63 protein-coding genes (2 of these 63 cut by a window edge) are annotated in these 54615 nt (G+C 62.0%); 51 read left to right on the forward strand and 12 right to left on the reverse strand.

From position 1 onward, the window contains the following. Positions 1 to 378, forward strand: partial view of an RNA polymerase sigma factor RpoS gene (gene rpoS, locus AC07PQ_RS10825; protein ID WP_007924026.1) — the 3' portion only. Its footprint begins 627 nt before the window's first position; the window shows 378 of its 1005 coding nt (coding positions 628-1005); its start codon lies off the left edge, out of view; its stop codon occupies positions 376 to 378. Positions 379 to 878: 500 nt separating this feature from the next. On the opposite strand, the gene fdxA is transcribed toward rpoS, so the two are convergent. Further along, positions 879 to 1202 carry a ferredoxin FdxA gene (fdxA, locus tag AC07PQ_RS10830; RefSeq protein WP_007924025.1) on the reverse strand — a complete coding sequence of 108 codons (324 nt, stop codon included), beginning with the start codon at positions 1200 to 1202 and terminating at the stop codon, positions 879 to 881. A gap of 142 nt (positions 1203 to 1344) precedes the next feature. Further along, complete coding sequence (gene mutS / locus AC07PQ_RS10835; protein ID WP_493185480.1) at positions 1345 to 3924, reverse strand: DNA mismatch repair protein MutS; 2580 nt, start codon at positions 3922 to 3924, stop codon at positions 1345 to 1347. A 187-nt stretch (positions 3925 to 4111) separates the two neighbouring features. Here mutS and AC07PQ_RS10840 point away from each other — a divergent pair, with 187 nt between their 5' ends. The 44 genes from AC07PQ_RS10840 to recX all read left to right on the forward strand — a co-directional run bounded on the left by AC07PQ_RS10840 (position 4112) and on the right by recX (position 38429). Then, positions 4112 to 4846 carry a LexA family transcriptional regulator gene (locus AC07PQ_RS10840; protein ID WP_493185481.1) on the forward strand — a complete coding sequence of 245 codons (735 nt, stop codon included), beginning with the start codon at positions 4112 to 4114 and terminating at the stop codon, positions 4844 to 4846. 551 nt (positions 4847 to 5397) lie between these two features. Next, a complete protein-coding gene (locus AC07PQ_RS10845) occupies positions 5398 to 5745 on the forward strand; it encodes a phage holin family protein (protein ID WP_009047293.1) in 348 nt (115 codons plus the stop codon). 167 nt (positions 5746 to 5912) lie between these two features. Next, on the forward strand, positions 5913 to 6677 hold the full coding sequence (locus AC07PQ_RS10850) for an N-acetylmuramoyl-L-alanine amidase (RefSeq protein WP_101336971.1): 765 nt from the start codon (positions 5913 to 5915) through the stop codon (positions 6675 to 6677). A 234-nt stretch (positions 6678 to 6911) separates the two neighbouring features. Then, the gene (locus AC07PQ_RS10855; protein WP_007924014.1) at positions 6912 to 7436 is read left to right on the forward strand and encodes a hypothetical protein; all 525 of its coding nucleotides are present in this window, start codon (positions 6912 to 6914) and stop codon (positions 7434 to 7436) included. 3 nt (positions 7437 to 7439) lie between these two features. Then, a complete protein-coding gene (locus AC07PQ_RS10860) occupies positions 7440 to 8048 on the forward strand; it encodes a phage baseplate assembly protein V (RefSeq protein ID WP_493185482.1) in 609 nt (202 codons plus the stop codon). 14 nt (positions 8049 to 8062) lie between these two features. Continuing rightward, the gene (locus AC07PQ_RS10865; protein WP_007924012.1) at positions 8063 to 8395 is read left to right on the forward strand and encodes a phage baseplate protein; all 333 of its coding nucleotides are present in this window, start codon (positions 8063 to 8065) and stop codon (positions 8393 to 8395) included. After that, positions 8392 to 9387 (forward strand): baseplate J/gp47 family protein, encoded by a 996-nt coding sequence (locus AC07PQ_RS10870; RefSeq protein WP_101336974.1) that lies wholly within the window; start codon positions 8392 to 8394, stop codon positions 9385 to 9387. The genes AC07PQ_RS10865 and AC07PQ_RS10870 overlap by 4 nt, the downstream gene beginning before the upstream one ends. Continuing rightward, a complete protein-coding gene (locus tag AC07PQ_RS10875; protein WP_101336975.1) occupies positions 9384 to 10118 on the forward strand; it encodes a phage tail protein I in 735 nt (244 codons plus the stop codon). The genes AC07PQ_RS10870 and AC07PQ_RS10875 overlap by 4 nt, the downstream gene beginning before the upstream one ends. Beyond that, positions 10115 to 10651: a hypothetical protein gene (locus AC07PQ_RS10880; protein WP_101336976.1), complete on the forward strand. Its 537-nt coding sequence runs from the start codon at positions 10115 to 10117 to the stop codon at positions 10649 to 10651. The genes AC07PQ_RS10875 and AC07PQ_RS10880 overlap by 4 nt, the downstream gene beginning before the upstream one ends. 103 nt (positions 10652 to 10754) lie before the next feature. Next, entirely contained in the window at positions 10755 to 11507 is a 753-nt protein-coding gene (locus AC07PQ_RS10885; protein WP_101336977.1) for a hypothetical protein, read from the forward strand. 11 nt (positions 11508 to 11518) lie between these two features. Beyond that, positions 11519 to 11755, forward strand: coding sequence for a tail fiber assembly protein (locus AC07PQ_RS10890; protein ID WP_101336978.1), 237 nt, complete (start codon positions 11519 to 11521; stop codon positions 11753 to 11755). 87 nt (positions 11756 to 11842) lie between these two features. Next, a complete protein-coding gene (locus AC07PQ_RS10895; protein ID WP_101336979.1) occupies positions 11843 to 12064 on the forward strand; it encodes a hypothetical protein in 222 nt (73 codons plus the stop codon). Between the two features lie 2 nt (positions 12065 to 12066). Continuing rightward, a complete protein-coding gene (locus tag AC07PQ_RS10900) occupies positions 12067 to 13233 on the forward strand; it encodes a phage tail sheath protein (RefSeq protein WP_053259818.1) in 1167 nt (388 codons plus the stop codon). Next, on the forward strand, positions 13233 to 13739 hold the full coding sequence (locus AC07PQ_RS10905; RefSeq protein WP_493185483.1) for a phage major tail tube protein: 507 nt from the start codon (positions 13233 to 13235) through the stop codon (positions 13737 to 13739). Before AC07PQ_RS10900 ends, AC07PQ_RS10905 begins: the two co-directional genes overlap by 1 nt. A 149-nt stretch (positions 13740 to 13888) precedes the next feature. Continuing rightward, positions 13889 to 14500: a phage tail assembly protein gene (locus AC07PQ_RS10910; RefSeq protein ID WP_493185484.1), complete on the forward strand. Its 612-nt coding sequence runs from the start codon at positions 13889 to 13891 to the stop codon at positions 14498 to 14500. A gap of 128 nt (positions 14501 to 14628) precedes the next feature. Continuing rightward, the gene (locus tag AC07PQ_RS10915) at positions 14629 to 16842 is read left to right on the forward strand and encodes a phage tail tape measure protein (protein ID WP_493185485.1); all 2214 of its coding nucleotides are present in this window, start codon (positions 14629 to 14631) and stop codon (positions 16840 to 16842) included. Continuing rightward, positions 16842 to 17225, forward strand: a complete 384-nt coding sequence (locus tag AC07PQ_RS10920) for a phage tail protein (protein WP_016702001.1) — start codon at positions 16842 to 16844, stop codon at positions 17223 to 17225. The genes AC07PQ_RS10915 and AC07PQ_RS10920 overlap by 1 nt, the downstream gene beginning before the upstream one ends. Next, positions 17218 to 17430, forward strand: a complete 213-nt coding sequence (locus AC07PQ_RS10925) for a tail protein X (protein ID WP_493185486.1) — start codon at positions 17218 to 17220, stop codon at positions 17428 to 17430. The genes AC07PQ_RS10920 and AC07PQ_RS10925 overlap by 8 nt, the downstream gene beginning before the upstream one ends. Positions 17431 to 17439: 9 nt before the next feature. After that, positions 17440 to 18456, forward strand: coding sequence for a hypothetical protein (locus AC07PQ_RS10930; RefSeq protein ID WP_009042421.1), 1017 nt, complete (start codon positions 17440 to 17442; stop codon positions 18454 to 18456). 141 nt (positions 18457 to 18597) lie between these two features. Beyond that, positions 18598 to 19182 (forward strand): phage tail terminator protein, encoded by a 585-nt coding sequence (locus AC07PQ_RS10935; RefSeq protein WP_493185487.1) that lies wholly within the window; start codon positions 18598 to 18600, stop codon positions 19180 to 19182. Further along, entirely contained in the window at positions 19179 to 19361 is a 183-nt protein-coding gene (locus tag AC07PQ_RS10940) for a DUF2635 domain-containing protein (protein WP_087091402.1), read from the forward strand. Before AC07PQ_RS10935 ends, AC07PQ_RS10940 begins: the two co-directional genes overlap by 4 nt. Next, positions 19361 to 20857 carry a phage tail sheath subtilisin-like domain-containing protein gene (locus AC07PQ_RS10945; protein ID WP_053259823.1) on the forward strand — a complete coding sequence of 499 codons (1497 nt, stop codon included), beginning with the start codon at positions 19361 to 19363 and terminating at the stop codon, positions 20855 to 20857. Before AC07PQ_RS10940 ends, AC07PQ_RS10945 begins: the two co-directional genes overlap by 1 nt. Positions 20858 to 20923: 66 nt before the next feature. Then, on the forward strand, positions 20924 to 21271 hold the full coding sequence (locus AC07PQ_RS10950; RefSeq protein ID WP_007923973.1) for a phage tail tube protein: 348 nt from the start codon (positions 20924 to 20926) through the stop codon (positions 21269 to 21271). Next, positions 21268 to 21564 carry a phage tail assembly protein gene (locus tag AC07PQ_RS10955; protein ID WP_007923972.1) on the forward strand — a complete coding sequence of 99 codons (297 nt, stop codon included), beginning with the start codon at positions 21268 to 21270 and terminating at the stop codon, positions 21562 to 21564. Before AC07PQ_RS10950 ends, AC07PQ_RS10955 begins: the two co-directional genes overlap by 4 nt. A 130-nt stretch (positions 21565 to 21694) precedes the next feature. Next, positions 21695 to 23647 carry a phage tail tape measure protein gene (locus tag AC07PQ_RS10960; RefSeq protein WP_493185488.1) on the forward strand — a complete coding sequence of 651 codons (1953 nt, stop codon included), beginning with the start codon at positions 21695 to 21697 and terminating at the stop codon, positions 23645 to 23647. Further along, positions 23634 to 24872: a DNA circularization protein gene (locus AC07PQ_RS10965; RefSeq protein WP_493185489.1), complete on the forward strand. Its 1239-nt coding sequence runs from the start codon at positions 23634 to 23636 to the stop codon at positions 24870 to 24872. The genes AC07PQ_RS10960 and AC07PQ_RS10965 overlap by 14 nt, the downstream gene beginning before the upstream one ends. 3 nt (positions 24873 to 24875) lie before the next feature. Continuing rightward, positions 24876 to 25916, forward strand: a complete 1041-nt coding sequence (locus AC07PQ_RS10970; protein ID WP_493185490.1) for a phage baseplate assembly protein — start codon at positions 24876 to 24878, stop codon at positions 25914 to 25916. Positions 25917 to 26028: 112 nt separating this feature from the next. Next, positions 26029 to 26538 carry a phage baseplate assembly protein V gene (locus AC07PQ_RS10975; protein ID WP_007923965.1) on the forward strand — a complete coding sequence of 170 codons (510 nt, stop codon included), beginning with the start codon at positions 26029 to 26031 and terminating at the stop codon, positions 26536 to 26538. Then, on the forward strand, positions 26538 to 26936 hold the full coding sequence (locus AC07PQ_RS10980) for a phage GP46 family protein (RefSeq protein ID WP_007923962.1): 399 nt from the start codon (positions 26538 to 26540) through the stop codon (positions 26934 to 26936). The genes AC07PQ_RS10975 and AC07PQ_RS10980 overlap by 1 nt, the downstream gene beginning before the upstream one ends. After that, positions 26926 to 27966, forward strand: a complete 1041-nt coding sequence (locus AC07PQ_RS10985; RefSeq protein ID WP_493185491.1) for a baseplate J/gp47 family protein — start codon at positions 26926 to 26928, stop codon at positions 27964 to 27966. The genes AC07PQ_RS10980 and AC07PQ_RS10985 overlap by 11 nt, the downstream gene beginning before the upstream one ends. Next, positions 27954 to 28553, forward strand: coding sequence for a YmfQ family protein (locus tag AC07PQ_RS10990; RefSeq protein ID WP_007923959.1), 600 nt, complete (start codon positions 27954 to 27956; stop codon positions 28551 to 28553). The genes AC07PQ_RS10985 and AC07PQ_RS10990 overlap by 13 nt, the downstream gene beginning before the upstream one ends. 11 nt (positions 28554 to 28564) lie before the next feature. Continuing rightward, a complete protein-coding gene (locus tag AC07PQ_RS10995) occupies positions 28565 to 29419 on the forward strand; it encodes a glycine-rich domain-containing protein (protein ID WP_493185492.1) in 855 nt (284 codons plus the stop codon). A gap of 4 nt (positions 29420 to 29423) precedes the next feature. After that, entirely contained in the window at positions 29424 to 30065 is a 642-nt protein-coding gene (locus AC07PQ_RS11000; RefSeq protein ID WP_493185493.1) for a hypothetical protein, read from the forward strand. 109 nt (positions 30066 to 30174) lie between these two features. After that, positions 30175 to 31095 carry a glycine-rich domain-containing protein gene (locus tag AC07PQ_RS11005; RefSeq protein WP_007923956.1) on the forward strand — a complete coding sequence of 307 codons (921 nt, stop codon included), beginning with the start codon at positions 30175 to 30177 and terminating at the stop codon, positions 31093 to 31095. Continuing rightward, on the forward strand, positions 31095 to 31586 hold the full coding sequence (locus AC07PQ_RS11010; protein ID WP_493185494.1) for a phage tail assembly chaperone: 492 nt from the start codon (positions 31095 to 31097) through the stop codon (positions 31584 to 31586). The genes AC07PQ_RS11005 and AC07PQ_RS11010 overlap by 1 nt, the downstream gene beginning before the upstream one ends. A gap of 167 nt (positions 31587 to 31753) precedes the next feature. Continuing rightward, the gene (locus AC07PQ_RS11015; RefSeq protein WP_493185495.1) at positions 31754 to 32674 is read left to right on the forward strand and encodes a gp53-like domain-containing protein; all 921 of its coding nucleotides are present in this window, start codon (positions 31754 to 31756) and stop codon (positions 32672 to 32674) included. A 2-nt stretch (positions 32675 to 32676) separates the two neighbouring features. Then, on the forward strand, positions 32677 to 33162 hold the full coding sequence (locus tag AC07PQ_RS11020; RefSeq protein WP_157173144.1) for a tail fiber assembly protein: 486 nt from the start codon (positions 32677 to 32679) through the stop codon (positions 33160 to 33162). A gap of 70 nt (positions 33163 to 33232) precedes the next feature. Then, entirely contained in the window at positions 33233 to 34444 is a 1212-nt protein-coding gene (locus AC07PQ_RS11025; protein WP_493185496.1) for a carbohydrate-binding protein CenC, read from the forward strand. A 12-nt stretch (positions 34445 to 34456) separates the two neighbouring features. Next, positions 34457 to 35107 carry a phage tail assembly chaperone gene (locus AC07PQ_RS11030; protein ID WP_493185497.1) on the forward strand — a complete coding sequence of 217 codons (651 nt, stop codon included), beginning with the start codon at positions 34457 to 34459 and terminating at the stop codon, positions 35105 to 35107. Positions 35108 to 35152: 45 nt separating this feature from the next. Beyond that, complete coding sequence (locus AC07PQ_RS11035; RefSeq protein WP_493185498.1) at positions 35153 to 35716, forward strand: glycoside hydrolase family 19 protein; 564 nt, start codon at positions 35153 to 35155, stop codon at positions 35714 to 35716. Then, on the forward strand, positions 35698 to 36234 hold the full coding sequence (locus AC07PQ_RS11040; RefSeq protein WP_493185499.1) for a lysis system spanin subunit: 537 nt from the start codon (positions 35698 to 35700) through the stop codon (positions 36232 to 36234). Before AC07PQ_RS11035 ends, AC07PQ_RS11040 begins: the two co-directional genes overlap by 19 nt. Positions 36235 to 36316: 82 nt before the next feature. Next, positions 36317 to 36817: a CinA family protein gene (locus AC07PQ_RS11045; protein ID WP_007923943.1), complete on the forward strand. Its 501-nt coding sequence runs from the start codon at positions 36317 to 36319 to the stop codon at positions 36815 to 36817. An 83-nt stretch (positions 36818 to 36900) separates the two neighbouring features. Next, positions 36901 to 37953 carry a recombinase RecA gene (recA, locus tag AC07PQ_RS11050; protein ID WP_007923942.1) on the forward strand — a complete coding sequence of 351 codons (1053 nt, stop codon included), beginning with the start codon at positions 36901 to 36903 and terminating at the stop codon, positions 37951 to 37953. Between the two features lie 8 nt (positions 37954 to 37961). Continuing rightward, complete coding sequence (gene recX / locus AC07PQ_RS11055) at positions 37962 to 38429, forward strand: recombination regulator RecX (protein ID WP_007923941.1); 468 nt, start codon at positions 37962 to 37964, stop codon at positions 38427 to 38429. Between the two features lie 45 nt (positions 38430 to 38474). Here the strand turns inward: recX and AC07PQ_RS11060 are convergent, their stop codons facing one another. Further along, positions 38475 to 39590, reverse strand: coding sequence for an LOG family protein (locus AC07PQ_RS11060; protein WP_007923940.1), 1116 nt, complete (start codon positions 39588 to 39590; stop codon positions 38475 to 38477). A gap of 482 nt (positions 39591 to 40072) precedes the next feature. On the opposite strand from AC07PQ_RS11060, the gene AC07PQ_RS11065 reads away from it, so the two are divergent. After that, entirely contained in the window at positions 40073 to 40267 is a 195-nt protein-coding gene (locus AC07PQ_RS11065; RefSeq protein WP_007923939.1) for a hypothetical protein, read from the forward strand. A gap of 1 nt (position 40268) precedes the next feature. Here the strand turns inward: AC07PQ_RS11065 and AC07PQ_RS11070 are convergent, their stop codons facing one another. Then, a complete protein-coding gene (locus tag AC07PQ_RS11070; protein ID WP_009042441.1) occupies positions 40269 to 40691 on the reverse strand; it encodes a PA3611 family quorum-sensing-regulated virulence factor in 423 nt (140 codons plus the stop codon). A 189-nt stretch (positions 40692 to 40880) separates the two neighbouring features. Here AC07PQ_RS11070 and AC07PQ_RS11075 point away from each other — a divergent pair, with 189 nt between their 5' ends. From AC07PQ_RS11075 to AC07PQ_RS11085, 3 genes are all read left to right on the forward strand, one after another. Beyond that, positions 40881 to 41591 carry a tRNA-uridine aminocarboxypropyltransferase gene (locus AC07PQ_RS11075; RefSeq protein WP_493185500.1) on the forward strand — a complete coding sequence of 237 codons (711 nt, stop codon included), beginning with the start codon at positions 40881 to 40883 and terminating at the stop codon, positions 41589 to 41591. Positions 41592 to 41924: 333 nt separating this feature from the next. After that, the gene (gene erdR / locus AC07PQ_RS11080) at positions 41925 to 42575 is read left to right on the forward strand and encodes a response regulator transcription factor ErdR (protein ID WP_007923933.1); all 651 of its coding nucleotides are present in this window, start codon (positions 41925 to 41927) and stop codon (positions 42573 to 42575) included. Positions 42576 to 42650: 75 nt separating this feature from the next. Beyond that, complete coding sequence (locus AC07PQ_RS11085; protein ID WP_007923932.1) at positions 42651 to 43013, forward strand: diacylglycerol kinase; 363 nt, start codon at positions 42651 to 42653, stop codon at positions 43011 to 43013. A gap of 151 nt (positions 43014 to 43164) precedes the next feature. Here the strand turns inward: AC07PQ_RS11085 and AC07PQ_RS11090 are convergent, their stop codons facing one another. After that, positions 43165 to 44091: a LysR family transcriptional regulator gene (locus AC07PQ_RS11090; protein WP_007923931.1), complete on the reverse strand. Its 927-nt coding sequence runs from the start codon at positions 44089 to 44091 to the stop codon at positions 43165 to 43167. A gap of 135 nt (positions 44092 to 44226) precedes the next feature. Here AC07PQ_RS11090 and fpr point away from each other — a divergent pair, with 135 nt between their 5' ends. Further along, positions 44227 to 45006: a ferredoxin-NADP reductase gene (fpr, locus tag AC07PQ_RS11095; RefSeq protein WP_007923929.1), complete on the forward strand. Its 780-nt coding sequence runs from the start codon at positions 44227 to 44229 to the stop codon at positions 45004 to 45006. 72 nt (positions 45007 to 45078) lie between these two features. Here fpr and tsaA read toward each other — a convergent pair whose 3' ends face one another. The 5 genes from tsaA to rimO all read right to left on the reverse strand — a co-directional run bounded on the left by tsaA (position 45079) and on the right by rimO (position 49075). Beyond that, complete coding sequence (gene tsaA, locus AC07PQ_RS11100; RefSeq protein WP_053259836.1) at positions 45079 to 45774, reverse strand: tRNA (N6-threonylcarbamoyladenosine(37)-N6)-methyltransferase TrmO; 696 nt, start codon at positions 45772 to 45774, stop codon at positions 45079 to 45081. Between the two features lie 62 nt (positions 45775 to 45836). Next, positions 45837 to 46298, reverse strand: coding sequence for a YehS family protein (locus AC07PQ_RS11105; RefSeq protein ID WP_007923927.1), 462 nt, complete (start codon positions 46296 to 46298; stop codon positions 45837 to 45839). Between the two features lie 66 nt (positions 46299 to 46364). Then, positions 46365 to 47075 carry an rRNA pseudouridine synthase gene (locus AC07PQ_RS11110; RefSeq protein ID WP_025806691.1) on the reverse strand — a complete coding sequence of 237 codons (711 nt, stop codon included), beginning with the start codon at positions 47073 to 47075 and terminating at the stop codon, positions 46365 to 46367. 82 nt (positions 47076 to 47157) lie between these two features. Beyond that, entirely contained in the window at positions 47158 to 47631 is a 474-nt protein-coding gene (locus AC07PQ_RS11115) for a GNAT family N-acetyltransferase (protein WP_007923925.1), read from the reverse strand. Positions 47632 to 47737: 106 nt separating this feature from the next. After that, positions 47738 to 49075 (reverse strand): 30S ribosomal protein S12 methylthiotransferase RimO, encoded by a 1338-nt coding sequence (rimO, locus tag AC07PQ_RS11120; protein WP_007923924.1) that lies wholly within the window; start codon positions 49073 to 49075, stop codon positions 47738 to 47740. Between the two features lie 391 nt (positions 49076 to 49466). On the opposite strand from rimO, the gene AC07PQ_RS11125 reads away from it, so the two are divergent. Continuing rightward, positions 49467 to 51308, forward strand: coding sequence for a potassium transporter Kup (locus AC07PQ_RS11125; protein WP_493185560.1), 1842 nt, complete (start codon positions 49467 to 49469; stop codon positions 51306 to 51308). A 219-nt stretch (positions 51309 to 51527) separates the two neighbouring features. On the opposite strand, the gene AC07PQ_RS11130 is transcribed toward AC07PQ_RS11125, so the two are convergent. Then, complete coding sequence (locus tag AC07PQ_RS11130) at positions 51528 to 52823, reverse strand: virulence factor family protein (protein WP_007923922.1); 1296 nt, start codon at positions 52821 to 52823, stop codon at positions 51528 to 51530. Then, on the reverse strand, positions 52823 to 54615 hold the 3' portion of the coding sequence (gene mprF / locus AC07PQ_RS11135) for a bifunctional lysylphosphatidylglycerol flippase/synthetase MprF (protein WP_493185501.1). 856 nt of this gene lie beyond the right edge of the window; 1793 of the gene's 2649 nt are visible here — the last part of the coding sequence; its start codon lies beyond the right edge, outside the window; the stop codon is at positions 52823 to 52825. Before mprF ends, AC07PQ_RS11130 begins: the two co-directional genes overlap by 1 nt.

Consider the following 54615-nt stretch of genomic DNA (forward strand, 5'->3'; position numbering starts at 1 on the left):
CCGGTAGGTGAGGTCAAGCGCATGCTGGGCTTGAACGAGCGGGTTTCTTCAGTCGACGTCTCGCTGGGTCCGGATTCGGATAAAACCCTGCTGGACACCCTCACCGACGATCGTCCTACCGATCCGTGCGAGCTGCTGCAGGATGACGACCTGTCGCAAAGCATCGATCAGTGGCTTTCCGAATTGACCGACAAGCAGCGTGAAGTGGTGGTTCGCCGCTTCGGCTTGCGCGGCCACGAGAGCAGCACCCTGGAAGATGTGGGCCTGGAGATCGGGCTTACCCGAGAGCGGGTACGCCAGATCCAGGTCGAAGGTCTCAAGCGTCTGCGTGAGATCCTCGAGAAGAACGGCCTCTCCAGCGAGTCGCTGTTCCAGTAACGGCACGAGCGATCCTGCCGTGAAAAGCCCCGACACGTTCGGGGCTTTTTATTGGGTAATCGATAGGAGTCAGATGAAATACGCAGGCGCATGTTCAATAGCTGAACGGGCATGTAAGTAAAGGCTGACTCTTTCGTAAGTGTTCGGTTTTTATGCGGTATGAAAGTTGTCTGTTTGATCTGAGGCTTTTAGTTATCTTGTTGATTTATAACAAATTATTTTAATGCTTAGAACAGTGTTTGACACGTTTTCTACCTGTCAGTGCCATTGCTCTGTCATGGAAACTCTCTAATATCAGCCCTGTGTCGACGGATAGACACAGCCATCAAGGATGATGGTCAGGACATCGCAGGACGCGATTCATCAGGACGATGAAAAGGAACACAGGGACTAGGGAAAAAAGGTGGGCGGGTCATACCGCCCCTTTTTTTGCCTGTGCAAAAGTGAATCCGGAACAGCAAAAAGGCCCGCAACGGGCCTTTTTGGGGAACGCGAGGTAATCAGCGTTCGAGATCTTTGATCTTGCCTTTGACGCCATCCCACTCTTCGGCATCGGGCAGGGAATCTTTCTTTTCAGTGATGTTGGGCCAGATCTCGGCCAGCTCAACGTTCAACTGAATGAATTCCTGCATCTCTTCTGGAACTTCGTCCTCGGAGAAGATCGCTACAGCGGGGCATTCAGGCTCGCACAGCGCGCAATCAATGCACTCATCCGGGTGAATCACCAGGAAGTTCGGGCCTTCGTAAAAGCAGTCCACCGGACAGACTTCTACGCAGTCGGTGTACTTGCACTTGATGCAGTTGTCGGTGACGACGAAGGTCATTTCTAATTCTCTCCTCAGGCGGCGGCAGCGGAGCCCCTTCAGGACGGGGTCGCCAGGTTCGGGAGCGATAGTCTGCGGACCAGGCTAATAGTCCGCAGCATCCCAAACCGCGCGAGATTCTAACAGCTTGAAAGCATCAGCGTTAGATGCGTGTCTTCAATGTATAGAGCATTTCCAGTGCCTTGCGCGGGGTCATGTCGTCCAGATCGAGCTTGGCCAAGTCATCGAGTACCGGGTGCGGCAGGCTGGCGAACATGTCGCTTTGCTGCGGGACCGAAGGCTTGCCCGCTACCGGAGACGGCGCTTCATGGGGCAGGCTGGTGGTCTCCAGGCGACTCAGGTGCTCGCGGGCACGGACGATGACATCGCTCGGAACCCCCGCCAGCTGGGCCACGGCTAGGCCATAGCTCTGGCTGGCAGGACCTGGCAGCACGTGGTGCAGGAACACGATGCGTTCGTTGTGCTCGGTGGCATTGAGGTGCACGTTGGCCACCAGCGGTTCATTTTCCGGCAGGACGGTGAGCTCGAAGTAGTGGGTGGCGAACAGGGTGTACGCCCGCAGCTGGGCGAGACGTTCTGCCGCAGCCCAGGCCAGGGACAGACCATCGAAGGTACTGGTGCCGCGACCCACTTCGTCCATCAGCACCAGGCTGCGCTCGGTAGCGTTATGCAGGATGTTGGCGGTTTCGCTCATTTCCACCATGAAGGTGGAACGGCCGCCGGCCAGGTCATCGCTGGAGCCGATCCGGGTAAAGATCCGGTCCACCAGGGACAGCTCGCAGCTCGCTGCCGGCACGAAGCTGCCGATATGGGCCAGCAGAACGATCAGCGCGGTTTGCCGCATATAAGTGGACTTACCACCCATGTTCGGGCCGGTGATCACCAACATCCGGGTCTGATCGTCGAGGCTCAGGTCGTTGGCCACGAACGGCGTGGTCAGGACCTGCTCGACCACCGGGTGGCGACCCTGGGTGATGCGCATGCACGGCTCGCTGACGAAGCGCGGGCAATTGAGGTCGAGATTCAGCGCTCGTTCGGCCAGGTTGCTCAGCACGTCCAGCTCAGCCAGCGCCCCCGCGGTGTCCTGCAACGGCGGCAGGTGACCGATCAGGGTCTCCAGCAAGGCTTCGTAGAGCATCTTCTCGCGGGCCAGGGCGCGGCTCTTGGCGGATAGCGCCTTATCCTCGAAGGCCTTGAGCTCCGGAGTGATGAAGCGTTCGGCGCCCTTGAGGGTCTGGCGCCGGATGTAGTCCGCCGGGGCCTGTTCCGCCTGTTTGCTTGGCAATTCGATGAAATAGCCGTGAATCCGGTTGTAGCCGACTTTCAGGTTGGCCAGGCCGGTACGGGCCTTTTCCCGGGCTTCCAGGTCGATAAGGAACTGGCCGGCGTTTTCGCTCAGCGATTGCAGTTCGTCCAGCTCGGCGTCGTAACCGGTCTTCAGCACGCCGCCATCGCGGATCACCGCCGGCGGGTTGTCGATGATGGCTTTCTCCAGCAGCGCGGCCAGTTCCGGGTAAGTGCTGGTGGTCACAGCCAGTTGGCTCAGGTGCTCGGCCTCGAGTTCGGTCATCGCCACTTGCAGTTCCGGCAGCGCCGCCAGGGCATCGCGCAGGCGCGCCAGGTCGCGGGGGCGGGCGTTGCGCAGGCCGATACGGGCGAGGATCCGCTCGATGTCGCCGATCTCCTTGAGCTGCGGTTGCAGCCTTTCGAAACGGTAACCGTCCAGCAGGCAGCCAATCGAAGTCTGTCGCGCCTGCAAGACTTTCAAGTCGCGCAGCGGGCGGTTCAGCCAGCGGGTCAGCAGGCGGCTGCCCATGGCGGTCTGGCAACGGTCGACCACCGACTGCAGGGTATTGTCGCGGCCGCCGGCGAGGTTGGTGTCCAGCTCCAGGTTGCGCCGGCTGGCGCCGTCGAGCACCACAGTGTCGTCCAGGCGCTCGTGACGCAGGCTGCGCAGGTGGGGCAGGGCGGTGCGCTGGGTTTCCTTGGCATAGCTCAGCAGGCAGCCGGCGGCGCCGATGGCCAGGGTCAGGTTCTCGCAGCCGAAACCCTTGAGGTCCTGGGTGGAGAGCTGCTGGCACAGGCTCTTGTGGGCCGAGTCGCGTTCGAAGTCCCAAGGCGCGCGACGGCGCACGCCACGGCGTTTTTCCGCCGGCAGGCCTTGTGGCCAGTCGTCCGGGATCAGCAGTTCCACCGGGTTGGTGCGTTCCAGCTCGGCCAGCAGGTTTTCCCAGCCCTTGATTTCCAGGACCGTGAAATTGCCGCTGGTGATGTCCAGCACCGCAAGGCCGAACAGGCGCTCGTCGCCCAGCACCGCCGCGATCAGGTTATCCCGGCGTTCGTCGAGCAGGGCCTCGTCGCTGACGGTCCCCGGGGTGATGATCCGCACCACCTGGCGCTCCACCGGGCCCTTGCTGGTGGCCGGGTCGCCGACCTGTTCGCAGATCACCACCGACTCGCCGAGCTTCACCAGCTTGGCCAGGTAACCTTCGGCGGCGTGATAAGGAATCCCGCACATCGGAATCGCCTGGCCAGCCGACTGCCCGCGCGCGGTCAGGGTAATGTCCAGCAACTTGGCAGCCTTCTTCGCGTCTTCATAGAAGATTTCGTAGAAGTCGCCCATGCGATAGAACATCAGCTGATCGGGGTGCTGGTTCTTGAGGCGCCAGTACTGCTGCATCATCGGCGTGTGGGAGGACAGATCGGTGAGCGCTTTATTCATCGGGTCGTCAGGTTGATTCGTTGAAAGGGTGGGCAAAAGCAGAGGGCATGGGCCCGGCTTTTTCGCGATGGGCGCAAGGTTACCATGGGCGGTCCGACCTTCGCAGGGATGAACCCAGCAGGATTTCGGGTGTTTTATGCATAAATATGCATTTTAGCATTTGCCGTCGGCGAAAATAACCCGCAATATGCGCGTTATGCAAAAGCGCAACGTTTCTACCGTCTTAAGAGAGCTGCTCGATCGCGATGGCATTTCCCCCACGGAACTCCATCGGCGTACCGGTGTGCCTCAATCCACCCTTTCGCGGATCCTCAGCGGCAAGATTGTCGATCCTTCGGACAAACACATCTCGCGGATCGCCGAGTACTTCCTGGTGAGCACCGATCAACTGCGCGGACGCGCGGCTGTCGCTCCTGCCCTGTCGGCCGATCCGCATTCGGAACTCAAGGACATAAGTCTGTGGGACGACGATACCCCCGTCGATGACGACGAGGTGTCGGTCCCCTTTCTTCGCGAGGTTGAATTGGCTGCGGGATCAGGAAGATTCGTCATCGAGGAAAGCGAGCGCTCCAGCCTGCGCTTCGGCAAGCGCAGCCTGCGGCACAATGGCGTGCAGTTCGACCAGGCCAAATGCGTGACGGTCCGCGGCAACAGCATGCTGCCGGTGCTGCGCGACGGCGCCACGGTGGGGGTCAATGCCGGCAAGTGCGGTATCGGCGACATCATCGACGGCGACCTGTATGCCATCAACCACAACGGCCAACTGCGGGTGAAGCAGCTCTATCGCCTGCCTTCCGGCATTCGCCTGCGTAGCTTCAACCGCGACGAACACCCGGATGAGGACTACAGCTTCCAGGAAATGCAGGAAGAGCAGATCGTCATCCTCGGTCACGTTTTCTGGTGGGGCATGTACGCCCGTTAACCGCAGCCCATAACGCCAAAGCCCGCCATCGAGCGGGCTTTTTTGTGCCCGCGGAAAACCCTCCACGCCTTTATTTATGCGGTGCTCATGCGCAGATGCATTTGTCGCGCATAAATAAATGCATTTGTGCATTGACTGTATATGCATACATGCATATTATTCGTTCCAAGCCGCCCGACAGCGGTGAGCAACACCGCTCTTTAGTGGCAAAAGCAAAGGCAGCGATGAACCGGCCTCGACGGTTCAGAGGGTTGGCAACTGACCCGGGTGTGCAGCGTAAAGCACCGTGAACAGTTATCCGGCGGGCAGGGACCGCGGTCGGAGGAACAATTTGAATGGACTCGTACCGCGCCAGTAGCGCCGAAAAGTCAGTTTCCTTTTCGTTTAGCCACTTAAAGGAAAGCGAAGGACCGCATTACTGAAAAGCCCGGGCGACCGGGCTTTTTGGAATGCCTACCTACCGTGGGCCATGCCGGGATATGCACCGTTGATACACAAGCCAATTGATTACCGGGCCAGCGCATTGGCCTATTCCACTCAGGAGGAGTGACATGACAAACGAGCAACAAGCGTTGCTGGACATGCCCATCTGGCTTGTCATCGTCCTTGCCCTGGTGGGTGGGGTGTCCGGCGAAATGTGGCGCGCCGACAAGGAGGGCGCCCGCGGCTGGTTGCTGCTGCGGCGCCTGGCCCTGCGCTCCGGGGCCTGCGTGATCTGCGGGGTCTCGACCATCATGCTGCTGTACGCCGCCGGCGTATCGATCTGGACCGCCGGCGCCTTCGGTTGCCTGACCGCCATGGCGGGCGCCGATGTGGCCATCGGGCTCTACGAGCGCTGGGCGGCCAAGCGGCTCGGTGTGTGTGAGGTGCCGCCCAAGGATCCCCGCTCGGACTCCTGAATAACGACCAAAACAGATCGTCGATTCATTGAGTCGACGCTGCCGTGATACCCGCCTGACGCAGGACGCGTACTCGTATTGAACGAGCTCAATCGGTCCTCCCGGCAGGGAGGCGCCAGATACGGCCCAGCGCCTTACACCCATCCGTTTCAAAGAGAGGCAAAACCATGATCCCAATCGACTACAACAGCTACCGCACCCTCGCGCCCTACAACAAGCGGGTGCGTTTCCTGGTGCTGCATTACACGGCCCTGAATTTCGAGGCGTCGGTCAAGGCGTTGACCACCGGTGCGGCGAGTGCCCATTACCTGATCCCGGCGCTGCAGGATCCGACGTATCAGGCCGCGGGTTTCCAGGAGCAACGAATTTTCAACCTGGTGGCCGAAGAAGACCGCGCCTGGCATGCCGGTGTCAGTGACTGGGCCGGTCGCAGCGGCTTGAACGACACTTCCATCGGCATCGAGATCGTCAACGAAGCCACCGACGTCAACGGCGTCTTCACCTTCCCGGATTACGAACGCTCCCAGGTCGAGGCGCTCAAGCAACTGGCCCTGAATATTCTCCAGCGTTATCCGGACCTGTCGCCGAAAAACGTGGTGGGCCACTCCGATATCGCGGTGGGCCGCAAATCCGATCCGGGCCCCAAGCTGCCCTGGAAAGAGCTCTACAAAGCCGGCATTGGCGCCTGGTACGACGAGCCGACCAAGAAGAAATACGTCCAGCAATTCCGCGCCGCGGGACTGCCCGAGCGTGCCGAAGTGCTCAAGACCTTCGCCACCTATGGCTATGGCGTGCCGGCCCAGGCAACGGATGACTTCTTCCAGTCGCTGGTGCGGGCGTTCCAGATGCACTTCAGGCCGAAGAACTACACCGGGAAACTGGACGTGGAAACCTGCGCGATCCTGTATGCGCTGAACGAGAAGTACGCCTGATTCGATCAGGGTGAACCGCTCGCAGGGCAGGGGGCTCCATCGAAGGTGATGCCGGACCTCAGCGAAGTCTCGTGAGCCATCCGTTGCATCACCCATTCCGTTCCTGACGTCGCTCGCCGACCTGGCGATCAAGAATCCTGCCCAAACCGGCATTCGCTGTTCCTCTATCTCGCGCGACATCCGCAGCGCTCCTGCGCAACTTCAACCCCTGATATCTGAACAGGAGGCCTCTCTATGCCTGTAGTCATCGACAAGCCGTCGCAGCTGTTTTTCGCCATTGCCGAGACCCTGCGAGGGGCGGGCCTTGGCCTCAAGGTTGGCAGTCACCAGGACTTCGATGGTCTGCTCGACCCGGCCTGGGTGCTGATTGCGATCGAGCGCGATGCCCCGGGCATGCGCAGCCAGGAAGGGCGTATCGCCCATGCCCTGACAGTCTCGCTGCAAGTTGTGGCGGCCGTGGGGGCCGAGCGGTCCGGGTTCGAGCCCTGTGATCTGGCCAGCGCGCTGAAGGATCTGGCCACGGATAACCGCTGGGGATTACCGGCAGCGCAGTGCGACCTGCCGATGAACCTCGAGGGCCTGCCTTCGACCCTGATTCGCGGCGAGCAGCAGCACGCGGCCTGGACGCTGTCGTTCACCCAGACGCTGTACCTCGGGCAGCCCTTGCTGGACGACCCGACCGGCATACCGAAGTTCGCCCGCACCTGGGAAGTCTCGAACATCGACGACCCCGACCAATACCAAGCACTGGAGGGCTGAGCCATGTTTGACGAGCTGCTGCGCATGCAGCTGGGCCCGATCATCGAGCGGCTGGCCGAGATGGAAACCGAACTCGATGACTTGCACCGGCGGGCGGAAAACCACTGCCGGATCGGTGTGTGCCAGGCGGTCGATGCGGCCAGCAACACCTGCCGGGTCAGCCACGGAGAGCTGCTGACCCCGGCGATCCGCTTCTTCAACCCCAGCGCCGGCGCGCAAAGCGAATCGCGCATTCCCTCCGTGGGCGAGCAGTGCCTGCTGTTCAACTACGGTGGCGGCGACGGCGGCGCGCAGTCGGTGGCGCTGTTCGGCCTCAACTGCGACCGCTTTCCACCGGTGTCGACCCTGGCCGCGCTGACCCGCTGCCAATACGCCGATGGCACCCAAAGCAGTTATGACGATGCCGGCCATGTCTTGAGCTGGAGCAATGGCCCGACCGCGCTCACCGCTTCCCGCGAGGCGGTCGAGTTGAGCATCGGGCCCGCCCGGCTGGCGATGAGGCCCGAGGCGATCGAGCTGCGGCTGGGCGCGGTCGGCATCTTGCTCGACAGCGCCGGCATCCACTTCAGCGGCCCCCTGGTGGAACACCAGGGCCGCGTTATCAGCCCTTGATTAAGAGGCTTCCCATGATTGGAGTCGATAGAAACACCGGCGCCGCGGTCGATGACTGGCTGCAGTTCGTGCAGCGCGCGACCCGCGCCCTGACCACGCCGCTGGGCACGCGGCAGAAGCGCCCGTTGTACGGCTCGCTGATTCCCGACCTGCTGGGCCAGAACCTCGGCGATGACTTGCTGATCCTCGCCCAGAGCCATGCGGCGCAGGCGTTCTACAACGAGCAGAACGGCATTGGCGATTTCGAGCCGCAGGTCATAGTCGCCAGCCGGCGCGGCGCCGGGTTGCTGTTGCGTTTCGCCGGCACCTGGAAAAACCGCCAACAGACGTTCGAGGTCGTGACATGAGCATGCTGATACCCGGTGAACACCAGTTGGCCGAGCCGGTCATTGTCACAGTCGAAGAATTCGAGCCACTGCTCGCCGAGTTCAAGACCTTCGTCGTCGATTACGTGGCCCAGCGTTCCCCCGCCAATGCGCAGAAGCTGCAGGCCAGTCTGGCCAACGAAAGCGAGCTGCTGACCCTGGCGCTGGAAGCCTTCTGCCTGCGCCTGCAAACCCATGAGCGCAAGTACAACGCCCGCATCAAGCAGATGCTGGCCTGGTGGGCCACCGGCAGCAATCTCGATGCACGCCTGGCGGACATGGGCCTGGAGCGGCAGTTGCTCGACCCGGGCGATCCGGCGGCCTTTCCGCCGGTGCCCGCGGTCTATGAAAGCGACGAAGATGCGCGCCTGCGCTATTACCTGGCGCCCCACGCGCCGGCCGCCGGTTCGCGCATGCAGTACCGCCGCGAAGTCTTCACCCTCGGCGAGCGGCCGACGGTGAAGGTGGATTCCACCGAGGCGGGCGTGGTGACCGTCATCTACACCTTCGACCCGGACGGTTTCGCCGCTCAGGTCAAGGATGGCAACGGACGCCGTACCGCGCCGGGCGAAGTCCAGGTCACCGTGCTCTCGCGGGAAGGCGACGGCACCCCATCCGAGGACCTGCTCGAAGGCGTGCGCAAACACTTTGCGCGACCGGACGTGAAGCCGGAAACGGATCGGGTGACGGTGCAGGCGGCACAGATCAAGCCCTACAAGATCCGCGTGGTGGCCAAGATCAACCCGGGCCCCGATTCCGGACTGACCCAGCTCGCCACGCAGCAGCAATTGCAGGCGTACGCCGACAGCTGCCATCGCCTGGAAGGGCGGGTGGATCCGAGCTGGATCGATTACACGCTGCATACGGCAGGGGCGGTACAGCTGGAGATTCTCGAGCCGGTGCAACCGATCGTGACCACGGCTTTCCAGGCGCCGTATTGCACGGAGGTTGAAGTGGAGGTGCGTACCCTATGAGTGACGACACTGTTCGCTTGAGCCTGCTGCCGGCCAATAGCTCAGCGCTGGAAAAGGCCCTCGATCTCGGTTTCGCCCGCTTGCTCGAACGTGTGGACCCGCCTTTTCCCCAACTGATGAGCCCTACCCGGACTCCTGTGGACTTCTTGCCTTATCTGGCGGCAGATCGCGGGGTCAGCGAATGGGATGCGGGAGCCAGTGAGGCCGAAAAGCGCCTCACCGTTTCGCTGTCCTGGCAGATCCAGCGGCAGGCCGGGACTAACAAGGCATTGAGCCACGCCGTCGAGTCCCTGGGCTTCATGCCCAACATCGCGGCCTGGTACGAACAGCGACCGCAGGGGCATCCCTATACCTTCGATGTGCAGGCAATCATTGTCCGCGACTGGTCCAGCGGTGATCACAACCGCTTGATACGCCGCATCAACGCCGCCAAGAGCGAGCGCGACGAAGGCACCATCACCATCGTTCATCAAACCACGGGTGGGTTGCGACTGGCCGCTGGCGCCGATCCTGGCCTGAGCATCAGCGATGACAGCCAGCCTGGGGCCTTGCCCGAGGTCAAGCTGCGCGGCTCGCTGACCATGAGCGGCGGCATGGATACAGCGCTGAGTGATGGCGAACTCTTTCTTGATGGAGTGCTGCCTGAATTTGAACTCGGCGCTCGCCTTAACAGTGCCGGGGTTTCCCAGCACTACACCATTAACGACTACGACCTCAGGGCGCAGCTATGACAGAAGACATTACGCGCTTGGTTCGCTTCACTTCCGCCGGTCTGGATGAAGTGTTGGCGGCAAAGAACCAAGGCTTGAAAGGGGAGATCACCCACATCGGCGCCGGTACCGGCCGCTACAACCCGGACGGTACGGAAACAGCCCTGCGCGATGAGCGCCAGCGGGTGGCGATCGTGGACTACGAGGACCTGGGCTCGCGCCAGTTGCGGATGGCAGCGCTGTTCGACGGTCCGGACGAATACGAGATCGGCGAGTTCGGTTTCTACCTGGCCAGCGGCACCCTGCTGGCGGTGTATTCGGTGGCTGGAAAGTTGCTGACTTACAAGGCCGGTGCTGCACGGGTGCTGCAAAAGTTCACGCTGGATATTTCGCCGTTGCCTGCGGACAGCGTGACGGTGGTGGTGGGGGCCGAGAATCTCAACATCTTGCTGGCAGAGGAGTTGGCCACTCTTTCGGCGGCCAGCATCGACAACATGGCCCGTGGGCTTGGGGTGCTCTTTCGTGTGAGAGCGCTGGAAGAAAAGGTCATTTGAAAATCAGCAAGTCAGGTTTCGCAGGTGCCGATGGCCTGTCCTTTGGCTCCGAATGGGAAGTGTCGTTGTGAGCAAGATCAATGGAATCTAAGGAGTTAAGACTTTGAGTACAGAACAGCAACTGGCCGCGGTGGTAAGCGCGGCGAATAATTTGACGAATACTGTCACAGGCAAGGTTGGCGAGATCGACCAGGCCGTAGCAGAAGCCCGCCGACAATATGACTCGCAGCTTCTTGATCTGAAAACCCGGTTGCCTCGATTGGCCGTCACGAAGAACTTCACCCTACTGCCCAATAGTGCGGGGACATTGATTGATAACTGGGGGATTCATGGGCAGGTCACTGCGACGAAGTTGCGGTCGATCACCCCAACGTCCCAGGCCACCGGCCGGCCGGCAGCAGACGTTGAGTTCATGCTCAAGGTTCAGGCCGACGTGCGGGAGCAGTTCCCCAATTTCGATATCCGGGCAACGGACTATTGGCGCGGGGCGATCAACGTCTGGCAAATGAAATGGACGGAGGCCGATAGCAGTCCCTGGCTCGCCTTTCCTTATGCCACTGACCAGACGCTGGCCAATGGCGCCGCCGCGGTGCCATTGAACTCTTATCTGACCCTGGGCGCTTTCGTGCGTGTCGTTGATGGCTCGATCAGTGGCGCCTGGAGTACCGGCTCGCAGAAAGGCAAATGGCGTTGGTGCTCCGCGGTGGTTTCTCCTTCTGGAGCATTCGGTGCCTATTTCCACCTGCACCCGATGCGTACTTCGAGCACCGGGTTGATTGAAATCATGCTGGCCGGTGCCTGCACCGGCGTAGTCACCGACCCGGGCGACTGGGGCACCATGCTCGCTATTAGTTAAGGAAAAGCACAATGAAACCAACTTTTGTACCTGCTGAACTGCACCCGATCATCAAGTGGGAAATGATTCGCAAGGCTCGCGATGAAGACTTGGCGGCGAGTGATTACGCGGCCATGCCCGACTACCCCATGAGCGAGACCAATCGTCCGGCGTTTACTGCCTATCGTCAGGGGCTGCGCGATATTCCCGATCAGGGCAGTGATCCGGATGCGGTTGCCTGGCCGGTCAAGCCGGATTTCCTGAAGTAAGACCTCCACCGCGAAAGCGGTTTTTTTTCGCCCGCACAAAGCCCCGCAGAGGGGCTCTGGCGTTTTTGCGTCTGGAGAAATTCGCACATGTCCATCCGACAAACCTACACCGTCCTCGTGCCATTCCCCACCGGCGGCGGCCACTGGTCGAAGGTCGACCAACAGCTCGACCTGCTCGACGTCGAGGCCAGCGCCTTGCGTGCCGCCGGTCGCCTGGAACTGACCAGCGTCCTCGCGGCGCGCCAACCGGCCGAAGCGGCCACTCCATCCACCAAGGCCTTGAAGGCCGCTGCCAAGAAGGCTGAATAACCATGGCTGAGGTTCTGAACTTCGAGCACAACGGCATTACCGTCAATGCCACCGAATCCCCCGAGGCCATGGGTGGCCTGGGTGACAACGTCATCGGTCTGGTCGGCACTGCGCCGAAGGCCGACCCGCTGATTCCGCGCAATGCGCCGTTCCGCATCAACAGCTTCACCACCCAGGCCCTGCTGGACCCGACCGGCGCTGAGTCGGGCACCCTGTTCCAGGCGGTGTACCAGATCCTCAAAGTGGTCAAGGTCCCGGTCTATGTGGTGATCGTCGAAGAGGGCGCGACCCCGGCCGACACCGTCAACAACGTGATCGGCGGCGTCGACGCCACCACCGGCCGCAAGCTCGGCCTGGCTGCCCTGGGCAGTGTCCCGGAAGACCTGACCATCATCGGCGCGCCGGGCTTTACCGGCACCAAGGCGGTGGCCGGTGAGTTCGCTGCCTTCGGCAAGCGCATCAAGGCCCGTGTGGTGCTCGACGGCAAGGACGCCGCGGTCGCCGATCAGGTGACCTACAGCAAGGAACTGGGCGGCGCGGACCTGGGTTTCGACCGCTGCCTGGTGGTGCACAACATGCCGGCCGTGTACTCCAAGGCGGCGAAGAAGAACGTGTTCCTGGCGCCGTCGAGCCTGGCCATCGCCGCGCTGGCCAAGGTCAAGCAGTGGGAGAGCCCGGGCAACCAGGTGACCTTCGCCGAAGACGTCTCGCGCACCGTGGAATACAACATTCTCGACACCTCGACCGAGGGCGACCTGCTCAACCGCTACGGCGTCAGCTACTACGCCCGCACCGTGCTCGGCGGCTTCTCGCTGCTGGGTAACCGCTCCATCACCGGCAAGTTCATCAGCTATGTCGGCCTGGAAGACGCCATCAGCCGCAAGCTGGTCAAGGCCGGGCAGAAAGCCATGGCCAAGAACCTGACCAAGTCCTTCATGGACCAGGAGGTCAAGCGCATCAACGACTGGCTGCAGACCCTGGTCGCCGACGAAACCATCCCGGGCGGCAGCGTGTACCTGCATCCCGAGCTGAACAGCGTCGAGAAGTACAAGAACGGTACCTGGTACGTGGTCATCGACTACGGCCGCTACGCGCCGAACGAGCACATGGTGTATCAGCTCAACGCCCGCGATGAAATCATCGAGCAGTTCCTGGAGGATGTTCTCTAATGTTTACCAACCGCGTAAGACAGGCCATCGCGGCCACCCTGCAAGGCCTGCCGTTGTCGGCGACCGTGGAAGAGTTCACCCCGCCGAAGATCGAATTCGAAATGGAAGCGATGACCGGTGGACGCTTTATCGCCGAAGAAATGGCCAAGAGCGGCAAGGCGCTGACAGCCACCCTCAAACTGCAGGGCCTGGGGCCGGAAATCATGCTGGCGCTGGGCGTGAAGCTGGGTGACGACATCCTGCTCAATGTCCGCGAGGCGGGCCAGGACCAGGATGGCAAGACCTGGTTCACCTACCACACCGTGGGCGGCAAGCTGAAATCCCTGGCCGAAACGGCCATGAAGATGAATGAAAAACCCACCACCACCCTGGAACTCGCCTGCCGTACCTACAACCGCATCGAGAACGGCGTACCGGTGATCGACATCGACGTGCGCACCCAGAAGCTCGTGCTCAGCGGCGTCGACATCCTCGGCGACGCCCGTCGCGCGGTGCTGATGCCGTAACCCTCGCAACACCCTTTGCAATACCCCCTGCAACACTCTTGTAGGAGCGAGCTTGCTCGCGATGGCAATGCAACAACCACATCACAGTCGTCGCTCAATCCCCAATCGCGAGCAACTCGCTGCTACCCCCTTTATCAAGGAATTCATTCATGTCCTGGACGCCTCCGATCCATGTCCTGCTGTGCCCGATCACCGCCGACGACGAGTCGCAGATCGCGCAGATTCAGCTCAAGCCATTGTTCTACGCCGCGCAGAAAGAAGCGCTGGCCCGCGCCGGCGACGATGAGGACGATCAGTTCTTCGAGCTGGCGAAGCTGGCCACCGGGTTGTCGGCCAATGAGCTCGACCAGCTCAAGCGGCCGGACTACGTGAGCATCGCGCAGTACGTCCATGACATGTCGACACGCCCGGCTGCGTACTTCCTCCAGCAGGGTGCCGAGCCTGAAACGGCCAGCGACACCCCTGGCGATACCTCGGCGCAGGGCGACCTGGACCAGGTGGACCTGCTGTTGCCACTTGAAGTGGCGGGCCAGCGCCTGACGTCCCTGACCCTGGAAATGCCCGCGTTGCGAGCGACCAAGGTGATGAAGAAGCTCAAGACCACCAAGGAGCGCGCCGAGTTCATCACCGCGCATTGTACCGGCCTGATGCTGCCCGACCTGGCGCTGCTCAGCGTGCCTGACTGGACGCAGCTGCAAGAGCGCATCGACGATTTTTTAAACAAACCGGCGGCCTTCTTTCGGAACGCGACATCGAAGTGATTCTCGATGTGGTGCCGCTCATTTACTCGGTAAGTGAGGCGGAAATCCTGGAGTGGGACGCTGGCAAGGCCTTGCGCCGCTACGACATCGCGATCACTCGCCTTGGCGTGAAAGAGGAGTAGAGCGAAATGGCGAACAATCAGTTTTCGCTCAAGAACGCCACCGTGCAACAGCACGGGCTGGCGCCCGTCGGCGTCATGCAGCCAGGCGCCCCTGTGGCGAGCCCGGCGGATGCCGGCCTGTCATCCAGCAGCTTCGTCCTGGCCCTGAATACCGCCAGCGTGGACATTCGTCTGCTGACCACGGCTATCGACTCGTTGAAGTTGACGCTGTCGTCGCAACGCCCGTTGCAGCTGGCATCCTCCGGCAGCGCCAAGACCGAGGCTAAAGCCCCGGACAAGGCCGCTGGCGGGCTTCAAGCGCCTGACCTGTTCAAGTCGGCGATGGCGATGGATGCGGCGCTGGCCGATCTGGGGAGAGTGGTTTCTCTCCCCGGCAATGAGCGTGAGGAACTTGCGCAAGACAACTACCGCATGGCCAGTTATCCAGGCATCGCCGCGGGTGGAACCACGGCGGTTGATCTGGCGAAGCTTGAATACGCCGCGGCCAAGGCAGGGATCGAGAACGATAAAGGCGCGTCCCGACGGCAGACCCTGACGGCATTCGGCGGTGATGCCGCGCTCATGGCAACCGCGTTCAAGATGCCGGGCAAGGATGCCGGGGACATGCTGGCCGGTTGGCGCACCTCGATGAAGCTGGACCGCAACCAGGCCCTCGATCTGGCGGATGCGACCAACCACCTCGGCAAGCGTCCGGGAGACGCCGAGGCGGCCGATATCGGGGTGATCCTGCAACGGCATGGCGCTGCCGCCACGGCGGTGGGGCTGGCCCCGGAGCAGGCGGCGGCGCTGACGGCGGCATTGCTCAACACCGGCACGCAAAAGGCCGATGCGGGAGCCGCACTGAAAGGCATCACTGCCGTGCTGGGCAAGGGCGAACCGAAGTCCCAGGCGCAGCAAGCGGCCTTGCAACGGTTGAATATCGACCCGCTGAAGCTGGAGGGGGCTGGCGCCCTGACCGACCTGCTCAAGGCGCTGCAAGCGCCCGATTTGTCGAGCCGGGAGCGCTCCACGCTGGCCGGCGCGCTGTTCGGCAGCGCGGATGAAGCGGCGTTGCGCCTGGCGCAACAACTGCCTGAAGTTCAAAAGGCCTTGGCGCAGGTCGCCGACAAGCAGCAGTACGCCACCTCCGAGCTGGGTGACAAGGGCTCGGTACGCCAGTCCGCATCGGCCCAGGCGAATACCTTCGACGCCCGCTTGAACCGGATGAACACCGCGTTCGGTTCCGCCCTCGCGCCGGTGGCGGAAGGGGCGATGGTGCCTATCGGTGGGGTGGTCGATGGTTTGAGCAGCCTGGCTACGGAGTTTCCGAAGATCGCTGCCGGCCTGGCCTTGGCGGGTGCTGCCATCGCACCGGTGGTGGGCCGCCTGCTCAAGTCGGTGCTGGACGAAGTCTTTACCCAGGTGGCGAAAAAACTGTTGAGCCTGGCGGCTCCGAGCCTGCCATCGAGTATTGGCAAGCTGTTCGGCGAAGGCGCAGGCTGCTGTGGCGGCCCTGCGGGCGGTACTGAAAGCCGCGGCCCCAACAGAAGAGAGCGCAGGCAGCGCGACAGGCAAGAGAAGAGAGACAGGCAGAAAAACCAAGCCAAGACGGCAAAGCCTGCAAAAAGAGCCGTCTCTGCAACAGCTCCGCGTGGCGGGCTGCTTTCCCGTATTGGTCGCGGATTGAACGGCAGTTTCGCCGGCTTGCGTTCAGTGGCCGGCCGCGTGGCCAGTCGACCGCTCAAGCTGCTCAGGGCCGGCGTGAATGTGTTCAAGGGGGTGCGCAACCGCGACCCCAAGGCCATCGGTTCTGGCCTGGGCACCTTGGGCGGCGCCTGGGCCGGCAGCGCATCCGGTGCTGCGCTGGGGGCCGCCCTGGGTAGCGTCGTGCCGATCCTCGGCACGGCTGTCGGCGGGTTGCTCGGCGGCGCCATCGGCGGCTGGTTGGGTAGCGAGGCCGGCGGCCGGTTGGGGGAGGAGGCAGGTGGACACCTGGGAGGCGAGCCGGCGGACCGCTTGAAGTCGCCGGATGAAGTGAGCAAGAACCTCGCAGCCAGCTCGGCTTCCAGCCAGCAGGTCACTTTCGCCCCGGTCGTCAATATCTATGGCCAGGATCAGGCCACCTCCAGGCAACTGGTGGACATGGTGATCCAGCAAATGCAGATGCAGGTCATGCCTCTGATGATGAGCAACCCGCTCGCGGTACGGCGCGGCGCGGCCCTGACCGATGGAGTGATGTGATGCGACAGCAGATGGCGTTGGGCAATTTCATTTTCGGCTTGTCCACCGGCTTCGCCTACGACCGGCTTGAACGCAAGACGGACGGTGGCTGGGCCAGTATCGATATCATCACCAGCAAGCCGAAATCGCAGCAGGCCGGGCAGAAGCTGGAAACGCTGCAGATCAGTGGCAAGTCGATGTACGCCACGGGCATGGCGCGCCTGGACCAGCTGCGCGAGTTGCAGGCCGCCCGTGTGCCCTTGCCGCTGGTGGATGGTATCGGCCGCAACTGGGGGCGCTGGCGGGTCAACCTGGTGACGGAGGTGCAGACCTCCATCATCGATGACGGCACGGCGCTGGTGATCAACTGGACCATCAACCTCGAGGAGTTCGTCAATGCGTAGGGTTCGAAGTATTGCCGGCGATTCGGTCAACCTGCTGCTCTACCGCGAGGTGGGACATTGCGACGATGCGGTCGAGGAAGCGCTCTGGCGCCTCAATCCGCTGCTGGCCGAGAAGGGCCCGGTGCTTCCGGCGGGTGTCTGGGTGACAGTGCCCGAGATCGAGTCGCGGCCGGTGGCTGCAATGCCCGTTTCGGCCTGGGACTAAGGAGGTGTCATGACCCTGGGATTCACCCCGAGCATTGAGCTCTACGGCGCCAATGCCGCACGCTTCAACGAACGGCTGATCAGCTGGACGCACATCGACGCCGCGGGCATCGAGTCCGACCAGCTCTCGCTGACCCTCGATATCGAAGGCCTGGAAGGGCTCCCCGAGCTGGGCGGGAAGGTCGGCCTGCGGGTGGGCTATCTGGAGTCGGGGCTGGTGGATCGTGGCGAGTTCGTCATCACCCGCCGCACGCCCAACCTGTTCCCGCCGCGCCTGACCCTGGTGGCTACCGCAGCCCCCTTCAAGGTGGCGGATGCGACCGGCTTCAAGCAGCGCCGCTCCGCCAGCCATGGCCCCACGACCCTCGGCGCGCTGTTTCGCCAGCTGACCTCGCGCCACGGTTTTTCACCGCGGGTGGCGCCTGAACTGGACTCGATCCCGATCCCGCATGTCGATCAGTGCAACGAGACCGACATGGGCTTTCTGACGCGTATTGCCCGCCCGCACGATGCCGTCACCAAACCGTTCAACGAGATGTATGTACTGGCGCTGCGCGGGCAGGCGAAGTCGCTCTCCGGGAAAATCCTTTCGCCGGTGCGTTTGAGCGTGACCCGGGATAACCGCCCGGGGGATACGGCGTTCATCTCGGCCAGCATCGATGAAAACGGCCGGGCCAAGCACAAGGGCTGCAAGGCTACCTGGTGGGATTCGGCGGCCGGCAAGGAGCGTGTGGTCAGCCTGGGGCAGGCTCCTTTCCAGGTCCTGCGCCAGCGTTACCCGGCAGAGGGCGAGGCCCGCGGCGCAGCTCAGGGCGCCATGCGCCGCATCGAGCGCGAAGCGATCAAGTTGAAGATCGACTGTCCCGGTGATCCGGCGCTGTCGGCCGAGGGGCTGGTGTCGCTGGACAACAGCTGGCCGGGGTTCATGCAGGGCACCTGGTCGATCGACAAGGTGACTGCCAGCGGCAATCGCGAAAAAAATTATCGCTGCCTGATCGAGGCTACCTGCCTGGAGCAACAGCCTTAATTGCTGGCCCTTGCTCGGCATCCTGTTCTCCCGCGTCCTTTTTTCTACGACTCCGTCCTGTTGCCCGGGCGCCCGCTGCCTGGGCGATCGCTTGTGGCCGCGCCTGAAGGTTTCCCATTCACCCCGTTGTGGAGCTTCTTCATGAAGATCACTCCGATCCTCACGCAACTGCGCGATCACTGCCCCGGCCTGGCCAATCAGGTGGCCGTCGGTGTCGATCTCGCGCTGCTGCAAAGCAATACCGCGTTGCCCACCCCCAGTGCCCATGTGACGCCGATCGCCGATCTGGCCAGCCCGAGCACCGGGCAGAACGTTACCCGCCAGGCCATCCGCGACCGCTTGGCGATCACCCTGGTGCTGGACGCCAGCGACAGCCGGCAGGCCCTGGAGCAACTCGAAAGCCTGCGTGCCGAGTTGTGGCGGGCGCTGGTGGGGTTCAAGCCGGGCGCGGACTACAACCCGATCGAATACGACGGGGGCGAGCTGGTTTCGCTCAGCGCCACGCGGTTGTTCTATCAGCTGCGCTTTTTCGCCGAGTTCCAGCTGGGACGCAACCTGGCCAGCCAGCCGGCGGAAACCTGGCGCGAGCGTGAACTGGACGGCCTGCCGTCCTTTACCGGGGTCACGGTGCGGGTCGATGCCATCGATCCGGCGGACCCCAACCTGCAACACCCGGGGCCCGACGGGCGCCTGGAACTGACTTTCTCTGGAGACGTAACGCAATGAGCAAACGCATCACTGTGCTGCCGGCCGCGGGCCGCGCCGTGCCGGACCCCGAAGCCGGCGACCTGCTGCCGCTGGAAGGCCGTGAAGTCGACGACAACGCCTGGTGGCGCCGGCGTCTGGCCGATGGCGATATCACCCTCAAGGCCGTGAAGGCGGCCAAACCACAAGGAGCCAAATAATGGCGATCGGATTCAGCAATATTCCGGCGGACATTCGTGTGCCGCTGTTCTACGCCGAGATGGACAATTCGGCGGCCAATAGCGCTTCTTCGGCGATGCGCCGACTGATCGTGGCCCAGGTCAACGACAACGTCGCGCCGGCCGAAACCGGCAAGCTGGTGCTGGTGTCCAGCGTCGCGCTGGCCAAGAGCATCGGCGGTCAGGGCTCGATGCTCGCTTCCATGTACGAGACCTGGCGCAAGACCGACCCGGTCGGTGAAATCTGGTGCCTGCCGCTGCACAACGTCGAAGGCAGCGTGGCCAAGGCCGAGCTGAAGTTCACCGGCACCGCCAGCGCCAGCGGCGTGCTCAACCTGTATGTCGGTGGTGTGCGGGTTCAGGCCGCCATCGTCAATGCCGCCACCGCGGCTCAGGCCGCCAGCGCGCTGGCGCTGAAAATCAATGCCGCTGCCGACCTGCCGGTGAGCGCCGCGGCGGTCGAAGGCACCCTGACCCTGACCGCCAAATGGACCGGCGACAGTGCGAACGACATCAGCCTGCAGCTCAACCGCCTGGGCAAGAGCAATGGCGAAGAAACCCCGGCCGGCTTGAGCGTGACGGTCGGCAAAATGGCCGGCGGCGCCGGCGTGCCGGATCAGGTTGCCGCACTGGCGGCCCTGGGCGATGAACCTTTCGAGTTCATCTGCATGCCGTGGACCGACACCGCGACCCTCAACGCCTGGCAAGCCGTCATGGATGACAGCACCGGTCGCTGGTCCTGGGCCAAGCAACTGTTCGGTCACGTCTACAGCGCCAAGCGCGGCACCGTCGGCACCCTGGTGGCGGCAGGGCAAGCACGCAACGACCAGCACATCACCATCCAGGCCCTGGAGCCGGGCGTACCGCAGCCGTTCTGGGTGCAGGCCGCGGCACTGGCCGCGCGCACCTCGGTGTTCATCTCCGCCGATGCCAGCCGTCCGACCCAGAGCGGCAGCCTGCCGGGTGTCGATCCGGCGCCGGCCAGCGAGCGTTTCACCCTGACCGAGCGTCAATCGCTGCTCAGCTACGGCATCGCCACCGCCTACTACGAAGGCGGTTACGTGCGCATCCAGCGTTCGATCACCACCTACCAGAAGAACGCCTACGGGCAGGCCGACAACTCCTACCTGGACAGCGAAACCATGCACCAGTCGGCCTTTATCGTGCGCCGCCTGCAAAGCGTGATCACCAGCAAGTACGGGCGCCACAAACTGGCCGCCGACGGTACCCGCTTCGGCGCCGGCCAGCCGATCGTGACCCCGAGCACCATTCGCGGCGAGCTGATCGCCCAGTACGCCAAGCTCGAACTGGAAGGCCACGTGGAGAACGCCGAGCTGTTCGCCGAGCACCTGATCGTCGAGCGCGACAGCCAGGACCCGAGCCGGGTCAACGTGCTGTTCCCGCCGGACTACATCAACGGCCTGCGAGTGTTCGCGCTGCTCAACCAATTCCGTCTGCAGTACGACGCGGCGGCCTAAGCCGAGCCTCTTTCACTGCGCTTTTCCAGCCCGCCTGGTGCGGGCTCATTTTTTGGGAGAAACACCATGGGTCAACTGATTGCGGGCACCTGCTACGTCAAAGTGGACGGCGCTCAACTGACCATCAACGGCGGCTGCGAAGCGCCGCTGATGTCCGTGAAACGGGAAACCATCGTGCCGGGCTTCTACAAGGAAACCGACATTGCCCCGTCCTTCAAGGTCACGGCGCTGCACACCCCGGACTTCCCGCTCAAGCAGCTGGTGGCCGGTTCCGACATGACCGTCACCTGCGAGTTCAGCAACGGCAAGGTCTACGTTCTGGCCGGCGCCTACCTGGTGGAAGAGCCGGTTTCCAAGGGTGACGACGCGAGCATCGAACTGAAGTTCGAAGGCATCAAGGGGACCTGGCAATGAGTGATAGCGTAAAGCTGCGTGTGGCCATCGAAGCCCACGGCGAACCGTTGACCGAACTGACCCTGCGCCGCCCGACGGTGCAGGAGGTGCGGGCGATCAAGGCGCTGCCGTACAAGATCGACAAGAGCGAAGAAGTCAGCCTCGACATGGATGTCGCGGCCAAGTACATCGCGGTCTGTGCCGGCATCCCTCCGTCCTCGGTCAACCAGCTCGACCTGGCCGACCTCAACGCCCTGAGCTGGGCGGTCGCGAGTTTTTTCATGAGTGCGGCATCGGAGCCATCAGCGACCTGATCGCGGTTGCCTATGACCTGGCCTGGTTCTGGAAGGTTGACCCCGAACAGATGATGGCCAGGCCACTGGATGTGCTCCGGGAGTCCCTGGAGCACGCGCAACGGATCAATGCGATGCAGCAGGTGCAGTGATGGCGAACATCAATCAAAGCTTGAATCAGACGAGCATCAAACAGCGCCTGAGCGTGACCAATGTGCAGACCACGGTGAACATGCTGGTGGTCATGCAAGGCATGCAGAAACTGGACGCCGAGTTGGGCGAGGTGCGTTCGAAAGTCAGCCGCTTCAAGAAAAGCATCGAAGACAGCGGCCTGGGCGGGCTGGATTTTTCCGGCCTGATCAAGGGCGGTGGCCTGGCCGCGCCTTTCGTGGCGGGAGTCAATTCCGCCATCGAATTCGAGAACCAGGCGGCGCGAGCCAAGCTGGTGGCGCAGGGCATCGAACCGCCCAAGGATGTGCTGGGCGAGACGGGCACTAACCTGAAGGCGTTCAGCGACAGCGTCGACGACATCTCGCAAAAGTTCGGCAGCGCGCTGCTGCCGGCGGTCAACTCGGTAGTGACCGCCGTGCAACCGCTGCTGGGCTTTGTGGCCAAGGTCATTGAAAGCAACCCGCAGCTGGTCCAGGGCCTCGCCGCCGGCGCCTTGGCTTTCACCGCGATCCGCGGCGCCATGACCCTGGCCTCGTCCGCCGTGACCCTGTTCAGCAGCGGCCTGCTGGCCTCGCCCATCGGCCTGATCGCCCTGGGGATCGCGGTGGCGGCGGGCCTGATCGTGGCCAACTGGGAGCCGCTGTCGGCGTTTTTTGTCACCCTCTGGGCGGGCATCAAGGACGCCGCCGTGCAACTGATGGCGGGGTTGAAGACGGTCTTCGGCTGGACCCCGCTGGGGATGGTGATCGCCAATTGGGGATCGATCACCGGCTTTTTTGCCGGCCTCTGGGAACAGCTCAAGGCGATGGCCGCGTCCGTGGTCGATTTCTTCAAGCAGGTGTTTTCCTGGACGCCGCTGGGGCTGGTGATTGAAAACTGGACGCCCCTGAGCGGCCTGTTTTCCGCGTTGTGGGCGTTGCTCAAGGCGTTGTCCGTTCCGGCGATGGACTTCCTCAAAGGCCTGTTCGCCTGGACGCCGCTGGGGATGGTGATCAACAACTGGGGAGCAATCAGCGGTTTCTTCGCCTCGCTCTGGGCCGGCCTGCAAGGTCCGGCGCAGCGGGTCAAGGCCTTCTTCATCGGGCTGTTCGACAGCTCGCCACTGGGGCTGGTGATCAACAACTGGGGCGCCATCAGCGCTTACTTCGCTTCGCTCTGGGCCGGCCTGCAAGGTCCGGCGCAACAGGTGAAGGACTTCTTCGTCACGTTGTTCGATACCTCGCCACTGGGGATGGTGATCAATAACTGGGGCACGATCGGCACCTACTTCGACGCCATCTGGGCAACCCTGAAAAGCGCGGCGCAGGTCATCAAGGACTTTTTTGTCAGCCTGTTCGAGTGGTCGCCCGTGGGGCAGATCATTGCCAACTGGCAGCCCATCAGCGATGTGTTCGCGGCCCTCTGGGAGGTGTTGAAAGCCCTGTCGGCGCCGGCCATCGAATTCATGCGTGGCCTGTTCGAGTGGTCGCCCCTGGGGCAGATCATCAAGAACTGGGAGCCGATCACCGAGTGGTTCAGTGGCCTGTGGCAACGGCTGCAGGCGGTGATCGCACCGATCAGGGAACTGTTCGACGGTGGTTTCGCCGGTTTCGTCGCCCGCGTCACCGGCAAGGTGGAAAACCTGACCGAGGCGCAGCGGCAAACCAATGCCGAAGGCAAAGGCGCGCTGGCGCCGGCGTTCTTCGGTGGCGGCCAGCCGGCGCCGGGTTCTTCGGCGCTTTCCGCCGGCCTGCCGCAAAGCTCCACCTCGCTGCTGCAGCAGAGCGCGGCCAACAACCGCACACAATTGCAGGGCGGGCTGACGGTGAGCTTCGAAAACGCCCCGGCGGGCCTGCGTACCAGTGCGCCGCAAATCAACCAACCCGGCGTGGCGCTGTCGTCGCGTGTCGGCTACCGCTCACTTTCGCTAGGAGGTTCCAATGAGCTGGCGTGATCGTTTGTTGCCGGCGTCGTTTCGTGGCGTCGGGTTCTGGGTCGACCAGGCGAAAACCCCGGTCGGCCATAAGGGCCAGTTGCACGAGTACCCGCAGCGTGACTTGCCGTTCTACGAGAGCCTGGGGCGGCAGGCGCGGACCCACGACCTGACGGCGTTCATCGTCGGCGCCGATTGCCTTGAGCAGCGCGACAAGCTGCTCAAGGCGCTGGAGCAGGGCAGCGGCGAACTGGTGCACCCGTGGCTGGGGCGCCTGCAGGTCAAGGTCGGCGAATGCGAGATGACCCAGAGCCGCCAGGACGGTGGCCTGGTGACCTTCACCCTGAAGTTCTACCCCGACCAGCCGTTGCAGTTCCCCAGCGCCACGGTCAACACCCGCCAGCTGTTGCTGGTGTCGGCCGACAGCCTTATCGGCTCGGCGGTACGCCGCTTCGAGGAGGCCATGACCCTGGTCAAGGCCGCGCGCATCGGCATCGCCGACCTGCGCAACAGCCTCAAGGAGGTCTACCAGACCATCGAGCAGGAGCTCAAGCCGCTGATCGACACCTACCGCGATCTCAACCTGCTGGTGCGGGCGATCAAGGACTTGCCCAAGGAAGTGAGCGCCGAGTTCAAGGGCTTGCTGGGGGACATCAAGGACCTCAAGGACTATGCGCGCAACGGTTACCGCGGCGTGCTGGCCAACGTTTCGCAGCAGGTCGAGGCGGTGAAGAAGATCGACACGCCGAAACTCACCACCGGCAAGGACACCACCGCCGCGGCGCAAGCCATGGCCGACCTGGTGCAGGACGCCGTGCTGGTGCGGATCGCCCAGGCCGTGGCGTCGCTACCGGTGGCGACCCCGGCGGTCAAGCTGAGCAGCACGCCGCCTTTGGCCAAGCAGGCGATCCAGCCGGTGACCCGTGCGGAAGTGCCAGTGGCCGATGAGGTGCTGGCGCTGCGCAACGCGATCAACGAGGCGATCTGGCAGGCCGCGGAAAAAGCCGACGCCCTGCATTACGAGGTGCTCAACGGCCTGCGTCAGCTGGTCTACGGCCACCTCACCGCGGTGGCTTCGTCCGGCGTGCGGCTGGTGGTCAAGAACCCGATGCAGAGCCTGCCGACGGTGGTGCTCGCCTATCGGCTGTTCGGCGATGCCACCCGGGCGGCCGAAGTGCAGCAGCGCAACGGCGTGGCCCATCCCGGCTTCCTGCCGCCGACCAACGTCAAAGTCGCGGGGGAGTGAGCCATGGGCAACTTCGATAACCGGGTGCTGTTGACGGTGGACGGTCAGGATTACGGCGGCTGGAAAAGCGTCGAAATCAGCGCCGACTTGGAGCGGCAGTTTCGCACCTTCAAGCTCGACGTGACCTGGCAATGGCCGGGGCAGACCCTGGACCAGCGCATCCGTCCCGGCGCCAAGTGCCAGGTGCGGATCGGCGCCGAGCTGTTGCTCAGCGGCCATGTGTTCAAGGCGCCGATCAGCTATGACGGTCGGCAGATCGGCTTGAGCATCGAGGGCAGTTCCCTGACCCAGGACCTGGTGGATTGCGCGGCGATCAACCAGCCCGGCCAATGGCGCGAGCAGAGCCTGCTGAAAATCGTCCAGGCCCTGGCCGCGTCCTACGGCGTCGGGGTGGTCAGCGAGATCGCGGAAACCACGCGGCTGAGCAGCCACAGCATCGTGCCTGGGGAAACCGTGTTCCAGTCCATCGACCGCCTGCTGACCTTGTTCCGGGTGTTCTCCACCGACGATGCCGAAGGCCGGGTGCTGTTGGCCCGGCCGGGCAGCGGCGGGCGCGCGGTGGATGTGCTGGAGTTGGGCAAGAACATCCTCTCGGCCAGCGCGCCGATGGACTTCAGCCAGGTGTTTTCCGAATACCGGGTGATCGGCCAGCACAAGGGCAACGACCAGAAAAGCGGCGCCGCGGTCAGCGAAGTGTCGGGCGTGGCCAGCGACGGCACGGCCAAGCGCAAGCGGGTCACGGTGATCAACGAACCGGCCCAGCTGACCCAGGAGCTGGCCCAGCAAAGGGCCGACTGGGAAAGCGCCATTCGCACCGGCAAGGCCCTGACCAGCACCTACAAGGTGCAGGGCTGGCGCCAGAGCAACGGCGAGCTATGGCGCCACAACACCCTGGTCCGGGTGATCGACCCGGTGCTGGGTTTCGACCAGGACCTGCTGATTTCCAAGGTCACCTACTCGCTCTCCGAGCAGGGCTCGATCACCACCCTGCAGGTGGCGCCGCCCCATACCTTCGACGCCAGTCCGGTGCCACCGAAAGCCTAAAACCCCCCGGTAGTGTAGGAGCGAGCTTGCTCGCGATGGGGGCGACACGGTGTGCCTGTAAGGCCGCTATCGCGAGCAAGCTCGCTCCTGCACAAGGGGCAAGGAAAAAACCATGAGCCTACTGACACGCCTGTTGGCGCGCGGCACTGTCGTGCTCGCCAACTCGGCCAACAAACTGCAATCGCTGCAAATGCGCCTGACCGCCGGCGAAGTGAACGACGACATGGAGCACTTCGAACCCTACGGCTTCACCAGCAACCCGCTGGCCGGCGCCGAAGGCATCGCCACCTTTCTCGGCGGCGATCGCTCCCATGCCATCGTGCTGGTGGTCGCCGACCGCCGTTTTCGCCTCAAGGCCCTGGCCCCCGGCGAAGTGGCGATCTACACCGACGAGGGCGACAAGATTCATTTCAAGCGTGGGCGGATCATCGACATCGAGACCGCCACCCTCAATATCCGCGCCAGCAGCGCGGTGCATATCGACACCCCGACCCTGACCCAGACCGGCAAGATCGTCTCCCAGGGCGACCAGGTCGCTGGCGGCATCAGCCAGATCAAGCACGTGCATGGCGGCGTGCAGTCGGGTAGCGGGCAGACCGGCGCGCCGGCGGGAGGCCAATGATGTTTATCAGCCAAGACCTGCACCGCGCACTGACCCGTTCCGTGCTGATCAGCCTGTTCACCTGGCGTCGCGCGGCGGACGACGACCCGCTGGACGACGAGGAGCGCTTCGGCTGGTGGGGCGACAGCTTTCCCACCGTGGCCGACGACCGCATCGGCTCGCGTCTGTGGCTGCTGCGGCGGGTCAAGCTGACCCGCCAGACCCAGCTCGACGCCGAGTTCTATGCCCGCGAAGCCCTGCAATGGCTGATCGACGATGGCCATTGCAGCGCGGTCGAGATCATCAGCGAACGTCTCGACGACCAGCGCCTGAACCTGCGCACGACGCTGGTCCTGGCCAACGGTGAACGCCTGGACATCAACCCCGATAACAGTTGGCAGGTGACCTATGCCCTTTGATACCCCTTCGCTGCCGGTGCTGATCAAGCGCACCCAAAGCGACCTGGCCAGCGATGCGCTGCGCCAGTCCGATGCGCAAGTGCTGGCCCGCGCCCTCGGTGGCGCTGCCTATGGCCTTTACGGCTACCTGGACTGGATCGCCGATCAGATCCTGCCGGACAAGGCCGACGAGTCGACCCTGGAACGCATCGCCGCGCTGCGCCTCAACCAGCCGCGCAAGGCCGCCCAGGCGGCGAGCGGTTCGGTGAGCTTCACGGCGGCGGCAGGCGCGGTGCTGGACGTCGATACCTTGCTGCAGGCCAGTGACGGCCGCACCTACAAAGTCACCGCCGCCCGCACCACCAGCGCCGGCAACAACAGCACCACCGTCCAGGCCCTCGACGCCGGCACCCTGGGCAACGCCGAGGCCGGCCTGAACCTGATCCCGGTGCAACCGATCCAGGGCATCGGCAACAGCTTCACCGTGCTCGCCCCCGGCCTGAGCGGCGGCGTCGCCGCAGAAAGCCTGGAGTCGCTGCGTGCCCGGGTGATCCGCTCCTACCGCATCATCCCCCACGGCGGCTCGGCCCAGGACTATGAGACCTGGGCGCTGGAGTGCCCGGGGATTACCCGGGCGTGGTGCCGTGGCAGCTACCTGGGGCCAGGCACCGTGGGCCTGTTCGTGATGCGCGACGACGATGCGCAACCGATCCCGAATGCCGAGCAACTGGCGGAGGTAAAGACCTACATCGAACCCTTGCGTCCGGTGACGGCCGAGTTGCATGTGCTGGCGCCGCAGCAGTCGCCCGTGACCTACAGCCTGCGCTTGTCGCCGGACACCAGCGCGGTGCGCGCGGCGGTCGAGGCCCAGTTGCGCGACCTGCACAACCGCGAGGCCGGCCTGGGCGACACCTTGTTGATCAGCCATATCCGCGAGGCCATCAGCAGTGCCGCCGGCGAGAACGATCACCGGCTCAGCGCGCCGGCCGCGGATGTTCCCGCCGCCAGTAACCAGTTGCTGACGTTCGGAGGTTGCGTATGGCTGGAGTAAGAACCGCCGCGCAATACCAGAGCCAGCTGCGCAGCCTGCTGCCCAGCGGCCCAGCCTGGGACCCGGAGCGGGTGCCGGAGCTTGAGGAGGTGCTGGAAGGCGTGTCCCAGGAACTGGCCCGCCTCGACGCCCGCGCTGCCGACCTGCTCAATGAAATGGACCCGGCGGGCGCCAGCGAGCTGGTACCGGATTGGGAACGGGTGATGAACCTGCCCGACCCCTGCCTGGGTGCGACTCCACTGTTCGACGACCGCCGCCTGGCCGTGCGCCGGCGGCTGCTGGCTGTCGGCAGCCAGGCGCTCGCCTACTACGTCGAGATCGCCCGCAGCCAGGGTTATCCGAACGCCACCATCACCGAGCACGAAGCCCCCCGCATGGGCCGCGCGCGGTTTGGTGAAGCGCATTTCGGCACCTGGCAGGCGCAATTCATGTGGACGCTCAACACCGGCGGACGACTGCTCCTGGGCCGCCGCTTTGGCGCGAGTTACTGGGGCGAACGTTTCGGCATGAACCCGGGCTCGGCCCTGGAATGCCAGATCCACCGCAGCGCGCCGGCCCATACGCGGGTGCATATCAATTATGACTAGGGGATAGACCGATGGATTATCCGAAGAGTGTGCCCAGTGCCGGGTTGGTCAACGGCAGGTTCGTCGATGAGAACCCGCTGACCGGCACTCCCGGATCGCTGATTCCGGCGGACTGGGGCAATGGGGTGACCCAGGAACTGCTGGCCGTGATCACGGCGGCCGACCTGACGCCCAGCGAGGCGAACCTGACGCAACTGCTGAGCGCGATCCGCAGCATCAGCCGCAAGAGCGCAGGGCTCGGCATTCAGCGCTTCACCGCCAATGGCAGCTTTACCGTGCCGGAGGGCGTGACGAAGATCTGGCTGAGTGGGTGTGCGGGTGGGGGCGGTGGCGGCGCCTGCCCGGGAGGCACGAGTGCGACTGCTTCCGGTGGTGGTGGAGGCGGTGCCGGGCAGCCGGTTATCCGCTTTCCTGTCTCCGTGACGCCGGGGCAGGTCATTCCCGTGGTGATTGGGGCGGCCGGGGTGGGTGGCAATGGCGCGGTATTGGCGACCAGTGGGGGAAATACATTGGTCGGTACAGCCGGCTCCCTGCTGTCGCTGTCTGGTGGGAATGGAGGTCCCCCTGGGGTCAATCTCTCTGGTTATGTGCCAGGTCCTCCAGGAGGCAATGGTTTTCCGGCAGGAGGTGATGCTACGGATGTCTCGCCCAATACTGTTGCCGGTATAGGTGGGGCAGGGGCCAGCGGGCCATTCGGTGCGGGTGGAGGTATCGCAAGGTCGGGTACGTCCTCCGGGGTCCCTGGTAAGCCAGCCTTTGGTTATGGCGCAGGCGGCAGTGGAGCTGGAGGCTACTACATTGCGGGTTCCGGCCTTGCGCAACCTGGCGGGAACGGCGCTCCGGGTTTCATGCTGATCGAGTGGTGAAAACATGAGCAAACAGATTCTTTATTGCGTGACATCGGGGACGGTCATCGATTGGCAGGACCTCGATCAATTCGCCTATGCCGCTCCTGCGCCGACCATGAAGGTGCTACCGGTCACTGCCGAACAATGGAAGCGCAAAGATGCACTGCATTTCGTGCTGGATGGCGAGCTGATCCGGGTCGATGTACCTCCACCCTCTGCCGCTCACTACTGGGACGGCAGCCAGTTGGCGCTGGACTCCCAGCAGGCCGCGGCAGCCGCGGAGCAAGAGACGGAGCAACTGTGCCGGCGAGTGGATGCAGAGGCTGACACCGCCCGGCAGATGATCAGTGGCGATCCGCTCAAGGCCGCGGAGTATGCCCAGGCCGCCAGCGACGCCCAGGCGTTCAAGGAGGCCGGCTACCCGAAAAAAGCAGTGCCTCTCGCGGTAAGCGCCTGGGTGGTGAAAGGCCGTACCGCCAGGGAAGCGGCCGATCAGATTCTCGCCAAGGCAGCCGAGCTCAACAGCAAGCTGCTCGCACTTCGCACGCTGCGCTTGCAGGCAAAAGAGCGCATCCGGGTTCAGGCCAGCAAGGGCAAGCAGGAAGCTGCGAAAGACGCCTGCGAGGCAGCGATCGAGGCGATTCGCAAGGTTGCCGGCGACTGAACGGGTTTCTGTCGGGCCTGTCTTTCGTAAACATGCTATGGCGCTCACTGCAAAGTGGGCAGCTTTTCGCACAGAGCTCCCTGAGCTAGGGGGATCGCAGGGCAATGATATGGATTATCCGAAAAGTGTACCCAGCGTTGGCTTGGTCAACGGCTGGTTTGTTGATGAGAATCCTCTGTCGGGCACACCGGGATCGCTGATTCCCGCTGCCTGGGGCAACGGGGTGACGCAAGAAATCCTCAATGTCATCAAGGCTGCCGGCCTGGCGCCGGAGGAAGCGAAAAACGATCAGTTGGCGCTGGCGATTGCCGCACTGGTCGACTTCACCAAACTGAAGAACACTCCAACCACCTTGAGTGGATATGGCATCACAGATGCTAGCGGACGCCTGTTGGCGGTGAAGCAGTTCGACACCGTTGGCGTCACGGTCTATCGCCCCAACCCCAAGGCCAGGCGGATTCGGGTCCGCCTGGTCGGCGCGGGAGGCTCAGGTGCCGGTTGTCCGCCGGTAGCGGCTACTTATCAAAGCCTGGGCGGTGGCGGAGGGGCTGGTGCCTATGCGGAAAGCCTCTACGACGTGACTCCGGAAATGTTGGCGGGTGTACCCGTCACATTGGGCGCTGGTGGGGCCGCTCGAACCAGTGCTGGGGCCGCGGGAGGCGCAGCGTCGTTTGGCAACCTCATGAGCGCTGCAGGGGGAGGAGGGGGGCAGATTCTGACCTTCGTGTCGAACACCCCTGGATTTGTCCAGGGCGGCATGGGTGGCCAAGTCGTAACGGGTGGCAACCTTGCCAATGCGCGTGGTGCAACGGGTGGTTATGCGATGAGTAATCCCAATTGGGGCCTGCTTTCCGGATGGGGGGCTGCCAGTCCATTCGATGGCGGCGGGCCCTTCAACGGGGTGAATGGCAATGGCAATGCGGGACAGCGAGGTTCCGGCGGCAGCGGCAGCTGCTCGAGCAATCCATCTACTTCGTATGTGAGCGGCTCCGGCGGCAATGCCTTTTGTGAAATCTGGGAGTACGAATAATGGCCCTCTATGCACGAGTCGAAGACGACGTTGTCGTCGAGCTGATCGAGACCGGTGGCTTCATGATTTCCCAGCTGTTTGCCGCGGATTTTCTCAGTTCGATGGTCGCTGTCCCTGAGGGTGTCGAGGTTGAGCTGGGGAAGCCGATCCACCTTCCCGAACAGGTTGCGCCGCTTTCCCCCGTGGTGGACGTGGCGGCAGCAGTGGCGCTTGCTTCCGAAGTACGGGGCAAGGCGACTGAGGAGGATGCTCCGGACCAGGCGCGCAAATGGCGCCAGTCCGTGTTGACGGACAGCCAATGGCTGGTAACCCGCCATCGTGATGAACAGGAGCTGGGACGGGGCACGACGCTGACGGCGAAACAGTATCTGGAGTTGCTCGAGTATCGCCAGGCACTGCGCGATTGGCCCGCCTCCGATAGCTTTCCCGAGATGATCGACCGCCCACCGATTCCAGTGTGGTCAGTGAGTTTTTTTCATACAGCCGATTGATCGAATGCTGCGTTCATTTCAAATGGATCAGCAGCGTATTTATCTGCATCGCGCTCATCAATAAAAACGTCCGCTTCAAGCGGACGTTTTTTATGGGCGCGCAGTTGGCTGCCTCATGACCCCGGTCCGCAGGTGGGCCAACAGAATTTATTATCAGGAGTACGACATTGGATTATCCAAAGGGTGTGCCCAGTGTAGGGCTGGTGAATGGAAAGTTTGTTGATGAAGACCCACTGGCCGGCACGCCAGGTTCGCTTATTCCGGCAAGTTGGGGGAATAGCGTTACCCAAGAGATTCTCGGTGTAGTTCAGGCGGCGGGTATGACGCCGGACGAGGGGGCGAATGATCAACTGCTGGGTGCATTACGCAGTCCAACGCTCTTTTCTACACCTCCTCGTTTTGACGTGAGTCGCTCGGTCGCTACTCCAGAGTTTGTACAGCGCGCGCTGGGTAATTACTCCAGCGCTCGAGGAATATCGGAAAGCACGCAACTGACCATTGCCGATGTCGGTTGTTCGATCGGCCTGGGTGGGACCACCGGTTATACCGTCACACTGCCGGATGTTTCGACTGTTCCAAGTGGTGCGACAATCAGCTTGCATTGCCGTAGTAGTGCAGTGGTTACCATTGCCAGCAAGAGTGGGGCGCAAATCAGTCCACAAGGGAATTTTCTGAACTCCATTGTGATGAGTAGTGGTGAAAGTGCGAATCTGGTTCGGGAATCAGGTGTTTGGACCCTTTATGGTACGGCCAGTCTTAAATACTCAGCACTGTATGGGGCTCAGCTTTCGACAGCGGGTTATCAAAAATATCCGAGCGGTTTGATTGAACAGTGGGTGTTAGGTGGGTCTGACGCCAATGGCGTTATGTCCCTGTCATTACCCATAAAGTTTCCCAATGCAATATTGGGAGGTATTGCTGACGAAGGCTATCCCGCAGGTTGGGGCGGTGCGAACGTTACGGTCTGGTCGTTTGATTTGAGTGCATCAAATACTTCAACCGCTGTTGCCCGTGTCAGATCGGTCGAAGTTGGGACCATTAGAGTGGCCGCGGGTATAACCGGGCGCATAGTTGTGTGGGGGCGATAACCATGAAGATTTATTTTTTTGCGAAAACCCTCGGTTTCGATGTTGTCACCTCTGCGAACGAGGTTCCGCCAGAAGGTGCGGTTGAAATCAGCCAGGCTGAATATGCCGAACTCTTTGCCGGACAGGGCGTGGGCAAGCGGATTGTGGCCAATGACAACGGCGCGCCTATTCTTGTCGACCCTGCCGGTCCCTCGCCTGAACAATTGATTTCAATTGAACGCGTCTGGCGTGACTCGGAGTTGCTCAAGAGCGACGGGCTGGTCGCCCGGCACCGCGATGAACTGGAGTCGCAAACCGCCACCACCTTGTCCGATGCCGATTACAACGCCTTGCAAGCCTATCGCTGTGATTTGCGCAGTTGGCCAAAGTCTCGAAAGTTTCCTGCCGCCGCGAATCGACCAGTGCTGAGAATGACTTCCGGTGCTACGGGTGTTGCAGCGAAAAGGACACGAGTCAGAAAAACGGTGAAGGTGTCCGATTCTGATTGAGCTTGTCGTTCGGTATTGGACAGTTTCTGAATGTTGAAGTTTTTTATTCTTTATATGTGAGGGCTAGACAGTGGACTACCCAAAGAGTGTACCGAGTGCTGGCTTGGTAAACGGAAAGTTTGTCGATGAAAACCCGATCGCTGGAACGCCAGGGTCTCTAATCCCAGCGAGTTGGGGGAATGCGGTCACCCAAGAGATTGTTAATGCAATCGATGCGGCAGGAATGTCTCCTGTAGAGGATCAGAACAATCAGCTAACACTGGCTATCAAAGAGCTTGCCAAGCTGGATCCGGTGCAAGCATTTCCGGTTCAGGTCTATCGAAAGAACCATGTGATTAATGGGAACTTCGATATCTGGCAGCGCGGGCCTGCTAACCAGGGGACCAATATTGGAGGGTATGTTGCAGACCGGTTTCGTTGTGACTGGAATGGCAATGCTGGAGTCAATATTTCGCGTCAGAGCTTTACTTTGGGACAAACAGAAGTTCCCAATGAGCCACGATTTTTTCTACGTTGGCAGCAAGTCACAGCCGGTGCTGGGGCAAATACACATAAGATTTCACAGTATGTTGAGTCTGTTAGAACCCTGGCCGGAAAGCTGGCAACTGTGACTTTCTGGGCAAAAGCGGATGCGGAGAGAAACATAACGGTGACGGTGACTCAGTCTTTTGGCGGTGGTTCGGAGTCTGTGGTCACGACTGTGGGGACGTTCAAGTTAACCAGTACATGGGCGCGTTATACAGCGACTGTGAAGATTCCATCGATTGCAGGCAAAGTCCTGGGTGGCGCGGAGAACGACTCTCTTAGGTTGGCCTTCGATTTGCCGTTGAATGTCTTGCAAACAATCGACCTGGCGCAAATTCAACTTGAAGAAGGCGCAGTTTCAACGCCTTTTGAGTTTAGAACTCCCGCCGATGAGTTGATACTGTGTCAACGTTATTACGAGAAAACACTCAGGCAGGACATTCAGCCAGGCGATACATCAAGCTCTCTTACGGGGGCTCTCATATCAATCGTCATCGAGGGACAGGTGGGCTCGGCTTCCCAACCCTTGGCACAGTGGTCTTTCAAGGTAGAAAAAAGAACGACTCCCAGTATTACCCTGTACAGGACCTCGCAGACCGGAACTGTTGGTCAGTGGCGCTCTGGCACCGATGCAGTTTCGTCCGGCAATGCGCGTCCCTATTCAGTCTCTACCCGAGGAGCCTGGGTGTACAACTCGGATGTGGCAGTGGCACCTCAGACCTATTACATCCACGCAACGGCTGATGCCGAACTATAGGGGGGAAACCATATGAGTTATCAACTGACCGCTAATGGGGTCTATCGCCTTGCCGATTCAGTTTTTATTCCAGAAGACTTGGCCAATCGCGATTGGGCTGCCTACTTGCAATGGCTGAGTTATGGCGGAGAGCCACAACCGATCACGATTAATACTGAGTCGGATGGGGCTGAGCGTGTCTGGCGTGATTCGCAGCTGCTACAAACCGATGGCATCGTCGCAAGGCATCGCGATGAGCTGGAGGCTGGGATCGATACAACGATATCAATTGCTGACTATGAGAACTTACAAGCCTACCGTCGGGCTTTGCGTAGCTGGCCGGAGTCCTCGAGTTTTCCTTCTATTGTCGCAAGACCGTCCCTCAGCATCGGTTTGATTTCTGCTCTTGCTGTATCGACTGCAGACGCTTCTGCGCGGAAAGCTGAGGCGATTGAAAGGGCCTGGCGCAGCAAGATGCTGGAGTCCACTCAGTGGCTGGTTATTCGTGATAACGAAGAAATGGACATGGGCGAAGGTACGACGCTGAGTGCCGAGCAGTTCAAGGAGCTGCTGGCCTATCGACAGGGATTGCGGGATTGGCCTTCGGCCGCCGACTTTCCGAACGCCGAGTATCGGCCTGTCGAGCCGGGTTGGCTTGAACCTGTTCTGCAGGAGCATAAATGACCCTGTCTGTTCTGAGCGTCCTCGATATAGAGGAGGTGGAGTGAAATGCCCGTCACCCCTGAAATGATTCAACGCATCATGCCCAACGCCCGCTCCCAAGCGGGCGTTTTTGTTTCTGCGCTTAACACCGCCATGCTGAACCGCTATATCAACACACCCAAACGCATGGCCGCCTTCCTCGCGCAGGTCGGTCATGAGTCGGGGCAGTTGCGTTATGTGCGGGAGCTGGGCAATGACCAGTACCTGAGCAAATACGACACCGGCAGCCTGGCGGCCCGTCTGGGCAATACCCCGGAGGCCGATGGCGACGGCCAGAAATACCGTGGCCGCGGTCTGATCCAGGTCACCGGTCGCAACAACTACCGGCAATGCAGCCTTGGGCTGTTCGGTGACGAGCGTTTGCTGGCGTTGCCCGAATTGTTGGAACAGCCGCAGTGGGCCGCCGAGTCGGCCGCCTGGTTCTGGCAGCAGAACGGTCTTAACGAACTGGCCGACCGCGACCAGTTCAACAGCATCACCCGTCGTATCAACGGCGGCTTGAACGGCCTGGAGGATCGTCTGCAGCTCTGGGCGCGGGCGCGGGAGGTGTTATGCCAGCCTTCGGCCTGATGCCCCTGTCTTACCGGGCAATGGCTGTTGTCGTGCTGCTGGCCGTGGTGACCGGCGTCGCGGGGGCGCTGGCCTGGCAGGTTCAGGAGTGGCGTTTTGGCCGGCAACTGGCGGAGCAGGCCAGGCTGCACGGCGAAGCGCTGAGTCAGCTGAACCTGGCGGCCGCTGCCCGGCAGCGGGACGAGCAGGATAAACGCCTGGCCCTGGAGCAACAGCTGCAAGCCAGCGACCAAACCCATTACCGAGCCTTGAACGATGCACAACGTGATCAAGGTCGCCTGCGCGACCGTCTTGCCACTGCTGATCTGCGCCTGTCAGTCCTCCTCGCCGCCGATGACAGCGCCGGCGGCTGCCCGGTGCCTGCCACCCCCGCCACCGGCGGCGTGGTTCATGGAGCCCCGCGAGCCCGACTTGACCCGGCGCATGCTCAACGAATTATCGGTATCACCGATGCCGGCGACCAGGGACTGATCGCCCTGCAGGCGTGCCAGGCCTACGTCAGGGCTTTGAACCGCTAAACATTTTGATCCGCTCCGTGCCTTGCAAGCGCGTATCGCTCGTGTACGGTAAGACCTCCGCCAACCCGATCAGGAGAGGACCGTGAACGAAATCACCCAGCTTGCCGCTGAACTTGGCAGGCGCCTGCAGATTCTGAATACCCACGTCACCACCGCCGAATCCTGTACCGGGGGCGGGATTGCCGAGGCCATCACCCGCATTCCCGGGAGTTCGGCCTGGTTCGAAGCGGGTTATGTGACCTACTCCAATCGGCAGAAGACCCAACAGCTGGCGGTGCCGGAAGCGCTGTTCGCTTCCGTCGGCGCGGTCAGCCGCGAGGTGGTCGAGGCGATGGTGCGGGGTGCGCAGGGCAAAAGCAGGGCGCGTTTTGCCGTGGCGGTCAGCGGCGTGGCCGGCCCGGACGGCGGCTCGCCGCAGAAACCGGTGGGCACCGTATGGCTGGCCTGGGGCGTGGGAGAGGCGGTAACGGCCGAGTGCCGACACTTTGCCGGGAATCGGGACGACGTCCGCCGACAAACGGTGAAGGCCGCGCTAGAGGGCTTGCTGCAACATGCCGCGGCAGAAATCTCAAAACAGGGGTAGGCGATCCACGAACGCTGTGGAATAATACTGGCTACTTATACAGGTGTTGGCCGTCAGGCCTTATTGATTACGTGAGGACTTTAATGGACGACAACAAGAAGAAAGCCTTGGCTGCGGCCCTGGGTCAGATCGAACGTCAATTCGGCAAGGGTGCCGTAATGCGTATGGGCGATCACGACCGCCAGGCGATCCCGGCCATTTCCACTGGCTCTCTGGGTCTGGACATCGCACTCGGCATCGGCGGCCTGCCAAAGGGCCGTATTGTTGAAATCTACGGTCCGGAATCGTCCGGTAAAACCACCCTGACCCTGTCCGTGATTGCCCAGGCACAGAAGATGGGCGCCACTTGCGCCTTCGTCGACGCCGAGCACGCACTGGACCCGGAATATGCCGGCAAGCTGGGGGTCAACGTTGACGACCTGCTGGTTTCTCAGCCGGATACCGGTGAACAGGCGCTGGAAATCACCGACATGCTGGTGCGCTCCAATGCCATCGACGTGATCGTGATCGACTCCGTGGCGGCACTGGTGCCCAAGGCCGAGATCGAAGGCGAGATGGGCGACATGCACGTGGGCCTGCAGGCCCGCCTGATGTCCCAGGCGCTGCGCAAGATCACCGGCAACATCAAGAACGCCAACTGCCTGGTGATCTTCATCAACCAGATCCGTATGAAAATCGGCGTGATGTTCGGCAGCCCGGAAACCACCACCGGTGGTAACGCACTGAAGTTCTACGCTTCGGTTCGTCTGGATATCCGTCGTACTGGTGCGGTGAAGGAAGGTGACGAAGTCGTCGGTAGCGAAACCCGGGTCAAGATCGTCAAGAACAAGGTGGCTCCACCGTTCCGCCAGGCTGAATTCCAGATCCTGTACGGCAAGGGTATCTACCTGAACGGCGAGATCATCGATCTGGGCGTGCTGCACGGTTTCCTCGAGAAGTCCGGTGCCTGGTACAGCTACCAGGGCAACAAGATCGGTCAGGGCAAGGCCAACTCGGCCAAGTTCCTGCAGGACAACCCGGAAATCGGTAACGCCCTCGAGAAGCAGATTCGCGACAAGCTGCTGGCTCCGACCGCTGATGTCAAAGCTTCGCCGGTCAACGAGACCATCGATGACATGGCCGACGCGGATATCTGATCGATCCGATGACCGCCGTACTCGATACCCTCGTCGCGGTGCGGCGAACCGCAATGGACCTGCTCGCGCGACGCGAGCACGGTCGAGTCGAGCTGACGCGTAAACTGCGTCAGCGCGGTGCCTCTCCCGAGATGATCGAAACAGCCCTTGACCGTTTGACGGAAGAGGGACTGCTATCCGAATCCCGCTATCTCGAAAGTTTCGTTTCTTATCGTGCCCGTTCCGGCTACGGCCCCATGCGTATTCGCGAAGAACTCAGCCAGCGCGGTTTGCAGCGTGCCGATATCGAACTCGCCTTGCGTGAGAGCGGCATCGACTGGCAAGCACAACTGGAGGATGTCTGGCGGCGCAAGTTTGCCGGGCATTTCCCGATAGATGCCAAGGAGCGTGCCAAACAAGGCCGCTTTCTGGGGTATCGGGGATATTCGATGGACATGATCGGCCGCTTGTTGAGCGGCCGAAGGGTGGACGATTGACCTGTAGGGCCCGCGAGTCGAATGCGCGGGCCGCTGCTTCTCCGCTCAAGTGACCTTGATCGGTTCTCTATTGCGTTGTGGCGTCCTGGCCTGATTCATCGCCCAGTTTTCCGGCAGGTTGATGAAGTCGATCAGTTCGCGCAGGCGACCATTGTCGCGGGCGTTGAAGGTGAACGACAGGCGTGCCAGATGGCTGAACTCCGGTTCGTTGTGCTCTTCCACGTTGTAAGCATGTTGATGGAAGCGATCGCTCAGGCACAGGTCGGCGAAAGCCGTCTGCATCTGTTCGAGCGCCGGTTCGCTGAGCTTGTGATTCATGCGAATGACAAACTGATGTTTCAGCCAGCGACTGGAGTGGAAGTTGCTGTAGAACTGGTTGATTTCCTCCACCGCCTCCTCGGTGTTATGCGCCAGGCGCATCAGCTTCATGTCGGTTGGCAGGATGTAGCGGTTGTTCTCGAGCTGGTTGTGGATAAAGTCCAGCGCCCCTTGCCAGAAGGTTCCTCCCGGAACATCCAGCAGCACCACCGGTACCAACGGGCTCTTGCCGGTCTGGATCAGGGTCAGTACTTCCAGCGCCTCATCAAGCGTGCCAAAGCCACCCGGGCATAACACCAGGGCATCGGCTTCCTTGACGAAGAACAGCTTGCGGGTAAAGAAGAAGTGGAAGGACAGCAGGTTCTCGGTGCCGTCCACCGTTGGGTTCGCATGCTGCTCGAAGGGCAGGGTGATATTGAACCCCAGGCTGTGATCGCGACCGGCACCTTCGTGGGCCGCGGCCATGATGCCGCCACCGGCGCCCGTGATGACCATCAGGTCGGAGCGGGCCAGGGCCGCGCCGAGTTCTCGCGCCAGGCCATACAGCGGGTGTTCGATCGGCGTGCGCGCGGAGCCGAATACCGTCACCTTGCGTCGCCCCTTGAACTGTTCCAGCACGCGAAAAGCATGTTCCAGTTCGCGCAGGGCCTGCAGGGTGATTTTCGCGTTCCAGCGGTTGAGATCGTCCTGGGCCATGCGCAGGACGGTGAGAATCATGTCGCGATAAAGAGGAATGTTGGGGCTGTTGGGGGCGATCAGGTTGAGTTGTTCTTCGACCTTGCTGAGGTCGATACCGTTGCTCTGAAAATGACGACTGAGGAGGTCATTCGGTTCGTAAGGCATTCAACTTCTCCTTCTGCACAGAACCTTTGACACGAACGAAGCATTCGTTGGTATCACGACACTGCATGTGTCGCTGTCAGCCCGGCTTTGGCGGCTGATTCGCCAGGGTGGAAAAACCCTGACGTGGCCAGCAGGCCATCCATACAGGTTCTGCTATTCCTTGATTTAGAAAGCATGTGCACTGCAAGACGCGCTTGGGCGGCCTCCGGATCCACCCAGGAAAATTCAGCATGAACACTTTGAAATCTAGACCTTCATGATGATTCGCGCTGACTTGATCATGGGCCTTGAAAGTCGGGGCTGGCAATCACTTATTAGCGGTGGCGTGCAGCGTTTTCACCGCCTGTCTGAACGCATGCCGACCGGTGGAGGTTCTGATTTACTAAGTTACAGCGCTAGCAAGACAGCTTGGCGTCAAAGGGCAGGATGCACAGGTCGGGGTTGTCGCGCAGGTAATGGCGAGTGGGGCACGGAGGCTGGTCATGCACAAAGTCGTACTGGAAATAGATGCGCAGCTGTATCAACTGCTGAAGTCAGCGGCAGACGCCAATCATCTGACTCTTGAAGAGGAATGCCGACGCCGGCTTGAAGGTGGGGAACGCCGTTCGAGCTATTTGCAGGCCCTGTTGGCGGAGCTGCGGGCCGATGATCAACAGCGGCACGCAGCGGGGCACTGAATTACTTTTTCTTCTTCGTCGGGGCCGGGCAGTCCGACTCCTGGAAGCGCGCCGAAGCGACCGGGCGGTTGGTGCGGTTCTCGGTGAATTCGTAGCGCATGATCGCGCCCTTGGCCATCAGCTTGCGGTAGTTCGGGTCACGACAAACGCTGGCGCCCAGTTGCAGGTAGACCGCCTTGGGGTTGGCGCGCATTTTTTCGGCGTGTTCGGCCTGGACGCTGAGGTGGTTGATCAGCTCCTTGCCTTCGACGGTATAACCCTGGTCGAGGATGTTCTCGTTGACTTCCCGAGGCGTGCCGACGTTACTTTCCTCGGCGGTTTTCTGCAGGGTCTTGTTCAGTTCGAAGTCTTGCAGCGATGCAGCCTGGGCACTGAACGGCAAGGCCAGCAGAAGGGCGGCGGTGGGAACGATAAAGCGCAACATGAAACTCTCCTGGTTCAGTGACTGATGCTTCGACCAGTCACGCGACTGTGCGTTCAGTGGCGGCGAATTATAGGGGAGCGAGGGTAGGTGGTACAGGTTTGAGCAGAGAGCTCTGATAAACTTGTGCGAATTTTCAGCTTTCCGAGTTCTTTTCGTGTCGATTCCTTCTTTCTGCCAGGGCGGCTTCTAATGAGTCATGCCGTATCCCGGCTGCGTGCCCAACGTCTTGCGCGTGCCGTCAGACCTTTTACTGCACGAGGTTCCCGGGCGGAGCGCTGTGCGGGCTGTCGGGTGATTCCCAGCCACTGCATGTGCGCCTGGCGCCCCAAGGTTTCCGCGCAGTCGGCGATGTGCCTGATCATGCATGACGTCGAACCCATGAAGCCGAGCAATACCGGCTGGCTGATCGCCGATGTCATAGAAGACACCATGGCGTTCCCCTGGTCGCGAACAGAAGTCGACCCACAATTGCTGGCCTTGCTGGCCGATCCCCAGTGGCAGCCTTATGTGGTGTTCCCCGGAGAGTTTGTCGCGCCACAGCGGGTGGTGAACGAAGTCCGCCTGGAGGCGGGCAAGCGCCCGCTGTTTATCCTGCTGGATGCGACCTGGAGCGAAGCGCGCAAGATGTTTCGCAAGAGTCCTTATCTTGAACACTTGCCGGTATTGAGCCTGGAGCCCGAGCAGTTGTCGCGCTACAAGCTGCGGCGTTCCAAGCGCGATGACCATTTCTGTACCGCGGAGGTTGCGGCGCTGTGCCTGGAGTTGGCCGCGGACCGGCAGGCCGGCGAAGTGCTGGATGCTTATCTGGATGTGTTCAGCACCCATTATCTGTCGGCCAAGTTCCAGCTTGAGATCGATCCCGATGATGAGATGCACACGCGCCTCAAGCCTTTTCTGTAATACCTGAGGCAAGGGACTGGAGTTTTTTCGGCCAGAGCTGCGCCACCAGCATCCCGCTCAGCATCGAGGCGCAGCCGCGCGGGCGTGGCTTTGCATGATGGCACTGTTATTAGTTAGCAAGCTAAGATGCCGCACAGCCCGAAGCTTGACCACCCCGGCTTCGCTGGGCATGCTTGGCGCCGATTAGGGCGCGACCGATCTTTGAAACGCCGCATTTCCGGGCTCTTGGCGTTGATCGTGCTCTTTGGGTGCAGCATTCTGGCTGACACCTGTGTTGCCTTGGCGAGGACCGAATGCATCGGTACTCCCATAAAAAACAGGATCATTTGAAAAATGGCCACATACGAAATCCTGATTGCCGATGACCACCCCCTCTTTCGTAGCGCACTGCATCAAGCGGTGACCCTGGGCCTCGGCCCGGATGTCCGTCTGGTGGAAGTGGCGAGCATTGCCGAACTGGAAGCCCGCCTGACCGAAAAGGCCGATTGGGACCTGGTGCTACTGGACCTGAACATGCCTGGCGCTTACGGCTTTTCCGGCCTGGTGCTGTTGCGCGGTCAGTACCCGCAGATTCCGGTGGTGATGGTGTCGGCACAGGAAGAAGCATCGGTGATGGTGCGTTCACGCGAATTTGGCGCCAGCGGTTTTATTCCCAAGTCCAGTTCTCTCGAAGTCATTCAACAGGCCGTACGCAGCGTGCTTGACGGCGATGTCTGGTGGCCGCCACAGGCCTTCGAAGAGGTCAGCGTCTCCGCCGAGGCCAAGGCGGCCAGCGAAGGCCTGGCGAGCCTGACGCCACAACAGTTCCGTGTGCTGACCATGGTCTGCGAGGGTTTGCTGAATAAGCAGATCGCTTATGAACTGAGCGTTTCGGAAGCCACCATCAAGGCCCATGTGACGGCAATCTTCCGTAAGCTGGGGGTGCGGACCCGCACTCAGGCGGCGCTGCTCCTGCAACAACTTGAGTCAATTTCCAGCCAGTAACTGGCTATTTTTTCACGCTTTTTTGACTTTTGTTGAACTAGCTTGCCCATTCCTTATTGTTCTAGTTGCCTATTTATGTCGCCTTTCAAAGGTCAAACCGGTCTTAAACGCATCCTCAATGCCTCGGGATACTCCTTCGATGGCCTGCGGGCCGCCTTCACCGGCGAAGCTGCGTTTCGTCAGCTGGTGCTGCTCAACGCGATTCTGATCCCAGTGTCTTTCCTGCTGAATGTCAGCCGGGTCGAGCGGGCGTTGCTGATTGCTGTCTGCCTGCTGGCGCTGATTGTCGAACTGCTCAATTCGGCGGTCGAGGCGGCGATCGACCGGATCTCCCTGGATCGCCATCCACTGTCGAAAAATGCCAAGGACATGGGCAGCGCCGCGCAACTCGTAGCCTTGAGCATGATCACTGTGGTCTGGGCGGTGATCCTGATCTAGGTCTGTACGAAAAGTGGCTGCACTCGGCCATGCTGCGTTAAAAACAGGCTCGCAATGCTCATGTAGGCCCCTAAAGTCGAACGCGACCCCGGCCGTTCCTCGCCTGTTTTTGCCTTGCCTGACCTTCGCTCGCCGACTTTTCGTACAGACCCTAGGGAATGCTCGGCAGCACGATCTCGTCGCTGCGCTGCACCCCGGCGGTAAAGGCGCGGCAGAGTTCGAGGAACTCGCGCATCGCCGAGGTCTGATATTTCTGTTTATGCCAGATGAAATAGAACTGCCGGGCCAGGTCCAGGTCCGGCGTCTCTACCGGCACCAGGCTGCCACGCCGGAAGGCGTCGCGCAGCGCCAGCCTGGAAATGCAGCCAATCCCCAACCCCGACTCCACCGCGCGCTTGATCGCTTCGGTGTGTTCCAGTTCGAGCCGGATATTCAGCGCGCTGCGGTGATGACGCATGGCCTGATCGAAGGTCAGGCGCGTGCCCGAGCCCTGTTCCCGTAGAATCCAGGCTTCGTGGGTCAGCTCCTCCATGCTCGCATGGCCGCGTTTGGCCAAGGGGTGCTGCGGGGCGCAGAACACCACCAGCTCATCCTCGACCCAGGTTTGTACTTCGATATCCGGGTGGCTGCAGTCGCCTTCGATTAGACCCAGGTCAATTTCGTAGTGGGCGACCTGTTGCACGATATGCGCAGTGTTCTGCACATGCAGTTTGACCTGGCTCTCCGGGTGGACCTGCATGAAGCTGCCGATCAACAGGGTCGCCAGGTAGTTGCCGATGGTCAGGGTCGCGCCCACCGACAACGAGCCGAAGCCGGATTTGCCGTTGAGCAGGTCTTCGATTTCCTTGGCCTGGTCCAGCAACGCCACCGCCTGGGGCAGCAGCTGTTTGCCCAGGGCGTTGAGGCTCAGGCGCTTGCCGGCGCGATCGAACAACTGGCAACTGGATTGCCGTTCCAGTTCGGTGATTGAAGTGCTTGCTGCGGATTGGGAAAGGGCCAGCAGGCCGGCAGCACGAGAAACGCTCTCTTGCTGGGCGACGGCGACGAATACTTGCAGTTGACGGAGAGTAAATCGCATATCGATATAACCGATAACCCTTATCTTAATAATCCAGTTAACAGATATTGTCGCCGCCATTAGAATGCTGTGCAATTGCGCTCGGCTCGCTTGTCGCAGAGCAGGCGCCGACAACTTTCCAGGAGTCCCCCGTACATGAGCAACATGAACCACGAGCGTGTCCTCAGTGTTCATCACTGGAACGACACTCTGTTCAGCTTCAAGTGCACCCGCGATCCGGGCCTGCGCTTCGAGAACGGTCAGTTCGTGATGATCGGCCTGCAACAGCCCAATGGCCGCCCGCTTATGCGCGCTTACTCGATTGCCAGCCCGAACTGGGAAGAGCATCTCGAGTTCTTCAGCATCAAGGTTCCTGATGGTCCGCTGACTTCCCAGCTGCAGCATTTGAAGGAAGGCGACGAGATCATCATCAGCAAGAAGCCTACCGGTACCCTGGTACTGGACGACCTGAAGCCTGGCAAGCACCTGTACCTGCTCAGCACCGGCACCGGCCTGGCGCCGTTCATGAGCGTCATCCAGGATCCGGAAACCTACGAGCGTTTCGAGAAAGTGATCCTGTGCCACGGCGTGCGTTACGTCAACGAAGTCGCCTACCGCGAGTTCATCACCGAGCACCTGCCGCAGAACGAGTTCTTCGGCGAAGCGCTGCGTGAAAAACTGATCTACTACCCGACCGTGACCCGCGAGCCATTCGAGAACGAAGGCCGCCTGACTGACCTGATGCGCAGCGGCAAGCTGTTCAGCGACATCGGCCTGCCGCCGATCAACCCGCAGGACGACCGCGCCATGCTGTGCGGCAGCCCGAGCATGCTCGACGAGACCAGCGAAGTGCTCAACAGCTTCGGCCTGACCGTTTCGCCACGCATGCGCGAGCCGGGTGACTACCTGATCGAACGCGCTTTCGTCGAGAAGTAAGCGGCTCGCAGCACAGAAAAAGCCCGCGTTGCCTGAGAAGGCAGCGCGGGCTTTTTCGTTTCCGGTTGCCGGTCAGCGCGCGGGGACCACTTCCAGGACCTGGATCAGGCCCGGCTGCGGGTAGTGCCAGCGCACGTCCAGATCCCAGAACTGCGCGCCGTATTCGCGTTCCGGGGTGGGCGTCTGGTAGGCCGGGCGTGGGTCCTGGGCCAAACATTGCTCGATCAGCTCCACCAGCGGCTCCTGCAGGCGTTGAGCGTGCGTATGAGCCTGTTGCAGGGCGTTGTCGCTCCACTGCACCGGGATCAGCTGCGGCGCCGCGCTGGCGATGCTGTTGCTTGCGCTGTCGATGATGTCGGCGTAAGGCACGTAGGGCTTGATATCGAGAATCGGCGTGCCGTCCAGCAGGTCGATGCCGGAGATCCACAGGCGATTGGCCTCGACCTTGTCCAGCTTGACCACCGACTGGCCAATGCCATTGGGGCGGTGGGTGGCGCGGGTGGCGAAGACCCCCATGGACTTGTTGCCACCCAGGCGCGGCGGGCGGACCTTGAGCCGCGGTTTGTCTTCCAGCGCCTGGTGAAACAGGAACAGCAGCCAGACGTGGCTGACCTGTTCCAGGCCCTGCACCGCGTCGCCCTGGTCGAAGGGCGCCACCAGCTCCAGCACGCCACGGGCCGCCGGGGCCAGTTGCGGCTGGCGCGGGATGGCGAACTTTTCCTTGAAGCAGGAGCGCACGAAGCCGATGGGGGAAACGCTGTAGGTCATTTTGCAAGCCTCAAGTTGCAAGCTTCGAGCTACAAGCTTTGAACTTGCAGCTTGTAGCTGTCTTAAGCCCTGACGCGCAGGGTCAGGCCCTTGAGGAAGTTGCGCAGCAACTGGTCGCCGCACGGGCGGTAGTTGGTGTGGCCGAACTTGCGGAACAGCGCGCTCAGCTCGGGCTTGGACACCGGGAAATCGGCGGCCTTGAGGATGGCGTGCATGTCGTCTTCCTTCAGCTCGAAGGCGACCCGCAGCTTCTTCAGGATGATGTTGTTGGTCACTGGCAGTTCGATCGGCAGCGGCGGACGGCTTTCGTCCTTGCCACGCTTGAAGATCACCAGGCCGTCGAGAAAGTGCGCCATGACCTCGTCCGGGCAATGCACGAAACCTTCTTCCTCATCCTTTTTCAGGTAGCCGACGATGTCGTCGAGGCTCACGTCAAAGCCGGTGAGCTTGATGATCTCGACGACCTTCTTGTCGCTGATGTCGAGCATGTAGCGCACGCTGCGCAGTACATCGTTATGAATCATGTCTACAGTCCTGGTCTGTTCACGTTGAGCGCCGCATGCACGCGCGGCGTCTGAATGGGTGTCGGCCTAGAATTTCTCTTTGGCGGACAGGTAGCGCCATTGCCCGACCGGCACCTTGCCGATGGAAACCCCACCGATACGGATGCGGCGAATGGCGACCACTTTCAGGCCTACCGCTTCGCAGAGCTGGGCGATCACGCCCGGTTGCGGGTTCTTCATGGCGAAGCGCAGGCGGTTTTCGTTCTGCCAGCTGGCCTTGACCGGCGGCAGTTCCCGGCCCTTGTAAGTCAGGCCGTGGTTCAGGCGGTTGAGGCCGTGGGCGACCATCTCGCCTTCCACCTCGACCACGTACTCCTGCTCGATCTTGGCCGCATCGGCGGTCAGCTTGCGCAGGATCTTCCAGTCCTGGGTGAACACCAGCAGGCCGCTGGCATTGGCTTGCAGATCGGCGCTGGCGGTCAGGCGCAGGAAGTGGCCCTTGAGCGGCCGTTTGCCGAAGCGGTGTTCCTCGGACAGGCTGGCGGCGCTCAGCGACTGCATGGCGCTGTCGACGTCCTGGCCGGCCGGTACGTTCAGCAGCAGGGTCACCGGCTCCGGCGCGGTGGCCTTGGCCTGCGGGTCGAGCTCGACTTTCTGGGTGTCGACCTTGAACTGCGGCTCGTCGATGACCTCGCCATCCACGGTGACCCAGCCGCCCTCGATGAACAGCTCAGCCTCCCGGCGGGAGCAGCCGACGAGTTCGATGAGGCGTTTGGAGAGACGAATCGGGTCAGTCATGACAGGGGCCGTAGCAAAAGGGGGCAGGCATTGTACCTGCCCGGCGCCGGTTAATCGCGGGTCCATTTGCCCGCTGTGGCTTTTAGCCGCGCAGCGCTTGCTGCTGGGGCTGTTTCAAACGCATGTGCAGCAGCGGATAGGGCTGGCCCATGCCGTCGTGCTCGGAGCGACCGATGACCTCGAAGCCCTGCTTGAAGTAGAAGCCCAGGGCTTGCGGATTCTGCTCGTTGACGTCGAGTTCGTCGGCGTTCAGGTGTTCGATGGCGTACCTGAGCAATTGCTTGCCCAGGCCCTGGCCGCGATGGGCGGGATCGATGAACAGCATCTCGATCTTGCCGGCGGCGACCCCGGCGAAGCCGGTGATGTGCTGGCGCTGGTCCCGGGTGCAGATCAGCATCACCGCATCCAGATAACGGTTCAGCACCAGGTTTCTCAGCAGTTCGATGTAGCTGTCCGGCAGGAAGTCGTGGGTGGCGCGCACCGAGTCTTCCCAGACCCGGGCCAGTTCCGGGTAGTCGCTGTGTTTCGGGGTGTGGATGACCGAATGATGGCGCATGCCGCCTGCTCCTTTGTGATGACGCATCCGTGGTCCTGAGCAAACGATAGACGTAAAAAAGCCCCGCATCTCGCGAAGAGAGCGGGGCTGTGCGGTTTTTTACGCCTTACAGGACTTCGGCCCAGAGGTCGTATTCGTCGGCGTCGGTCACCCGGCACCAGACCTTGTCGCCTGGTTTGAGGTCGCCGGCACCGTCGATGAACACGTTGCCGTCGATTTCCGGGGCGTCGAAGAAGCAGCGGCCCACGGCGCCCTGTTCGTCGACTTCATCGATCAGCACTTCGATTTCCTTGCCGATGCGCTGTTGCAGGCGCGCCGAGCTGATTGCCTGCTGGTGCGCCATGAAGCGCTCCCAACGGTCCTGCTTGACCTCGTCCGGGACCACTTCCAGGTCCAGGTCGTTGGCCGGCGCGCCTTCCACCGGCGAGTACTGGAAGCAGCCGACGCGGTCGAGCTGGGCTTCGGTCAGCCAGTCGAGCAGGTATTGGAAGTCTTCTTCGGTTTCGCCGGGGAAGCCGACGATGAAGGTCGAGCGGATGATCAGCTCGGGGCAGATCTGGCGCCAGTTCTTGATCCGGGCCAGGGTCTTGTCTTCGAAGGCCGGGCGTTTCATGGCCTTGAGCACTTTCGGGCTGGCGTGCTGGAACGGGATGTCCAGGTACGGCAGGATCTTGCCGGCGGCCATCAGCGGGATCAGCTCGTCCACGTGCGGGTACGGGTAGACGTAGTGCAGACGGACCCAGACGCCCAGGGTGCTGAGGGCTTCGCACAGCTCGGTCATGCGGGTTTTCACCGGCGCGCCGTTCCAGAAACCGGTGCGGTACTTGACGTCGACGCCGTAGGCGCTGGTGTCCTGCGAGATCACCAGCAGTTCCTTGACCCCGGACTTGACCAGGCGCTGGGCCTCGTCCAGCACATCGCCCACCGGGCGGCTGACCAGCTTGCCGCGCATCGACGGGATGATGCAGAAGCTGCAGCTGTGGTTGCAGCCTTCGGAAATCTTCAGGTACGCGTAGTGGCGCGGCGTCAGCTTGATGCCTTGTGGCGGCACCAGGTCGATCAGCGGGTTGTGATCCTGTTTCGGCGGCACCACTTCGTGCACCGCGCTGACCACTTGCTCGTACTGCTGCGGGCCGGTCACGGCCAGCACGCTCGGATGCACGTCGCGGATATTGCCTTCTTCCACGCCCATGCAGCCGGTGACGATGACCTTGCCGTTTTCCTTGATGGCTTCGCCGATCACTTCCAGGGATTCGGCCTTGGCCGAGTCGATGAAACCGCAGGTGTTGACCACCACGACATCGGCGTCCTGGTAGGTGGACACCACGTCATAACCTTCCATACGCAGTTGCGTGAGGATGCGCTCGGAATCGACCAGCGCTTTCGGGCAACCCAGGGAAACGAAGCCGACCTTGGGGTTGGCTGGCGCGGTAGGGGTGGACATGTCTAACCTCGGTATAGGTGTCGGGCCGCTCGGCGATCTGGATAAAACCGCTGGCGACGAACGGGCGCTAGGGGCGCCTCTGATCAAAAAGTGCGCAATTCTAGCGATGGCCGACGCACTTGACCAGCTTTATGCAGGGAAATACGACGAGTGCTGCGCTATGCTTCGCGCCGTTGCGCCCAGGTGAATTCTTATAGTCAACAGAACGTCTGTAACTGTAAGTAAAAGGGCGCATGCTGCATTGGCATTCACGAGAGTCTTGCAAGCTTGGCGTTGTCTTGAATGTCATGCCTTTTATAAGAAGCCCCGATCTGGGTAGTAGGAGTGGTGGATGGGTCAGGCAAGTAGTCAGGCGGTAGGCAACGAGCATTCCAGGGCCAGGCCCCTGGGGATGCTGGTGGCGGCGGTCGGGGTGGTTTATGGCGACATCGGGACCAGCCCGCTTTATACCTTGAAGGAGGTATTCGCGGGGCATTACGGGGTTCCGGTCAACCACGACGGTGTATTCGGCATTCTTGCATTGATCTTCTGGTCGCTGGTCTGGGTGGTCTCGATCAAATACGTGTTGTTCATCCTGCGGGCCGACAACCAGGGCGAGGGCGGCATCATGGCCTTGACCGCCCTGGCCCGGCGGGCGTCGACGCCCTATCCGAGGCTGCGGGTGGTCCTGGTCATCCTGGGCCTGATCGGCGCGGCCTTGTTCTACGGCGACAGCATGATCACCCCGGCGATTTCCGTATTGTCGGCGGTGGAGGGGCTGGAGATTGCCTTCGACGGGCTCGAGCACTGGGTCGTACCTATGGCGCTGATCGTGCTGGTGGCGCTGTTTCTGATCCAGAAACACGGTACCGATCGCATCGGCAAGCTGTTCGGGCCGGTGATGGTCCTGTGGTTCGTGACCCTGGGCGGGCTGGGGATCTACGGCATCGCCCAGCATCCGGAAGTGCTGCAGGCGCTGAACCCGGTCTGGGGCGTGCGGTTCTTCATCGTGCATCCGGGCATGGGCGTGGCCATTCTCGGCGCGGTAGTGCTGGCATTGACGGGTGCCGAAGCGCTGTACGCCGACATGGGCCACTTCGGGCGCAAGCCGATCGCTCGCGCCTGGTTCGCCCTGGTGCTGCCGGCGCTGGTGCTCAACTATTTCGGCCAGGGCGCCTTGCTCCTGGAGAACCCGGAAGCGGCACGTAACCCGTTCTATCTGCTGGCGCCGAGCTGGGCCCTGATCCCGCTGGTGGTCCTGGCGACCCTGGCTACCGTGATCGCCTCCCAGGCGGTGATCTCCGGCGCGTTCTCCCTGACCCGCCAGGCGATCCAGCTGGGTTATATCCCGCGCATGTACATCCAGCACACCTCCAGCGCGGAGCAGGGGCAGATCTACATTGGCGCGGTGAACTGGGCGCTGATGGTCGGGGTGATCCTCCTGGTGCTGGGCTTCGAGTCTTCCGGCGCACTGGCTTCGGCCTACGGCGTGGCGGTGACCGGGACCATGCTGATCACCAGCATCCTGGTGTCGGCGGTGATGCTGTTGCTGTGGAAATGGTCGCCGGTGCTGACGGTGCCGATCCTGCTGGGCTTCCTGCTGGTGGACGGGCTGTTCTTCGCCGCCAACGTACCGAAGATCTTCCAGGGCGGTGCTTTCCCGGTGTTGGCGGGGATTGTGCTGTTCGCCCTGATGACCACCTGGAAACGCGGCAAGGAACTGTTGATGGACCGCCTCGGCGAGGGCGCGTTGCCGCTGCCGATCTTTATCAACAGCATCCGTGTGCAGCCACCGCATCGGGTCCAGGGCACCGCGGTGTTCCTCACTGCGCGCTCCGACGCCGTGCCCCATGCGCTGTTGCACAACCTGCTGCATAACCAGGTGCTGCACGAGCAAGTGGTGCTGCTGACCGTGGTCTATGAAGATATCCCGCGGGTGCCGACGCAACGGCGCTTCGAGGTGGATTCCTATGGCGAAGGCTTCTTCCGGGTGATCCTGCACTTCGGTTTCACCGACGAGCCGGACGTGCCTGAAGCGCTGAAGCTGTGCCATCTGGACGAGCTGGACTTCAGCCCGATGCGCACCACCTACTTCCTCAGCCGCGAGACAGTCATCACCTCCAAGATCGTCGGCATGGCGCGCTGGCGCGAGACGCTGTTCGCCTTCATGCTCAAGAACGCCAACGGCAACCTGCGCTTCTTCAAGCTGCCGGTGAACCGCGTGATCGAGTTGGGGACCCAGATCGAGATGTAAGCTGGCGCGACAGCAGAAGCCCCCGTCACCGCTGTGGTGACGGGGGCTTTTTTGTTGGAGGAGGGCGCTTTCCCCTGTAGGAGCTTGCTCGCGATGGCGCTCTACCTGACAGCCCGCGCTGATCGCGAGCTAGCTCCGCTCCCGCAAAGGGGGGGATTTCATGGATGAAAAAGCCCCCGGTGCCGGTGGGCAGCGGGGGCCTTGTCTGGGCCGCTCAGATCACTCTTCGACGACCTTGTCCTTGCCCTGGCGTTTCTCGATGACGTTGACCAGGCGCTGGGCCAGGGCCGGGTAGTTCTCGTCGAAGTGGTGGCCGCCCGGCAGTTTCATGGCTTCGCCGACGGCGGTCTTGTCGGTGCAACCGCTTTCGTCGACTTCTTCCTCGCCGTAGATGCACACCACCTTGGCCGCTGGCAGCTTGGCCATTTCCGGGCCGGTGGCAGCTTCCTTGCCGGCGTTGCCCAGCCAGCCTTCGACTTCGATCTCGAAGCTGCCGGTGCGGGCGAAGGCCAGCAGGATAATGGCGTCGACTCGCTGCTGCTCAGCTTCCGGCAGGCGGTTGTAGATGGCTGGCAACACGTCGGCGCCGAACGAGTAGCCGGTCAGCACGAAGCGCTTGGTGCCCCATTTCTGCCGGTAGTGCTGCATCAGTTCGGTCAGGTCGGTGGCGCTCTGTTCCGGGGTCTTGTGCTGCCAGTAGTAGCGCAGGGTGTCGATGCCGACCACCGGGTAGCCGATCTTGGCCATCTCGCCGGCCACGTCGCGGTCCAGGTCGCGCCAGCCGCCGTCACCGGAGAGGAACAGGGTCACGGTGTCCTTGGCCTGGCCGGCCGGTACTTCGACCACTGGAATGTTCAGGCCGCCGTTGTCCGAACCCACCAGCAGCTTGCGCAGCTCGTTGTTCAGCACCTGGGGCAGGTGAATGTCGTAGTCGCTGATGCTGGTGCTGGCATTGGGGGTGTCACGCACGAAGCCGGCGCTTTCGTCATCCGGGTTGTCGTTCCAGGCCACCAGCCAGTGGCCGTGGGCCAGGGTCTTGGGCAATGGATCGGTGCAGCCCGGGGCCGGGTTGATGGTAAAGCCCACCGACACGGCCTGGGCCTTGTCGTCGTTCTGGGTGGCGATCCAGCGCCAGGCCAGGGCGGCACCAGGGCCGATGCCGCTGACCAGGGTCGCCGGGCCCGCGAGTTGGCCAAGGGCGGTCTGCAGGGCTTGTTCCTGCAGCTTGCAGTCGTCCTTGGGCAGGATCACCTGGACGATCTGCGCCGCGCCGCCGCGGCTCAGGGCCAGGAGTTGGGTATCGGTCAGGGCTTCGTCGGCGAGGACGGCCACGGCGACCCGGGCCTTGGTCTGGGCGGCCGGGGTGACACGGGTCAGGGTCGAGCCATCGGTCTGGGCCAGGTGTTCCAGGGTCGGTTGTGGTGCCGGACGATTCCAGTACCAGTAGCCGCCTCCTGCTATCAGGGCAAGCACCACCAGAGTGGCTAATACATACCGCCAGGAGCGTTGAATCATCAGCGTTTCACCAATCCAGTCAGGCCGCCCGCAATCAGGGCGGCGGTATCGGCCAGTGCCACCAGCGGATCCAGTCCGGCGGGCACGGCCATGTAACGAGGTTCCCAGTCAGGCTGGAATTTGTCTTTGAAACGGCGCAACCCTTGGAAGTTGTACAGCTGCTCACCCCGACGGAAAACCATCGATCCAAGGCGCTGGGTCAGTGGCGCGCCACGCCGGGGTTGCAGACCCGACAACGGCACCATGCCCAGACTGAAGCGGGCATACCCATGATTTTTATAATGCTGGATCAGGCCGACCATCATGAATTCCATGGTCAGCTTGGGAGCCTCCGGGTGGGCGCGCATCAGGTCGAGGCTGGCCAGGTCATGGCTGTAGGTCTCGAGCAGGTTGGCGAAGGCCACCGGACGTCCTTCAAAACGGATGATCGCGATACGGAAATGCTTGAGGTAGTCCTCGCTGAAACGCCCGAGGGAGAAACCTTTTTCGCGGACATTCTTGCCGGTCAGCCAGGCATCGGAAATGACTTTCAGCTCGTCCATCGGCGCCTGCCCGGCCTCATGGATTTCCAGCGACAGACCGTCGCGGGTACCGCGGTTCCAGGTGTAGCGCAGGTCCTTCATCTCCTTGCCCTTGGCTTCGAGGTCAAAGCGGTTCAGGTCGACCCGGGCTTCTTCGCCAAGCTTGATCGCAGTCAGGCCGATGTCCATGTAGTACGGCAGGTTTTCCGCGCGCACCTGGTAGAACACCGGACGCGCATGGTGGACGTCGCACAGGTCGCGGAACTGCCAGATCATCTCGGCCCGTTGCTGGGTCGGCCCGATCGGGTCGTACAGCGCCACCAGGCTGCGGCCGCGCCGGGCATACATGAGGAAGGCGTCGTCGTTGGGATGGAACAGCAGGGCCTTGTCGCCGGTCAGGGACAGGCCGCCGTCGGGCTGGGAAGAGGCCATGAGGATCTTCGCCGCGCGGTCCAGCTCCTCGCCATTGGGCAGGTGAATCACCGGGCGCGCGGTGCGCAGCAGCCAGGTCAGGGACACCACAACCAGCAGCACCGCGGCCCCCAGCAGCGAGCGCAGGCCCCGTGGGGCATCGGCGTCGAGGGTGAACTGCCACCACAGCTGATGGCTGTAGGGCACGTCCTGATAGGCGAACAGCAGCAGCCAGATCGATGCGCCCAGCACACAGACGCTGGCCACCAGGTACAGCGGCGAGAACGGCAGTTCGGTGAGGCGGCTCGGCCGGTAGAAGGAGCGCCGGAAGACCGCCAGCAGGCTGGCGGTCAGGGTCATCAGGCTGGCTTCTTCCCAGTCGAAACCCTTGAGTAGCGAGAGCACGGCACCGACCAGCAGCAGGATAGTGGTCAATATCCAGGCCGCGGACAGGCGCCGGCGCAGGCCCTGGGCCAGCAGCAGGCAAAGCACCCCGACCAGGCTGGCGCCGAAGTGCGAGGCATCCACCAGGCGGTGCGGGATCAGAAAACCGATGTGTTGCAGGCGGGTGTCGATTTCCGGGGTCACGCCGGAAAACAGCAGCACCACGCCGGACAGGAACACCAGCACCGCGAGGATCGGTGCGGCCAGGCCCGAGGCCACCCGCAGCGATTGACGGGTCTGGAACAGGCGCTGGGCCTCATTGATCAGCAGCAGGACGCAGGCCACCAGCATCGGCAGGATCACGTAGATCAGCCGGTACAGCAGCAGGGCGGCGGCCAGTGGCGCCGCGCCGAGCTTGTCGGCGAAGGCGGCCAGCAGAATCGCTTCGAACACCCCAACGCCGCCGGGTACATGGC

It is taken from the genome of Pseudomonas sp. GW821-FHT09E12 (assembly GCF_059416085.1).

Coding starts and splice junctions, on each gene's coding strand:
- rimO (WP_007923924.1), bottom strand. CDS start 49,075: ATGTCCACCCCTACCGCGCCAGCCAACCCCAAGGTCGGCTTCGTTTCC.
- AC07PQ_RS10915 (WP_493185485.1), top strand. CDS start 14,629: ATGGCGAACAATCAGTTTTCGCTCAAGAACGCCACCGTGCAACAGCAC.
- AC07PQ_RS11010 (WP_493185494.1), top strand. CDS start 31,095: ATGGCCCTCTATGCACGAGTCGAAGACGACGTTGTCGTCGAGCTGATC.
- AC07PQ_RS10845 (WP_009047293.1), top strand. CDS start 5,398: ATGACAAACGAGCAACAAGCGTTGCTGGACATGCCCATCTGGCTTGTC.
- recA (WP_007923942.1), top strand. CDS start 36,901: ATGGACGACAACAAGAAGAAAGCCTTGGCTGCGGCCCTGGGTCAGATC.
- AC07PQ_RS10940 (WP_087091402.1), top strand. CDS start 19,179: ATGAGCAAACGCATCACTGTGCTGCCGGCCGCGGGCCGCGCCGTGCCG.
- AC07PQ_RS11090 (WP_007923931.1), bottom strand. CDS start 44,091: ATGCGATTTACTCTCCGTCAACTGCAAGTATTCGTCGCCGTCGCCCAG.
- AC07PQ_RS10840 (WP_493185481.1), top strand. CDS start 4,112: ATGCGCGTTATGCAAAAGCGCAACGTTTCTACCGTCTTAAGAGAGCTG.
- AC07PQ_RS11075 (WP_493185500.1), top strand. CDS start 40,881: ATGAGTCATGCCGTATCCCGGCTGCGTGCCCAACGTCTTGCGCGTGCC.
- AC07PQ_RS10905 (WP_493185483.1), top strand. CDS start 13,233: ATGTTTACCAACCGCGTAAGACAGGCCATCGCGGCCACCCTGCAAGGC.
- AC07PQ_RS10860 (WP_493185482.1), top strand. CDS start 7,440: ATGTTTGACGAGCTGCTGCGCATGCAGCTGGGCCCGATCATCGAGCGG.
- AC07PQ_RS10855 (WP_007924014.1), top strand. CDS start 6,912: ATGCCTGTAGTCATCGACAAGCCGTCGCAGCTGTTTTTCGCCATTGCC.
- AC07PQ_RS11105 (WP_007923927.1), bottom strand. CDS start 46,298: ATGATTCATAACGATGTACTGCGCAGCGTGCGCTACATGCTCGACATC.
- AC07PQ_RS11065 (WP_007923939.1), top strand. CDS start 40,073: ATGCACAAAGTCGTACTGGAAATAGATGCGCAGCTGTATCAACTGCTG.
- mutS (WP_493185480.1), bottom strand. CDS start 3,924: ATGAATAAAGCGCTCACCGATCTGTCCTCCCACACGCCGATGATGCAG.
- AC07PQ_RS11125 (WP_493185560.1), top strand. CDS start 49,467: ATGCTGGTGGCGGCGGTCGGGGTGGTTTATGGCGACATCGGGACCAGC.
- AC07PQ_RS10895 (WP_101336979.1), top strand. CDS start 11,843: ATGTCCATCCGACAAACCTACACCGTCCTCGTGCCATTCCCCACCGGC.
- AC07PQ_RS11035 (WP_493185498.1), top strand. CDS start 35,153: ATGCCCGTCACCCCTGAAATGATTCAACGCATCATGCCCAACGCCCGC.
- tsaA (WP_053259836.1), bottom strand. CDS start 45,774: ATGACCTACAGCGTTTCCCCCATCGGCTTCGTGCGCTCCTGCTTCAAG.
- AC07PQ_RS10945 (WP_053259823.1), top strand. CDS start 19,361: ATGGCGATCGGATTCAGCAATATTCCGGCGGACATTCGTGTGCCGCTG.
- AC07PQ_RS10955 (WP_007923972.1), top strand. CDS start 21,268: ATGAGTGATAGCGTAAAGCTGCGTGTGGCCATCGAAGCCCACGGCGAA.
- AC07PQ_RS11070 (WP_009042441.1), bottom strand. CDS start 40,691: ATGTTGCGCTTTATCGTTCCCACCGCCGCCCTTCTGCTGGCCTTGCCG.
- AC07PQ_RS10960 (WP_493185488.1), top strand. CDS start 21,695: ATGGCGAACATCAATCAAAGCTTGAATCAGACGAGCATCAAACAGCGC.
- AC07PQ_RS11005 (WP_007923956.1), top strand. CDS start 30,175: ATGGATTATCCGAAAAGTGTACCCAGCGTTGGCTTGGTCAACGGCTGG.
- AC07PQ_RS10880 (WP_101336976.1), top strand. CDS start 10,115: ATGACAGAAGACATTACGCGCTTGGTTCGCTTCACTTCCGCCGGTCTG.
- AC07PQ_RS10935 (WP_493185487.1), top strand. CDS start 18,598: ATGAAGATCACTCCGATCCTCACGCAACTGCGCGATCACTGCCCCGGC.
- AC07PQ_RS11110 (WP_025806691.1), bottom strand. CDS start 47,075: ATGACTGACCCGATTCGTCTCTCCAAACGCCTCATCGAACTCGTCGGC.
- recX (WP_007923941.1), top strand. CDS start 37,962: ATGACCGCCGTACTCGATACCCTCGTCGCGGTGCGGCGAACCGCAATG.
- AC07PQ_RS10920 (WP_016702001.1), top strand. CDS start 16,842: ATGCGACAGCAGATGGCGTTGGGCAATTTCATTTTCGGCTTGTCCACC.
- AC07PQ_RS10980 (WP_007923962.1), top strand. CDS start 26,538: ATGTTTATCAGCCAAGACCTGCACCGCGCACTGACCCGTTCCGTGCTG.
- AC07PQ_RS10970 (WP_493185490.1), top strand. CDS start 24,876: ATGGGCAACTTCGATAACCGGGTGCTGTTGACGGTGGACGGTCAGGAT.
- AC07PQ_RS10850 (WP_101336971.1), top strand. CDS start 5,913: ATGATCCCAATCGACTACAACAGCTACCGCACCCTCGCGCCCTACAAC.
- AC07PQ_RS10870 (WP_101336974.1), top strand. CDS start 8,392: ATGAGCATGCTGATACCCGGTGAACACCAGTTGGCCGAGCCGGTCATT.
- AC07PQ_RS10950 (WP_007923973.1), top strand. CDS start 20,924: ATGGGTCAACTGATTGCGGGCACCTGCTACGTCAAAGTGGACGGCGCT.
- fdxA (WP_007924025.1), bottom strand. CDS start 1,202: ATGACCTTCGTCGTCACCGACAACTGCATCAAGTGCAAGTACACCGAC.
- fpr (WP_007923929.1), top strand. CDS start 44,227: ATGAGCAACATGAACCACGAGCGTGTCCTCAGTGTTCATCACTGGAAC.
- AC07PQ_RS11000 (WP_493185493.1), top strand. CDS start 29,424: ATGAGCAAACAGATTCTTTATTGCGTGACATCGGGGACGGTCATCGAT.
- AC07PQ_RS11130 (WP_007923922.1), bottom strand. CDS start 52,823: ATGATTCAACGCTCCTGGCGGTATGTATTAGCCACTCTGGTGGTGCTT.
- AC07PQ_RS10990 (WP_007923959.1), top strand. CDS start 27,954: ATGGCTGGAGTAAGAACCGCCGCGCAATACCAGAGCCAGCTGCGCAGC.
- AC07PQ_RS10995 (WP_493185492.1), top strand. CDS start 28,565: ATGGATTATCCGAAGAGTGTGCCCAGTGCCGGGTTGGTCAACGGCAGG.
- AC07PQ_RS10975 (WP_007923965.1), top strand. CDS start 26,029: ATGAGCCTACTGACACGCCTGTTGGCGCGCGGCACTGTCGTGCTCGCC.
- AC07PQ_RS11115 (WP_007923925.1), bottom strand. CDS start 47,631: ATGCGCCATCATTCGGTCATCCACACCCCGAAACACAGCGACTACCCG.
- AC07PQ_RS10965 (WP_493185489.1), top strand. CDS start 23,634: ATGAGCTGGCGTGATCGTTTGTTGCCGGCGTCGTTTCGTGGCGTCGGG.
- AC07PQ_RS11020 (WP_157173144.1), top strand. CDS start 32,677: ATGAAGATTTATTTTTTTGCGAAAACCCTCGGTTTCGATGTTGTCACC.
- AC07PQ_RS10890 (WP_101336978.1), top strand. CDS start 11,519: ATGAAACCAACTTTTGTACCTGCTGAACTGCACCCGATCATCAAGTGG.
- AC07PQ_RS10875 (WP_101336975.1), top strand. CDS start 9,384: ATGAGTGACGACACTGTTCGCTTGAGCCTGCTGCCGGCCAATAGCTCA.
- AC07PQ_RS11060 (WP_007923940.1), bottom strand. CDS start 39,590: ATGCCTTACGAACCGAATGACCTCCTCAGTCGTCATTTTCAGAGCAAC.
- erdR (WP_007923933.1), top strand. CDS start 41,925: ATGGCCACATACGAAATCCTGATTGCCGATGACCACCCCCTCTTTCGT.
- AC07PQ_RS10900 (WP_053259818.1), top strand. CDS start 12,067: ATGGCTGAGGTTCTGAACTTCGAGCACAACGGCATTACCGTCAATGCC.
- AC07PQ_RS10985 (WP_493185491.1), top strand. CDS start 26,926: ATGCCCTTTGATACCCCTTCGCTGCCGGTGCTGATCAAGCGCACCCAA.
- AC07PQ_RS11040 (WP_493185499.1), top strand. CDS start 35,698: ATGCCAGCCTTCGGCCTGATGCCCCTGTCTTACCGGGCAATGGCTGTT.
- AC07PQ_RS10910 (WP_493185484.1), top strand. CDS start 13,889: ATGTCCTGGACGCCTCCGATCCATGTCCTGCTGTGCCCGATCACCGCC.
- AC07PQ_RS10925 (WP_493185486.1), top strand. CDS start 17,218: ATGCGTAGGGTTCGAAGTATTGCCGGCGATTCGGTCAACCTGCTGCTC.
- AC07PQ_RS10865 (WP_007924012.1), top strand. CDS start 8,063: ATGATTGGAGTCGATAGAAACACCGGCGCCGCGGTCGATGACTGGCTG.
- AC07PQ_RS10930 (WP_009042421.1), top strand. CDS start 17,440: ATGACCCTGGGATTCACCCCGAGCATTGAGCTCTACGGCGCCAATGCC.
- AC07PQ_RS11030 (WP_493185497.1), top strand. CDS start 34,457: ATGAGTTATCAACTGACCGCTAATGGGGTCTATCGCCTTGCCGATTCA.
- AC07PQ_RS11085 (WP_007923932.1), top strand. CDS start 42,651: ATGTCGCCTTTCAAAGGTCAAACCGGTCTTAAACGCATCCTCAATGCC.